The 57,671-nt window shown below is 62.1% G+C and carries 53 protein-coding genes and 3 pseudogenes; 30 read left to right on the top strand and 26 right to left on the bottom strand.

Translation table 11 applies throughout. From position 1 onward, the window contains the following. Positions 1–1,036: 1,036 nt before the first annotated feature. Complete coding sequence (locus LDN75_RS11165; protein WP_223937328.1) at positions 1,037–1,339, bottom strand: antibiotic biosynthesis monooxygenase; 303 nt, start codon at positions 1,337–1,339, stop codon at positions 1,037–1,039. Positions 1,340–1,561: 222 nt separating this feature from the next. Here LDN75_RS11165 and LDN75_RS11160 point away from each other — a divergent pair, with 222 nt between their 5' ends. Next, the gene (locus LDN75_RS11160; protein WP_223937327.1) at positions 1,562–2,803 is read left to right on the top strand and encodes an acyl-CoA dehydrogenase family protein; all 1,242 of its coding nucleotides are present in this window, start codon (positions 1,562–1,564) and stop codon (positions 2,801–2,803) included. A 95-nt stretch (positions 2,804–2,898) separates the two neighbouring features. After that, the gene (locus LDN75_RS11155; protein WP_223937326.1) at positions 2,899–3,114 is read left to right on the top strand and encodes a hypothetical protein; all 216 of its coding nucleotides are present in this window, start codon (positions 2,899–2,901) and stop codon (positions 3,112–3,114) included. 125 nt (positions 3,115–3,239) lie between these two features. On the opposite strand, the gene LDN75_RS11150 is transcribed toward LDN75_RS11155, so the two are convergent. The 7 genes from LDN75_RS11150 to LDN75_RS11120 all read right to left on the bottom strand — a co-directional run bounded on the left by LDN75_RS11150 (position 3,240) and on the right by LDN75_RS11120 (position 10,503). Next, positions 3,240–4,154 carry a dioxygenase gene (locus tag LDN75_RS11150; protein ID WP_223937325.1) on the bottom strand — a complete coding sequence of 305 codons (915 nt, stop codon included), beginning with the start codon at positions 4,152–4,154 and terminating at the stop codon, positions 3,240–3,242. Positions 4,155–4,192: 38 nt separating this feature from the next. Continuing rightward, positions 4,193–5,284, bottom strand: a complete 1,092-nt coding sequence (locus tag LDN75_RS11145; RefSeq protein WP_223937324.1) for a maleylacetate reductase — start codon at positions 5,282–5,284, stop codon at positions 4,193–4,195. 40 nt (positions 5,285–5,324) lie between these two features. After that, entirely contained in the window at positions 5,325–6,194 is an 870-nt protein-coding gene (locus LDN75_RS11140) for an NAD(P)-dependent oxidoreductase (protein WP_223937323.1), read from the bottom strand. Further along, on the bottom strand, positions 6,191–7,573 hold the full coding sequence (locus LDN75_RS11135; RefSeq protein ID WP_223937322.1) for a Xaa-Pro peptidase family protein: 1,383 nt from the start codon (positions 7,571–7,573) through the stop codon (positions 6,191–6,193). Before LDN75_RS11135 ends, LDN75_RS11140 begins: the two co-directional genes overlap by 4 nt. A gap of 73 nt (positions 7,574–7,646) precedes the next feature. Beyond that, on the bottom strand, positions 7,647–8,351 hold the full coding sequence (locus LDN75_RS11130) for an SDR family NAD(P)-dependent oxidoreductase (RefSeq protein ID WP_223937321.1): 705 nt from the start codon (positions 8,349–8,351) through the stop codon (positions 7,647–7,649). A gap of 107 nt (positions 8,352–8,458) precedes the next feature. Further along, positions 8,459–9,787 carry an MFS transporter gene (locus LDN75_RS11125; RefSeq protein WP_223937557.1) on the bottom strand — a complete coding sequence of 443 codons (1,329 nt, stop codon included), beginning with the start codon at positions 9,785–9,787 and terminating at the stop codon, positions 8,459–8,461. Positions 9,788–9,912: 125 nt separating this feature from the next. After that, complete coding sequence (locus LDN75_RS11120) at positions 9,913–10,503, bottom strand: flavin reductase family protein (RefSeq protein WP_223937320.1); 591 nt, start codon at positions 10,501–10,503, stop codon at positions 9,913–9,915. Positions 10,504–10,797: 294 nt separating this feature from the next. Here LDN75_RS11120 and LDN75_RS11115 point away from each other — a divergent pair, with 294 nt between their 5' ends. Both LDN75_RS11115 and LDN75_RS11110 read left to right on the top strand, forming a co-directional pair. Next, the gene (locus LDN75_RS11115; protein WP_223937319.1) at positions 10,798–11,277 is read left to right on the top strand and encodes a VOC family protein; all 480 of its coding nucleotides are present in this window, start codon (positions 10,798–10,800) and stop codon (positions 11,275–11,277) included. A 452-nt stretch (positions 11,278–11,729) separates the two neighbouring features. Next, positions 11,730–13,028 carry a helix-turn-helix domain-containing protein gene (locus tag LDN75_RS11110; protein ID WP_223937318.1) on the top strand — a complete coding sequence of 433 codons (1,299 nt, stop codon included), beginning with the start codon at positions 11,730–11,732 and terminating at the stop codon, positions 13,026–13,028. 1 nt (position 13,029) lies between these two features. Here the strand turns inward: LDN75_RS11110 and LDN75_RS11105 are convergent, their stop codons facing one another. Next, positions 13,030–13,728, bottom strand: coding sequence for a GntR family transcriptional regulator (locus LDN75_RS11105; RefSeq protein ID WP_223937317.1), 699 nt, complete (start codon positions 13,726–13,728; stop codon positions 13,030–13,032). Between the two features lie 5 nt (positions 13,729–13,733). Beyond that, entirely contained in the window at positions 13,734–14,264 is a 531-nt protein-coding gene (locus tag LDN75_RS11100; protein ID WP_223937316.1) for a VOC family protein, read from the bottom strand. Between the two features lie 694 nt (positions 14,265–14,958). On the opposite strand from LDN75_RS11100, the gene LDN75_RS11095 reads away from it, so the two are divergent. From LDN75_RS11095 to LDN75_RS11080, 4 genes and pseudogenes are all read left to right on the top strand, one after another. Then, the gene (locus tag LDN75_RS11095) at positions 14,959–17,166 is read left to right on the top strand and encodes an alpha-ketoacid dehydrogenase subunit alpha/beta (protein WP_223937315.1); all 2,208 of its coding nucleotides are present in this window, start codon (positions 14,959–14,961) and stop codon (positions 17,164–17,166) included. 32 nt (positions 17,167–17,198) lie between these two features. Continuing rightward, positions 17,199–18,461, top strand: a complete 1,263-nt coding sequence (locus LDN75_RS11090; protein WP_223937314.1) for a dihydrolipoamide acetyltransferase family protein — start codon at positions 17,199–17,201, stop codon at positions 18,459–18,461. A gap of 62 nt (positions 18,462–18,523) precedes the next feature. Then, positions 18,524–18,813, top strand: a pseudogene (locus tag LDN75_RS11085) (aldehyde dehydrogenase family protein); the annotation flags it as partial. 23 nt (positions 18,814–18,836) lie between these two features. Further along, positions 18,837–19,103, top strand: a complete 267-nt coding sequence (locus LDN75_RS11080) for a hypothetical protein (RefSeq protein ID WP_223937313.1) — start codon at positions 18,837–18,839, stop codon at positions 19,101–19,103. 55 nt (positions 19,104–19,158) lie between these two features. Here the strand turns inward: LDN75_RS11080 and LDN75_RS11075 are convergent, their stop codons facing one another. Next, positions 19,159–20,664, bottom strand: a complete 1,506-nt coding sequence (locus tag LDN75_RS11075; RefSeq protein WP_223937312.1) for a CoA-acylating methylmalonate-semialdehyde dehydrogenase — start codon at positions 20,662–20,664, stop codon at positions 19,159–19,161. Between the two features lie 818 nt (positions 20,665–21,482). On the opposite strand from LDN75_RS11075, the gene LDN75_RS11070 reads away from it, so the two are divergent. From LDN75_RS11070 to LDN75_RS11035, 9 genes are all read left to right on the top strand, one after another. Further along, entirely contained in the window at positions 21,483–21,803 is a 321-nt protein-coding gene (locus LDN75_RS11070; protein WP_223937311.1) for a hypothetical protein, read from the top strand. Beyond that, positions 21,800–22,273 (top strand): SRPBCC family protein, encoded by a 474-nt coding sequence (locus LDN75_RS11065; RefSeq protein ID WP_223937310.1) that lies wholly within the window; start codon positions 21,800–21,802, stop codon positions 22,271–22,273. Before LDN75_RS11070 ends, LDN75_RS11065 begins: the two co-directional genes overlap by 4 nt. Positions 22,274–22,506: 233 nt before the next feature. Next, the gene (locus tag LDN75_RS24170) at positions 22,507–22,629 is read left to right on the top strand and encodes a hypothetical protein (RefSeq protein WP_263422367.1); all 123 of its coding nucleotides are present in this window, start codon (positions 22,507–22,509) and stop codon (positions 22,627–22,629) included. 352 nt (positions 22,630–22,981) lie between these two features. Beyond that, on the top strand, positions 22,982–23,353 hold the full coding sequence (locus tag LDN75_RS11060; RefSeq protein ID WP_263422366.1) for a cupin domain-containing protein: 372 nt from the start codon (positions 22,982–22,984) through the stop codon (positions 23,351–23,353). A gap of 104 nt (positions 23,354–23,457) precedes the next feature. Next, positions 23,458–24,855, top strand: a complete 1,398-nt coding sequence (locus tag LDN75_RS11055; protein ID WP_223937309.1) for an FAD-dependent oxidoreductase — start codon at positions 23,458–23,460, stop codon at positions 24,853–24,855. Between the two features lie 114 nt (positions 24,856–24,969). Further along, positions 24,970–26,451, top strand: a complete 1,482-nt coding sequence (locus LDN75_RS11050; RefSeq protein ID WP_223937308.1) for an NAD-dependent succinate-semialdehyde dehydrogenase — start codon at positions 24,970–24,972, stop codon at positions 26,449–26,451. A gap of 66 nt (positions 26,452–26,517) precedes the next feature. Beyond that, complete coding sequence (locus tag LDN75_RS11045; RefSeq protein WP_223937307.1) at positions 26,518–27,975, top strand: oligopeptide:H+ symporter; 1,458 nt, start codon at positions 26,518–26,520, stop codon at positions 27,973–27,975. A gap of 335 nt (positions 27,976–28,310) precedes the next feature. Then, positions 28,311–28,673 (top strand): hypothetical protein, encoded by a 363-nt coding sequence (locus LDN75_RS11040; protein ID WP_223937306.1) that lies wholly within the window; start codon positions 28,311–28,313, stop codon positions 28,671–28,673. A gap of 50 nt (positions 28,674–28,723) precedes the next feature. Then, the gene (locus tag LDN75_RS11035; protein ID WP_223937305.1) at positions 28,724–28,924 is read left to right on the top strand and encodes a hypothetical protein; all 201 of its coding nucleotides are present in this window, start codon (positions 28,724–28,726) and stop codon (positions 28,922–28,924) included. A 198-nt stretch (positions 28,925–29,122) separates the two neighbouring features. On the opposite strand, the gene LDN75_RS11030 is transcribed toward LDN75_RS11035, so the two are convergent. The 10 genes and pseudogenes from LDN75_RS11030 to LDN75_RS10990 form a co-directional block, all read right to left on the bottom strand. After that, entirely contained in the window at positions 29,123–30,139 is a 1,017-nt protein-coding gene (locus LDN75_RS11030) for an alpha/beta fold hydrolase (RefSeq protein WP_223937304.1), read from the bottom strand. Between the two features lie 209 nt (positions 30,140–30,348). After that, entirely contained in the window at positions 30,349–30,498 is a 150-nt protein-coding gene (locus LDN75_RS24165) for a hypothetical protein (protein ID WP_263422414.1), read from the bottom strand. A gap of 24 nt (positions 30,499–30,522) precedes the next feature. After that, positions 30,523–30,630, bottom strand: a pseudogene (locus LDN75_RS24160) (hypothetical protein); the annotation flags it as partial. Positions 30,631–30,743: 113 nt separating this feature from the next. Next, the gene (locus LDN75_RS11020; protein WP_223937302.1) at positions 30,744–31,127 is read right to left on the bottom strand and encodes a hypothetical protein; all 384 of its coding nucleotides are present in this window, start codon (positions 31,125–31,127) and stop codon (positions 30,744–30,746) included. A 444-nt stretch (positions 31,128–31,571) separates the two neighbouring features. Beyond that, entirely contained in the window at positions 31,572–31,823 is a 252-nt protein-coding gene (locus tag LDN75_RS11015) for a hypothetical protein (protein ID WP_223937301.1), read from the bottom strand. Between the two features lie 78 nt (positions 31,824–31,901). Further along, on the bottom strand, positions 31,902–33,377 hold the full coding sequence (locus LDN75_RS11010) for a gamma-aminobutyraldehyde dehydrogenase (RefSeq protein WP_223937300.1): 1,476 nt from the start codon (positions 33,375–33,377) through the stop codon (positions 31,902–31,904). 70 nt (positions 33,378–33,447) lie between these two features. After that, entirely contained in the window at positions 33,448–33,807 is a 360-nt protein-coding gene (locus tag LDN75_RS11005; protein ID WP_223937299.1) for a cupin domain-containing protein, read from the bottom strand. Then, a complete protein-coding gene (locus LDN75_RS11000; protein WP_223937298.1) occupies positions 33,804–35,234 on the bottom strand; it encodes an FAD-dependent oxidoreductase in 1,431 nt (476 codons plus the stop codon). The genes LDN75_RS11005 and LDN75_RS11000 overlap by 4 nt, the downstream gene beginning before the upstream one ends. A gap of 37 nt (positions 35,235–35,271) precedes the next feature. Further along, complete coding sequence (locus LDN75_RS10995; protein ID WP_223937297.1) at positions 35,272–35,637, bottom strand: multidrug efflux SMR transporter; 366 nt, start codon at positions 35,635–35,637, stop codon at positions 35,272–35,274. 24 nt (positions 35,638–35,661) lie between these two features. Further along, on the bottom strand, positions 35,662–37,098 hold the full coding sequence (locus LDN75_RS10990) for an APC family permease (RefSeq protein WP_223937296.1): 1,437 nt from the start codon (positions 37,096–37,098) through the stop codon (positions 35,662–35,664). 206 nt (positions 37,099–37,304) lie between these two features. On the opposite strand from LDN75_RS10990, the gene LDN75_RS10985 reads away from it, so the two are divergent. The 3 genes from LDN75_RS10985 (at position 37,305) to LDN75_RS10975 (ending at position 40,825) form a co-directional block, all read left to right on the top strand. Then, entirely contained in the window at positions 37,305–38,762 is a 1,458-nt protein-coding gene (locus LDN75_RS10985) for an aldehyde dehydrogenase family protein (RefSeq protein WP_223937295.1), read from the top strand. A gap of 186 nt (positions 38,763–38,948) precedes the next feature. Then, positions 38,949–39,422 carry an Lrp/AsnC family transcriptional regulator gene (locus LDN75_RS10980; RefSeq protein ID WP_223937294.1) on the top strand — a complete coding sequence of 158 codons (474 nt, stop codon included), beginning with the start codon at positions 38,949–38,951 and terminating at the stop codon, positions 39,420–39,422. An 80-nt stretch (positions 39,423–39,502) separates the two neighbouring features. After that, a complete protein-coding gene (locus LDN75_RS10975; RefSeq protein ID WP_223937293.1) occupies positions 39,503–40,825 on the top strand; it encodes a GNAT family N-acetyltransferase in 1,323 nt (440 codons plus the stop codon). A 485-nt stretch (positions 40,826–41,310) separates the two neighbouring features. On the opposite strand, the gene LDN75_RS10970 is transcribed toward LDN75_RS10975, so the two are convergent. Both LDN75_RS10970 and pdxS read right to left on the bottom strand, forming a co-directional pair. Further along, positions 41,311–41,667 carry a carboxymuconolactone decarboxylase family protein gene (locus LDN75_RS10970; RefSeq protein ID WP_223937292.1) on the bottom strand — a complete coding sequence of 119 codons (357 nt, stop codon included), beginning with the start codon at positions 41,665–41,667 and terminating at the stop codon, positions 41,311–41,313. A 105-nt stretch (positions 41,668–41,772) separates the two neighbouring features. Continuing rightward, positions 41,773–42,684 (bottom strand): pyridoxal 5'-phosphate synthase lyase subunit PdxS, encoded by a 912-nt coding sequence (gene pdxS, locus LDN75_RS10965; RefSeq protein ID WP_223937555.1) that lies wholly within the window; start codon positions 42,682–42,684, stop codon positions 41,773–41,775. Between the two features lie 220 nt (positions 42,685–42,904). On the opposite strand from pdxS, the gene LDN75_RS10960 reads away from it, so the two are divergent. The 10 genes and pseudogenes from LDN75_RS10960 to LDN75_RS10915 all read left to right on the top strand — a co-directional run bounded on the left by LDN75_RS10960 (position 42,905) and on the right by LDN75_RS10915 (position 52,876). Further along, entirely contained in the window at positions 42,905–44,146 is a 1,242-nt protein-coding gene (locus LDN75_RS10960) for an aminotransferase class I/II-fold pyridoxal phosphate-dependent enzyme (RefSeq protein WP_223937554.1), read from the top strand. 30 nt (positions 44,147–44,176) lie between these two features. After that, positions 44,177–44,902 (top strand): CoA transferase subunit A, encoded by a 726-nt coding sequence (locus LDN75_RS10955; RefSeq protein WP_346347168.1) that lies wholly within the window; start codon positions 44,177–44,179, stop codon positions 44,900–44,902. A 53-nt stretch (positions 44,903–44,955) separates the two neighbouring features. Further along, a complete protein-coding gene (locus LDN75_RS10950) occupies positions 44,956–45,615 on the top strand; it encodes a 3-oxoacid CoA-transferase subunit B (RefSeq protein WP_223937291.1) in 660 nt (219 codons plus the stop codon). A gap of 4 nt (positions 45,616–45,619) precedes the next feature. Beyond that, a pseudogene (locus LDN75_RS10945) lies at positions 45,620–46,843 on the top strand (acetyl-CoA C-acetyltransferase). A gap of 428 nt (positions 46,844–47,271) precedes the next feature. Beyond that, positions 47,272–48,057, top strand: coding sequence for an amino acid ABC transporter ATP-binding protein (locus LDN75_RS10940; RefSeq protein WP_275959813.1), 786 nt, complete (start codon positions 47,272–47,274; stop codon positions 48,055–48,057). Between the two features lie 43 nt (positions 48,058–48,100). Then, on the top strand, positions 48,101–48,991 hold the full coding sequence (locus LDN75_RS10935) for a glutamate ABC transporter substrate-binding protein (protein ID WP_223937290.1): 891 nt from the start codon (positions 48,101–48,103) through the stop codon (positions 48,989–48,991). An 18-nt stretch (positions 48,992–49,009) separates the two neighbouring features. Beyond that, on the top strand, positions 49,010–49,660 hold the full coding sequence (locus tag LDN75_RS10930) for an amino acid ABC transporter permease (protein ID WP_223937289.1): 651 nt from the start codon (positions 49,010–49,012) through the stop codon (positions 49,658–49,660). Between the two features lie 59 nt (positions 49,661–49,719). Continuing rightward, positions 49,720–50,544: an amino acid ABC transporter permease gene (locus tag LDN75_RS10925; protein WP_223937288.1), complete on the top strand. Its 825-nt coding sequence runs from the start codon at positions 49,720–49,722 to the stop codon at positions 50,542–50,544. 62 nt (positions 50,545–50,606) lie between these two features. Beyond that, a complete protein-coding gene (locus tag LDN75_RS10920) occupies positions 50,607–51,893 on the top strand; it encodes a Glu/Leu/Phe/Val dehydrogenase (RefSeq protein ID WP_223937287.1) in 1,287 nt (428 codons plus the stop codon). A 110-nt stretch (positions 51,894–52,003) separates the two neighbouring features. Beyond that, positions 52,004–52,876, top strand: a complete 873-nt coding sequence (locus LDN75_RS10915; RefSeq protein ID WP_223937286.1) for a MurR/RpiR family transcriptional regulator — start codon at positions 52,004–52,006, stop codon at positions 52,874–52,876. 253 nt (positions 52,877–53,129) lie between these two features. Here LDN75_RS10915 and LDN75_RS10910 read toward each other — a convergent pair whose 3' ends face one another. The 3 genes from LDN75_RS10910 to LDN75_RS10900 form a co-directional block, all read right to left on the bottom strand. Next, positions 53,130–53,858 carry a TIGR03943 family protein gene (locus tag LDN75_RS10910; protein WP_223937285.1) on the bottom strand — a complete coding sequence of 243 codons (729 nt, stop codon included), beginning with the start codon at positions 53,856–53,858 and terminating at the stop codon, positions 53,130–53,132. Then, entirely contained in the window at positions 53,846–54,892 is a 1,047-nt protein-coding gene (locus LDN75_RS10905) for a permease (protein ID WP_223937552.1), read from the bottom strand. Before LDN75_RS10905 ends, LDN75_RS10910 begins: the two co-directional genes overlap by 13 nt. A gap of 333 nt (positions 54,893–55,225) precedes the next feature. Next, entirely contained in the window at positions 55,226–56,896 is a 1,671-nt protein-coding gene (locus LDN75_RS10900; protein WP_223937284.1) for an amidohydrolase family protein, read from the bottom strand. Between the last annotated feature and the right edge of the window lie 775 nt (positions 56,897–57,671).

Raw genomic sequence — 57,671 nt, 5'->3', positions numbered from 1 at the left:
GCGCCCTCGGTGCAGGCCACGGCCAGGGTGGTCTCGCGAAAAATCCACTGATCGAGAGTTCGGTGGCATCCGCGCCGGCCTGATGCGTCTCTGGCATCAAGGCCCGACCATGCCCGAAATGGGGCATACGCCGACGCGGGGAGGTCGGTGTCGACGTCGTTCCCCTTCCTTTCCAGCACGGATGATCCCTTCGCGGAAGTAGCGGCCGTATATGACCGTGCGTCCGCTGGCGGTAGAACTTCGCCGAACACCACACGAGATTCTTGGCTGAAGAGCCGCATCGAGGACCTGCCTAGGACCGGCGAGGGTTCGCCATCGAGAAATGGCACAGGTTTTCGACCCTCGACATGGGGACTGAGCGGGCAGTGGGTCCTGCCGTAGGGATCACGGTCGGAAACCCCGCGCTTAATGCACTTTGGACATCAGGCCTTCTTGGGTTCCGGCTTAGGGTGGGTCTGTTCCCACTTTCTGCGCCGCTCGTGAACGAGTTTGATGTTCTTCACCTGAATTCACCTCCACCCAACCGAAGGAATACTGCGTGTTAGAGAGTGGCACTGCCGGCGGCTGGGCCTGCCGGCAGATTAAGGGGAGTCTTCGCCCGGAATGATCGGCTGCTGGATATCCGCATGTGAATCGAAGTGGTTCGCGCATATCGCCCCGGCTCCATCGCAGTAGCGCCTACACCACCTGACGGCTGTACCGGCAGAACTTGTCATCGTTTCTTTGGCTACGAAGTCGTCGGAGCTGTCTCATCAAGGAGGCGACATAACCCCGGTCGGGGCGAACTGGCATTCGGCAGAGGATTCTTGAGCGAATCAGCATCGTTCACACGTGGGTCACTCGTGGTTCGCCGAATTCGTCCGCATCTACCCATGCCATGAAGTCCGCCAGCGACATGAAACTGTAGTAGTCGCAGTTTCGAAGCTTTTGCTTCTCAATTTTTCTCATGACAGCACCGAGCGAATTTATGGGAGGGTGCCACATTGGACCGGTTGTCACCGGGCCACCGCGCGGTTTCGCTTTTCATCGTTGGCTCCTAGATGCCCAGGGGAGTGGCGTTGGAGTAGCGCTGCAAGGCTGGCGGGGCGGCCAGGATGGTACCCAGGTCATTTTTGCCAGCCGGTGTAGTGCGCCATTCGGAGTAGCTGTCATGCGCCTGCGTGCTGGACCATTTCTCGACCACCACGATGTGGCAGGGATCGGCGTTGTCCGTCAAAACTTCCAGTCCCTCATTGCCTGGCCAGGCGCGGGTTGCCGCCAAGGTTTCACGCAGCACTCGTGGGGCTTCGCCGAGTTTGGCGGGATCGATGTGAATCTCAAAATGGACGATCGTGGACATGCCTTTTTCCTTTGGTTTGGTTGAGCCTGGATTCGCCGCAGCTGCCTTATTAAGGATGCCGTGTTGGGCAGCGCCGCCGCTTGCCTGTGGAGGACAAAGGTTGGCGCTGGTTTTGGCTGATGGGGGCAAGCGGCGAGGTGCTGGAGCGGTGTTGACTGGGTCACACTTTCCTTCGCCTGGCATGAGGCTGGACGAGGTGGAACCGAATGGAAGGGAATGACGATGACGTCGAATCAAGGAGCCGCTGTCTTCGCCGGTTTACGTGTGCCGGAGCCGGATCTGACAGCGGACCAGGTTATTGCCCGTGCCGCGGCCATGCGACCGGTCCTGCGGGAAAACCGGCTGAAAGCCGCCGAGGAGGGGGCGTATTCCGTCGAGCTCCACGAGGCGTTTGACCGGGCCGGCTTTTACCGTCTGGTTCAGCCCCGCCAGTACGGGGGCTACGAATTCAGCCTGGAAACTTACTACCGGGTGATGATGGAGATCTCCCGCGGAGACCCCGGCATTGGTTGGTGCCTGACCCTGGGTACGGGACACACTATTCCATTGGTCGCCCACTACCCTGAAGAGGTGGTCCGGGAGGCCTTTGGTTCGGATGGACTTTTCATCGCCCCCCACTCGGCCAGCCCCCGCGGCATGGCCACCCCCGTGGAAGGCGGCTACCTGCTGACAGGCGTATGGCCGTACTCCTCGGGAGTGGCCCATTCGACGCACGCCATGGTCACCGCAGTGACCACCACTGAGAGCGGTGAAATGGCCATGATCGTGGCCCTGCTGCCCCGGGAGGACTACATTGTCCGCGACGACTGGGGGGCCCACATGACGATGGCCCTGGGCGCCAGCGGATCCAACACTGTTGAATTGACCGAGGTATTCGTCCCCGCTGCCAGAACTTCCCCGTTCGACTGGAGCACAGCCAACTACCCCCAGGGAACCCACGGAACCGCTTCCACCGAGAACCCCCTCTACGTGGGCAACATCCAGCCCCTGTATGCCGCCTCCCTGGCCTGCGTGCAGGTGGGCGCGGCCCGTGCCGCGCTGGACGCGTTCGAGGAAACCATCCTTACCAAAAAGCGGCTTTACCCCCCGCAGATCGAACGCTATAAGCACCCCGAAACCCAGGTCATCTACGGTGAAGCCCGCGGCATCATCGACGCCGCACAGGCAGTGGTCCTCACCGCGGCACGCGACTACGCCCACCTCGGAGAACAAGGTGCGAATGGCAAACCCGCCGCCACTGAAGACTGGTTGGCCCTGGGCAACATGCTGTACGCCGCCTCACGGCTGGCTCACGAAGCTACGGAACTCCTCTTCCGCTCCGTAGGATCCTCCGTTTCCCAGAAGGGAGTTCCCCTGCAGGACTACTTCCTGGCCACCCAGATGTCCCGCGCCCAGACAGCCGAACACCGCCCCCACATCGGCCAGATGCTCGCCCAGGCCCACTTCAACCTCCCACCGCAGTAAAGAACCCCATGCCGTACCAGGTGCCTCCCGCCGCTATGCCTGGCACGCGCTGGCGGCGGGCAGCTGCCTCCGCTACCTAGAAGAAAGAGAAGGACATGCTCAAGCACCGCATACAGCCAGGCAACACCCTTCCCACAGCAATCCGATCCAGCGTGGCGGAGGCGCACCACGCACTCGAAACGCCGGCGCCGCCCTTGCAGGGAGCAGACATCGACGAGCTCATTGCCTCGCCCTGGATTGGGCTGCACTACCGGCACGAGTTCGGGCCCCACCACCGGCACGAGCCGTTGGATCCCTGCCAGCGGGCCTGATTCCGGGTGCTGCAGTACCCAAAAAAAGCACGGAGCCTCAGCTTGATAAGACCGAGCGGCCGCCTTCCTTCGATGAAGGCGGCCGCTCGGCGTTATCTGTGACCCTCATCCACCGCCCACGTACGTCATCCGACAGCCGCCGGCGCGAGTGTGATGTCGAATCGCGTCCTGCTCCAGGTCTGGCCTTGGAGATGGCGCCCGTCAGGTGTGGGTGCGTCGGCAGGTTGTTCAACAAATTCCATGATCAGGGATTCCTTGACGCCAAAGACGGAGTCGCCGGTTTCAATCTGCGGGTCCCCCCGGACGAATATATGGGTAACAAGCGTGCGCAGGTTCGGTGCGGTGACCATGAAGTGCAGGTGCGAAGCACGGAAGGGCGAGCGGTTGGTGGCCGCCAGCAATCCACCCACCGGTCCATCGTGAGGGATCGGATACGGTGTGGGCGTCAGACCCCAAAAACCGTACACTCCTTGGGCATCGGTATGGAGATGAGCCCGGCCCGCAGTGCGTCCGTCGGCGTACTGGACGTCATAGAGGCCGTCTTCATCTGCCTCCCATACCTCCACCCGTGCCCGCGGGACGGGACTGCCGTAAACATCCCTGACCGTGCCCTCAACCCAGCACGGTTGGCCATGGGCGCCGCAGGCAATGTCCCCTCCCCACGGAATTTCCGGAGAATCCTGCGTGAAGAACGGTCCGAACACCGTGGCCTCGGTGGCGTTCCTGTAGGTCTGGTTGTTGATGGCAATCGTCTGCATGGACAGGCCCATGACGTCGGAGAGCAGGATGAATTCCTGTCGTCGGTCATCGGTGATATGGCCGGCGGCCGTAAGGAAGCCGATCGCAGCGGTCCACTCGTCCTCGGTCAGCCTAACCTCACGGACAAAGTCATGAAGGTGCCTGGTCAGGGACTGCATGAGCATCCGCAGCCGGGAATCCTCGGTGTTCTCAAAGGACGCGACGACCGTATCCACAAGTTCCTGTTCCACCGCCTCCTGCTCGGGGCTGATGCTGTGGTGCTGGACGGTGGGTTCAGACATTGTTCCTCCTGAAGTTTGGAAAGTGGGGTGCTGGTCCGTCACGCCGTGAGGAGTGCTTCGGGGCGTTCTCCGGTCAGCGCAGCTTCAAGGAGGGCGCTAAGGTTTTCCGCCGTGACGGGACGGGGATTGGACGCCGGGACAGTCGGAAGGATGATCTGCACTGCGTCTGCGATCCCGTCAGCCCTGAAGCCATACTCAGCAAGGGAGTTGGGGGCGTCCAGGCGGGAGCGGAGGTGCTGCAGCCCGGCCAAGGCATCCTCCGCGCCGGTCCCGGACACGCCAAACGCAGCAGCGATTCTTGCTGCTGCGCCGGGTGCCTGCGGGGCGTTGAAGGCCAGCACGTAGGGCAGGACCGTTGCATGCGTCTGGGCGTGCGGGAGGTCGAAGGTCCCGCCCAGGACGTGGCAGATCTTGTGGTGCAATCCGGATCCTGCGGAGGCGAACGCGGCGGCGGAGAGGTACGCCCCGTACAGTGCCTGCTCGCGTCCTTCCAGGTCATGGGAATCCTGGGCAATGCGCGGCAGCCCCCGCCCGAGGGCGCGGATGCCTTCAGCTGCCAGGGCAGCGTTGATGGGGTCGGCCCGCGGAGCCCATAAGGAGTCGATGCAGTGCGCCAAGCCGTTGAGTCCGGAGGCTATGGACATTGCCCCCGGCAGGGACAGGGTCAGGGCTGCATCGTAGATCACGGCAACGGGCAGGACTTTCGGGTCTACCCCCGTTGTTTTCCTGGACTCCTCCGTCAGTCCCCATACATTGGTCGCCTCTGACCCGGCGTAGGTGGTGGGCACAGCGATGATGGGCAATCCCGTGGTGAGGGCCACCGCCTTGGCGAGTCCAGTCGTCGAGCCGCCGCCGATGCAGACAACCAGGTCGATCGCGTACTCAAGGGCCGCGGCCCGAGCCTTCTCCGCCGTCGCGGCCGGAACGTGCATCACCACATCGTGGTGCCAAAGAACGACGTCGATTCCAGCGGCGGTGGATGTGGCCAGTTCGGATTCGGCTTTCGAAGCGATCACCATGACCCGGGACGCGCCCAGCCGGGCAACCTCGCTGGTAAGCCGGGCGGCGGCAGTGCCTGTTCCGAAAAGTACCCGTTGGGCGAGGATTTCATGGTCAAAAGCGAGGCTCATTACGGCGGTTCCTTCAGTAAGGATATCGATGATTCCGGTGTTACAGCAGGTTTTGGCGCGAAACTTCGGCTATGGCACTCCAGTCGGATTCCTTCAGAATAGGGTCCGCGAGGGCGCGGTCGAAGACGGCTTTGAGCGCTGGCAGTGTCGCGGGCGCCACACCACTGGCAGCAGCCACTTCCTCGGCAAGCCCCAGGTCCTTCCGCCCCAGGGCCATCTGAAACCCCGGTGGTGTGTAGTCGCCCCGGGCGATTAGGTCCCCATAGCCGGTATAGACGACACCGCCAAATAGTGTGCTGGACAGCAACTCAGTGAAGAGCCCCGGATCCACGCCTTGGCGCTCAACCATGGCCACCGTCTCGCCCATGGCCTGCAGGGCATGGATGATGTTGTAATTTACCGAAGCTTTGACGGCATTTGCCACCGAAGGCCTGTCGCTGATCTGCCATGTCCGCTTACCCATGACGTCAAAATAGGGCCGCACCTGGTCCAACGCAGTGGGCCGCCCGGCCGCCAGGATGTTCAGCTGGCCGGCCGCTGCCACATCGGGACGGCCGAGGACCGGTGCGGCCACGTAGGTAGCCCCCGCCGAGTCGAAGGCAGCGGCGAGTCGGTCTGCCAACGAAGGACTGATCGAGGCCATGACCACGTGCGTGCGGCCTGCCAGTGAGCGGATGGCTGACTCATCAAGGATGGACAGTACAGCCTTGTCATTGGCGAGCATAGAGAATGACACCCCGGCCGCGAGGGCCCCGGCGGGCTGTTGAGCCCGTCGGGCGCCCGCGGCCACCAATTGGTCAGCCGCACCGGGAGAGCGATTCCATACGATCACGTCGTGCCCGGCGTCGAGAAGGCGTCGGGCAATGCCGGATCCCATGGACCCCAGGCCAAGGAAACCCAGAGTGGTCACGCCTCGCCCCGGCCCCAGGTGGTGTTGAGGTGCGACTGCGAGTCGCGCTCCAGGTTGAGCGGGCCACCAATGGTGTAGTACCGCTTTCCGGCCACCAGCAGTTCCTCCGCCGGGAACTTTGTGATGACTTCGCAGCCCGTGGCCGTGACCACCACTTCCTCCTCGATGCGGGCAGCGCCCCACCCGTCTGCGGAAGGCCAGTAGGTTTCGAGGGCGAAGACGTTGCCTTCCTGCAGCACCTCGGGGTGGTCCAGGGAGGTCAGCCTCGAGAAAATTGGCTTCTCCCAAATCGAGAGCCCCACACCATGTCCGTACTGCAGCGCGAAGGCGGCCTCCTCATTCTCGAAACCGAACTCCTGCGCGGTGGGCCACACGGCCACGACGTCCGCAGTGGTGGCGCCTGGCTTCACGAGGGCGATGGCCTTGTCCATGTACTCACGTGCCCTGGTGTAGGCATCTCGTTGCGCCGAACTGGCCGAGCCCACCGCGAATGTGCGGTAGTAGCAGGTGCGGTAGCCGTTGTAGCTGTGAAGGATGTCAAAAAATGCCGGGTCGCCCGGCCGGATCAGGCGGTCGGAGAACACGTGGGGGTGCGGCGAGCAACGCTCACCTGAGATCGCGTTCACCCCTTCGACGTACTCGGAGCCCAGGTCATAGAGGGTCTTTGCCACCAGTCCCACGGCCTCGTTTTCGCGAACCCCTGGTCGGAGGAACCGGTAGAGCTCCTCATAGGCGGCGTCCACCATGGAGGCGGCCTGAGTGAGTAGGCGGATCTCGTCGTGGGTCTTGACCCGCCGCGCCTCCATAAACACCTGTTGGCCGTCCACCACGCGTATGCCCTCGTGCTGCAGGGCAAACAGGATGGGCAACTCGATCACGTCAACACCAAGCGGTTCGTTGGCCAGGCCGAACTTCTCCAACTCGCGCTTGATCTTCCTGGCTACTTTTTCGGCCATCTGCGCATCCGGCGGAAAGGCGCCGCGGAGGGTCGAGATTCCGGCCCGGGCACCACTTTCCAGGCGGGGCCGTTTGGCGCCTTCGTGCGGGGCATCGGGGTTTGCGTCCATCTCGGCGGTAGTGGTGTCCAGCCAGGGGTTGTAGATCCTGTGGTGTTTGGCTGCCGAACCGAAGTCCCACACAATGGGGTCGGTGTTGCGGGTGAGCAGGGAGAAGCGGATGAGCTTGTCGACCGCCCACGTCCCGATGTGGGTGGAGCTCATATACCGGATGTTGGAGAAGTCAAAGGCGAGGACCGCACCGAGCTCGGACGCGGCCAGTTCTGCTTTGAGGCGTCCCAGGCGTTCATCGCGCAGCCGGTCGAAGTCCACCCTGGCTTCCCAGTCAACGGCGTTGGTTCCGGTGGTGCCGGTACTCTTCATTGAGTTCTCCTGAAAGATCGTTGGGTGCTGCGGCCATCGGACGGCCGCAGCAGGTGACTGTCCGCAATGGGGCTCACGTGGTCAGGGTGGCGCGGTTGACGTGGAGGGTGGTTCCCGAGACGCCCTTGTTGTCGAGGAGAAACAGGGTTGATTCCACCACGTCCTCTACCGTTGGGAGCTCACCGCCGGGGGTCCGCGAGCGGTATGCGTCGAGTGCGCCGGTCTTGTCTTCCCAGAATGGGCTGTCGCCGATGATGCCCGGGTGGAGGACGTTCACGCGGACTGGAGCAAGCTCTGCGGCAAGGGCGGTGGCCATCCCTTCAACGCCACCGTTGACCGTGGATACCGTCAACGAACCGGGGTAGGGGCGGTACCTGGCGATTCCGCCCATGAGCACGATCCCCGTATCCACCGTTTCTTCGATCCGTCCGATCAGGGCATGGATGGTCTCCAGGTACCCCACAAGTTTCAGGGTTGCGAGGCGGCCGGCCTTGTCAATGCTGAAGTCGCGGACCGTGTTTGAGTCGCGTTCCACGGCGGAGAGCACTAATCCGTGGACTTCCCCTACGGAGGCCACACTTTCGGCAATGGTATGCGGCGACGCCAGGTCAACACTGATGCCGGTGGCGTTTGGCCCCAGGGACGCTGCAACATCTTCTGCCCGCGTAGCGTCGCGGCCGGTCAGGATCACTTTGTCTCCCCGTGCCACAATCCTGCGGCTCAGTTCAAGACCGATGCCGCTGGTGCCTCCAACAACAACAATGTTTCGATCAGTCACAATTTTTCCTTTCAACAATCAACCCGTCACTCGGGTGATTTTCTGGTGGTACAGGCGTATCGATATCCAGGAGTGCGGCTCAGCCCGTGGCTGATCTGCGCAGGAGCCTAGCGGACGCCCTTGATAGGGACGATCGCCAGGGCGCTGATGATGGCAATGCCACCGGCCACGGCGAAGAGCACGGTGTAGTTTCCGCCGCCGATGGCAAGGATCAGCGGAGCGATGGCGGGCGCTGCTGCGTTTGGAAACGTGGCGGCGATGTTGAATACGCCCAGGTCCTTTGCCGTGTCGTCCGGATTGGGGAGTACCTGGGTGGCCAGGGCAGCATCCACCGCGGTGTAGGCGCCGTTGCCCAACCCGGTAATGGCTATTCCAATCAGGAACTGGGTGAAGGTGGTGGATGTCGCGATCACCAGGAGGGCGGCGCCGTAGATCACGGCAGAGCCGATGATGAATGGCTTGCGGCGTTCCATCACATCGCTGAGGCGTCCGCCGATGATGCTAGAGGCCACCATGGTCACAGACAGGACGAGCATGGACAGGAACACATAGTTGGCCACTTCAGAGGCCGGGATGCCCAGCCGGTCAATGAGGAAGAAGGTCTGGTACAGAGTCAGGAGGGCATAAGCAAGGAGGAGCAGCGCCCTTCCCCACCATGCCCAGGCGAAATCAGGATAGCGGCGCGGATTGACCCAGAAGGTTGCCGGCAGGCTCCGCCATGACGCCGCCGGCCGGGACTCCGGTGCCAGCCGTGCATCCTTCATATGGACGCCGAACATGATTATCAGGATGGCGCCCATAGCTGCCGGAACGGCCAGCGGCAACAGCGGGTCCGTGGCGATGTACTGCACCACAAAGGTTCCGCCGACGAGCCCCACGGGAACGCTGATGCCGATCAGGCCGGAGACGAGGCCACGCTGATTGACAGGGACACGGTCTGCCACCACAGGCGCCAGCGCGCCGAACGAACCGGTGAAACCGATCGCCAACAGCCCGTACCCGACGGCCAGAACTGCGATGTTCGGTGCCAGGCCACCCATCACAGCCCCCACCACGCCAATGAGCGGATTGAGGAGCAGGTAGGGCCGACGACGCCCGAGCCGTGAGGTGGTGCGGTCACTGAGCCTGCCGAAAACCGGGGTGGCGATCAGCGCAATGGCCGGTCCCGCAGCTGCAACGATCCCCAATGCAGCAGGAGCCTGTTCCGAACCCACCAGGCTGGTCACCTTGAGCGGAAGCGCTATCACTCCAGGAGTGATAACGGCAAGCCAGTAACCAATGTTCGCCAAGGTGTACAGGGCCATCCACAGGCCCGAGACCGGTTCCTGCGGCACAGCCGCTCCGTCGCGGACGCTGAGTGCGGGCGGCGCGGCTTCTGTGAGCCCACTCGCCGCCGACCTGGATTCGTCCAGCACAACAATTTCTTTGTCCTGCATAATCTTCACGACTCCTTTGTCATGTCAGTGCACGTTGTATCTGGTATTGAGGCGCCCCGACGGGACCCTCGGGATGGAAACTAGCGAGCTTTTGAGTCATGACACCTGGAAGACCCACGTAGTGGTCAGGCGAGGGCGGCCGTCCGGTCCAGGGCCAGCCACTTACGGCTGTGGTAGACCAGAGGTGCGTTGAGGGTTTCGACGTCGGCCCCGGGCGATGTGGCGTGTGTAACGTTGACCACCACCAGGCGTGACATGCCGGCCTCATAGGTATTCACCACCTCGCCCCGGATACGCACAGGCGGCTCCACGAAGTATGGCTCCCCCGTCGGCAGGACGTCCCAGGTATCCTGATCGGCGAACCGGTCCACCCCACTCGTGGAGCAGAGGCGTGCCAAGGCAATATTCGTCGTGTCAAGCAGGTGGACCACCAGCGATGAGGACCGCAGGATGGTCGGCGTCGCGGAAGACAGCGACGACACCGAGAACACCAGCAACGGCGGCGTCGCACTGACAGAGAACACGGACGTCGCCGTCATGGCGACTGGACCGTCCCCGGCGTCGGCCGTGATAATAGCCACGCCGGCCGCATGGTTGCGGAAAGCCAGCCGAAATTCGTCGGGCGAGATGCCTTCCAGCAGCTGACCGTCCGGGACGAGCGCGGTGGCGGCAGGGCTCTGGTCCACTTCGTTGTTGATTGCCTGGTTCGACGTCATCGTCGGTTCCCTTCTCTGGGCTCCATCTCGTCCGGCCTTGTGCCGAGCATCGGAAAGTGTGACCCAGTCAACTCTGTCGGCGCCCATGCCGCTTGCCCTTACCAGCCAAAACCGAGACGGCCCTTTGGCCCGGGAAGGCAAGCGGGGCCCCGGACGGGGGCCCCATCATGAAACGAAGCCGATCTTGGCGAACATGGAGAAAGGTACCAACACGATGGTCAATGGAGATCTTCCGAACCAAGCACCCGTGCAAGCCTCTGGCCTGCACGAACACGGCGCCAGAGGAGCGCTCTGATGGCGACTGTCCAGCATTTGGCCGTGCGGGTCTCAGACATCGCACGCTCCACGAAGTTCTATGTCGAGGCCCTTGGAGGGAAGGAGGTCCTGCGCCCTTACTCGAACAACCCTCAGCTGACCGAGATCTTCTTCGGCGTCAAGGACACCGAATACGTCATCGCCTACATCGAACTGCCTGACGGGTTCGGGATCGAACTATTCCAGTTCATTCCAGAACCCAACACAACAATCGGTGTCCCGCAGACCCAAGCCTCGTTCATGCATTTTGCCCTGCACGTAGACAACATGGACGATGCTCTGGTTCGCGCTGAGGCCGCTGGTGGGCAGCGCGTCCACGATCCCGGCACATGGAGCAGCGACCCTGCAAGATTCGTTTATCTCAAGGACCCAGACGGGAACATCATTGAGTTCAACGAAACCACCTGGGAGGGCATCCTCACGGCAGCAGTTGAGCTGCACCCGGAAGCGGCGCCCTGATCCCAAGGCGTCAACAAAGTGGGCCGTGGGCATGCCTGCGGCCCACTTTCCTGTGCAACCTGCAACAGACCAGGGGAGGTCAGGGTAAGCGGAGGCAGCGTTCCTCAGGATCAACCACCTCATGATGCGCTGGCTTATGGCTCGGAGTTGCTGTTGCTGGGCATTGATGGGCGGGGCGAAGACCAGGGAACGAACCGGCCTGGTCCGGTGATAGTGGGGCCGTGGTCCTTGGGCGCACTGACGCTACCCCCTCCCCCGGCTTCACCGCTTGCCCCCTACCCGCCAAAACCACCAACACCTGTTGGCGCTCCAAAAAAAGAAGCGAAGTAGGCTCACTCAGGCCTGGCAAATCCCGCGCCAGGCGTGCTATGAGCTTTGCCCAGCGGGCGCGTATAGTGCTCGCATTAGTCCCGAATGGTTCGGGAACCCGCAAGGATGCGGGGGAAGGACAAATGTCAAGAGCTAGATCCTGGGTGCGGGATCTCCATCCTGCGGGGTCTGCAGATCGCCTGAAGCCTGCCTGCCTGCCGGCCACCTGGAACAGGACCGTGGGCTGTATCGGCCTGGACGCGGCCTTGTGGGCCGTAGAAATATCGCTGGAACTGGCGCAGTTGGGTGTCGACCCGGCGACGCCCGCAACCAGGCGGGAGGAAGCTACACAGGAGTTGCGTCCCCCTGCTGAAGCGGTGGTCATGGAGGCCCTGCTGGCCCTTGATCAGGGCGTTCCCGTTCCCACCACTGTTCCGTTGGAAATGGTTTTGCAGACGGCCCGTGCCGTCAGGCAGCGGGTGTCGCTGGCCAAGATCCTCGAAGTGCAGCGGGTCTCCCACGCGCGTTTCAGTGACGTGCTGGTGGAAGAGTTCCGGCGCCTTGTCCCGGCCGAGATGCAGTCAAAGGAACTTGCTGAGCTCTCCCACTTCCTTGTTGACCACGTCAGCACGTTTGCTCTGGCGAGCAGTGCTGCCTATGCAGCTGAGGAGCAGGCGTGGCTGGCAAGCGTGGATGGTTCGCGTGCCGAACTGGTCCGCGCACTGCTGCGGGGCGAGGCGCTGGGTCCGGACCGTGCAAAACTTCGGTACGAGCTCGCCAACCGCACCCACGTAGGTCTGGTCCTGCGTCGCGAAGGCCGTGACGACGCAACCGTTGAAGGGCTTGATCGGGCAGCAGCGATGTTGTTGGCGCGCATGGGCGCCACGGCGCAGCTTGTGCTCCCGGCCGGCAACCACGAGGTGTGGGCCTGGGGTGCCTTTCTAGAGCCTAAAGCAGTCAACATGGCCGCTATCAAGGGCGTCCCGCACACCCTCGTTGCCGTGGGGCGTCCAGCAACCGGTTTGGAGGGGTTCCGCGGCAGCCATGAAGAAGCGGTCAGCGCGGCCAACGTATCCCTGCTTGCGCCAGCCGGCAAGCCATGGAGTGAACCCGTGTTTTTCAAGGATGTCCGGTTTGCGGTGCTGCTGACCGCAGATCCCGCAAAGGCGGCCAGCTTTGCCCGAGACGAGTTGGGTGCCCTCGCCGGCTCCAAGGAGGCGGCCCTGCGTGAGACAGTTCGCGTCTACCTTGAACACAACTGCAGTCCCGCGGGTGCCGCAGCAGAGCTGAGCGTCGCGAACAACACCATCAAATACCGCATTGGGCGTGCAGAGGAGTTGTTGGGGCACAGAGTCAAGGAGCGGCAAGGGATTCTTTGGGCTGCACTTTACCTCGCAGAAACGATCGATCTTTCCCCGGCATCAGGGAAGGAACACGGCTGAGTCAGTCGTTGTCCCCCAGGCCTGGCGGCGCAGTAGCTGGGTTTTCGAAGATTTCCGGATGCCGGGCCAGCTCAAGGCGGGTGCGACGGATGTGCGAGGTGAGTACGCGTTCCGCCTCATCGGCATCGCGGCGACGCAGTGCGGCTACGAGCAAATGGTGCTCGTGGTGAGCGCTCCGATCACCCTCGGAACGGAAAACAGAGGTGTAGGCCCACCTGTAAGGCTGCGTCCGGTTCCACAACCGCAGTACCGTGTCCGTCAGCATGATCGTCTGGGCGGCGGTGTAACAGGAAAGGTGGAAGTCCCGGTCAAGGCGGAGGAACGTCTCCACGTCACCAGCAGTTTCCATCTCATGCGCCAGGCCGTCCAATGCCTCGATCTGGAGCGCAGTAAGGAGCGGGACGTTGTAGCGGAGCAGGAGCGGTTCAAGCCGCTCACGCACCTGGTAGATCTCCTCGCACTCCACGAGGTTGAGACTGGTGACCCAGGCGCCAGTATTGGCGACCACCTTCACCAGGCCTTCTGCCTCAAGCATCCGGAGTGCTTCCCTGGCAGGCACGCGGCTGGCACCGTACCGTTCAGCCACGTCTTCCTGCCGGATCCGGCTGCCGGGCTTGTAGGTACCGGCCAGGATTGCCTCGCGCATGGCTGCGGCCACACGTGCGCCTGCTTTGCCATGGGTGGTGGATTCGATAGTCATACCTGCTATTCTGCCGGGCGGCCGGGGTGCCACAGGTGCAGGCGGGCCTCCCGTTCGTAGGCCTTGCCGCCTGGGAAGCTCACTAGTTCGAACTGCATTCCCCATGGGCTCCGGAAATATACCCACCGTTGGCCTTCGGCGGATTGCCCGCTTGCTGTGGGTTCACCCATCACTTCAAGCCCATAGGAGTGAAGGTAGGCCACTGCCTCATCCATGTCGTCAACGTAGATGGCCAGGTGGTGGCCCCCAATGTCGCTGTTACGGGGTTGGCGTGCCTGCGGTTCGGCGGCGTCGTACTGGAAGACTTCCAAATTGGAACCGTTGCCAAGCCTATAGAAGCGAATTTCGCGGATCGCGGTGCGCGGATGCACGCCGATGTGGACGTTCATCCAATCATCCTCTGAACGCTTGGCGCCCAAGGTATAGATGAGTGTTGCGCCCAGGACCTCGGTCAGGAACTTCTCCGCTTCGTCCAGGTCCGGCACCGTGAAGCCGACGTGATCGAGACCCTGCGCTCCGGGTATTCCACGCTGCAAAACTGCCTCCTAGTGCTCGAATGAATCCATTATGCATGCAATGAGTACATTTTCCTTCTACATTTGCCAATAATCTGCAATATTGGATTCAATATTGGCTGCGGGCGGCCCGCCCGGCCACAAGGAGCCGTCATGCAGAAGCCACATTGGCGCCACGAAGAGAGTCACATGCCTGGCAGGGGCCATGGCGGGCCGCCTTTCCGAGCCCTCGCAAAAGACGCCAGTGTCCAGCGCCTAGCCGTCTGCTGCTGGGGACTGGGCCTCAGTTCACTGGCCTGCCTTAGTACCGCATTTGCGTACGTGGCGGCAATTCCGGGCTGTCCAGCCCAAGGTGCAGAAGATGGAGCCGTACAGGCCTTTCGGCTGGCTCCACTGGGTGCTGAATGCCTTGTGCTCGGCGAAGCCAGTGCTACGGGGTGGTCGGGATCGTGGGTTATGACGTGGCTTTTCGTCGCAGGCTGCGCGGGCGTGCTCGCCACGCTCGGTGTCCGTGCGGTACTGGAGGCCCGATTGGCAGTGGCGCACCTCGGTAACAGTATTTGTCAGCCAATGGATCCAAAGTAGGGTCCGGAGGTCGCAAATTCCACAGAAAGAGGCCCTTGATGTCTTGTATTGGATACATTATGGCTTGTATTGTTGGCTCTTAAGCCCATAAATTGCCGCAATCTCAGCGGCCAACCCCTCCGGAGCAGCCATGACCCGCCACATCCAACTGGCCCCAGATGTCGAATGGATCCAACTCACGACAACCGAGCAAGACTGGCAGGAAGCCGATCCGGCGCTGCTCAAGACCATGCTCGTCCAAATGCAGATCATTCGTTCCTTCGAAGAGGCCGTCCTGGAACTCGCTTCTGAGGGCTTGGTCCATGGGCCGGCGCATTCGAGCATCGGGCAGGAAGGCGGAGCTGTGGGTTCCATCGTGAACCTCAGGTCGGGAGACGGCGTCAACGGTTCCCACCGGGGCCACCACCAGTTCTTGGCAAAGGGCTTGGCGCATCTCTCGGCAGCTATGAACGGCCGGATGGAACCGGAAGCCGCCGTCGGGGCCGAGGTCCAGGCATTCCTGCAGCGTACTCTTGCGGAAATTCTTGGGCTCGACCAAGGCTTCAGTCATGGCAGGGGCGGATCCATGCACCTGCAGTGGCTGGACGCAGGCGCCCTGGGAACCAACGCCATTGTGGGCGGCGGGGTACCGCTGGCAGCCGGCAATGCCTGGGCCCAGAAGCACTCCACGGCGTCGGCCTCCGGCATGGATCTCACTGTCTCCTACTTCGGCGATGGGGCCATCAACATTGGCTCAGTGCTGGAAACGATGAACCTGGCTGCTGCGTGGAAATTGCCCTTGTGCTTCTTCGTGGAGAACAATCTTTATGCCGTTTCAACGCATGTCTCGGAGGTGACCGGTGAGGGGCGGCTCTCCGGACGCGGCCCCGGTTTCGGTATCCGGTCCTGGCGCGTCGACGGAATGGACCCCCTGGCCGTTCACCTTGCCATGGAGCAAGCTACCGAACATATGCGTTCAGGCGGGGGACCCGCAGTAATCGAAGCTGAGGTGTACCGGTACTTCCATCAGAACGGTCCCTTCCCGGGCAGTGCTTTCGGCTACCGCAGCAAGGAGGAGGAAAAATCTTGGCGGGACCGGGACCCAATCCAGCGTATGGCAACCGAGCTGAAGAAGCTGGGACACCTCGATGACGTGGCATTCCTGCAGATGCAGGAGCAGGTCAGCGCGGCCTGCAACCTCGCCGTGTCCGAACTGACTGAAACCGATCCTCAGAGCAAGGCCGGCAAACGGCGCATCCGCCCCGAACTGTGGCCGGACCCGTCATTCGTCGATGTCGGTATCCGGGGGGACCTGTCTGAGCTGGAAGGGGCCAGGACCGAGGAAGAATTAACTTTTAAGGGAGGCCTTCGGGAAGGGAAATTCGTCGACGCTGTCGCTGAAGTGGTGCAGGCACGCATGGCCGCCGATCCATCCATCGTGGTCATGGGTGAGGACGTCCATCGGCTCAAGGGTGGAACAAACGGTGCCACGCGAGGCCTCGTAGACGCCCATCCGGACCGCGTCCTTGGAACACCCATCAGCGAAAACGCGTTCGCAGGGCTTGCGGGCGGAATGGCCATGGATGGCAGATTCAAGCCGGTGGTCGAGTTCATGTATGCCGACTTCATGTGGGTGGCCGGCGACCAGATCTTCAACCAGATTGCCAGGGCGCGGCACATGTTCGGTGGAACCGGCGAGGTGCCGCTGGTCCTGCGGTCCAAGATCGCCATGGGTACAGGGTATGGATCGCAGCACTCCATGGATCCTGCGGGCGTCTTTGCCACCTCGGCGGGCTGGCGGATCGTAGCCCCATCCACTCCGTTCGATTACGTGGGCCTGATGAACGCTGCCCTGGCGCTCAAGGATCCCGTGGTGGTGCTGGAGCACGTTGACCTCTACACCACCACCGGCCAACTGCCAGTGGACGACTTCGATTACCAGATCGCGTTCGGAAAGGCAGCCATCCGCCGCCGCGGAGACTCACTGACCGTCTTGACCTACGGCGCGATGGTCCACCCCACGCTGGTGGCGGTGACGGAGACGGAAATCGACGCCGAGGTGGTGGATCTGCGCTGGCTGGACCGCGCCAGCATTGATTGGGAGGCCATTGGAGCAAGCATCATGAAGACGAACAATGTCCTCATTGTCGAACAGGGTGCCCAGGGCACTTCCTACGGCGGATGGCTCAGCGACGAGATCCAGCGCCGATACTTTGACCACTTGGACTACCCCATTCAACGCGTTACCGGCGGTGAAGCTTCGCCCAGCATCTCCAAGGTCCTGGAGCGCGCATCCTATGCCGGTGTTTCTGAAGTGGCCGCAAAGCTGCTGACCATCAAAAATGACCAAGGCCTCTAGGTCAGCGTCCACAGACTTTTGGGAGACATGAAATGCCCGCACTAATGAACATGCCTGAAGTCATGGCCAACGCCCTTGAGGCCACGTTGTCCAGCTGGCTGAAGAAGGAAGGTGAAACCGTTGAAGTTGGAGATGCCATCGCCGAAGTGGAAACCGAGAAAGCGACTGTCGAAATACCGGCCGAACATCACGGCGTCGTTGCCCGGCTGCTGGTTGAGGAAGGAGCAAGCGTCGAAGTCGGCGCACCGATTCTAGTCATCAGGACCTCTGGTGAAACGGACGAGGAAGTAGTCACATTCCTTCGGGACGCTGGAACGCAGACACCGGCCGCCGCTCCCGAGGACAGCGATGGTGCTAACCCCGTGCTGGTGGCGGAGGTACCTCGACAGGCCGAACGCCGGTTCAGTTCCCCCCTCGCCCGCCGGCTGGCGAGGGAGAACCACGTGGACGTTGCAGTTATACCCGGATCGGGCCCCGGGGGAAGAATCGTTCGGCGCGATGTTGAGCAAGTCATCGCGGGCCGCGCGGACAGCTCCCGGGATTGGACGGCACAAATGGTCCCGGTCCAGCCTACGGCAGCCGGCCCTGTTCAGGCCAAGGCCCAGGATGTCCCGACCAGAGTCATTGCCGTTCCCCACACCAAGATGCGAAGGGCCATCTCCCGCCGCCTCACTGAGTCCAAAACTACCGTTCCGCACTTTTACCTCACAGCAGATGTCCGGGTGGACGCACTCCTTACCCTCCGTAAGCAGGTCAACGAATCCGCAACCCGGCGGATTACGGTCAACGACCTCATCGTCAAAGCCGTTGGGCTCGCGCTGCTGGACACCCCGGCAGCCAACTGCACGTGGAGCGACGAAGCCCAGCTCCAGCACACCGCTGCCGATATTTCCGTGGCAATTGCCGTTGACGGCGGGCTGCTGACGCCGGTAGTCCGGTCCGTTGACAGCCAGTCGCTCAGCGCAGTCAGCGCAGCGATCGGGGATTTCGTGGAACGTGCAAAGGCCGGGAAGATCCGCCAAGAGGAACTCACCGGTGGAAGTTTCTCCGTCACCAACTTGGGCATGTTTGGCACCCGGCAATTTTCCGCCATCCTCAACCCGCCGCAGTCAGCCATCCTCGCGGTGGGGGCAGCTGAACCACGCGCCGTCGTCGTCGATGGTTCCCTGGCGGTGGCCACCGTGATGACCTGCACTCTTTCGGCAGACCACAGGGTCATCGATGGGGCCGTCGCTGCCCAGTGGATGCAGGCCTTCAAGGCCCGCATCGAAAATCCCTTGACCATCCTCGTCTGAAGCCCAGTCCCACATGAATCCGAAGACCCGAATGTCCACACCAGCACTACTGGCCGCTTTGCGGGGAGGTGCTGGCCAGCGTCGCCGACGCCGGTGCTGAAGATGGTGCTGCGGCCTGGGATGCTGCGGTGGCGGCTCAGGAATCTTGGCGAACGTGCCGCCGCGCCAACGCGGTGAGATCCTGCGGCGCGCTTTTGAGCCGGTGACGGAGCGTGCGGAGGACTTCGCGCTGCTGATGACCCTGGAATGGGCAAACCGGCTAGCCGAGGCCCGCGGTGAAGTCACGTATGGAGCGGAGTTCCCGCGCTGGTTCTCCGAGGACGCGGTGCGTGCTTTTGGCCCTTTCGGTGTCCCCGGATGGGAAGTCGCGCTCGCATGAGTGGCCTGGCGGATGCCCTCGAGGAAGCCACGCGGGCGCTGTGCCGTGCCGCGGGGCTGGGTCGCGCCGTCGTCGCATTCCCTGAACTGTCCGACGGCGGGATGCTGGGGTTGCTGCGCGAAGAGAAGGCAGTGCCGGTGGCCCGCGGGCTGCTGCAGCGGCTGATAGCGCACGATGCCGCCGAACAGACTGAACTGCTGGAGACCGTGCGCGAATGGTTTGCCAACAACTTCGCCGCGGTGCAGTTCCTGGAGGAACGCTAAGGGAGAACACCCGAGGGCTCCCGCCAGGTCTGCCGGGAGCCCTCTGGTGCAACTCTTAGTTCTGGGGGAAGCCGAGGTTGATGCCGCCATGGCTGGGGTCCAACCAGCGGGACGTGATGGCCTTCTCACGGGTGAAGAACTGGAAGCCCTGCAGGCCATACGCCTTGGAGCTGCCGAAGATCGAGTCCTTGAACCCGCCGAAGGAGTAGTAGGCCACGGGAACGGGAATCGGCACGTTGATGCCTACCATGCCCACCTCCACCTCGTTCTGGAAACGGCGGGCAGCTCCGCCGTCGTTGGTGAAGATCGCAGTACCGTTGCCATAGGCGCCGGAATTGATCACGTTCAGGCCCTCCTCGTAGCTGCGGACACGGACCACGGAAAGTACCGGTCCGAAGATTTCCTCCTTGTAGACGCGTGAGGTGACGGGGACGTCGTCGATCAGCGTCGGGCCCAGCCAGAAGCCGTTCTCGTCGCCGTCCACGGTTACGCCGCGGCCATCCACGACCACCTTGGCGCCATCTTCCAAGGCCACATCGATGTAGGCCGCCACCTTGTCACGGTGCTCGCGGGTGACCAGCGGGCCCATGTCGCAGTTCCGGCGACCGTCGCCGATCCGCAGCGTTGCCATCCGCGAGGTAATCTTTTCGAGCAGTTCGTCGGCCACCGGCTCCACGGCGACCACCACGCTGATGGCCATACAGCGTTCGCCGGCCGAACCGAAGCCGGCGTTGATGGCAGCGTCGGCAGTCAGCTCAAGGTCGGCGTCGGGCAGGACCAGCATGTGGTTCTTCGCCCCGCCAAGTGCCTGGACGCGCTTGCCATTCCGCGCCGCGGTCTCGTAGATGTACTGCGCGATCGGGGTGGAACCAACGAAGGAGATGGCTTTGACGTCCGGGTGTTCCAGGAGACCGTCCACCGCTTCCTTGTCGCCGTGGAGAACGTTGAAAACGCCGTCCGGCAGGCCGGCTTCGGTGAACAGCTCAGCGAGCCAGTTCGCCGCCGTCGGGTCCTTCTCGCTCGGCTTCAGGACCACCGTGTTGCCGGCGGCAATGGCGATCGGGAGGAACCACAGCGGCACCATGGCAGGGAAGTTGAACGGGCTGATGATGCCCACCACGCCGAGCGGGGACTTGGTGGAGTAGACATCCACACCGCTGGAGACGTTCTCCGAGTGCTCGCCTTTGATCAGGTGCGGGAAGCCCGTGGCGAGTTCCACGACTTCCTGGCCGCGGGTGATTTCACCGAGCGCGTCGGAGACTACTTTGCCGTGCTCAGCGGTGATGATGTTGGCGAGTTCGCCCTTGCGCTCGTTCAGCAGCTCGCGGAAGCGGAAGACGATCTGCTGGCGCTTCGTGATCGACAGATCACGCCAGGCCGGGTACGCCTTCTGCGCAGAGGAGATGGCTGCCTCAATGTCCGCGGCGTTACCGAGTGCCACCCGCTTGGTCTCGATCCCGCGGGCCGGGTCAAAGACGGGAGCAGTGCGGTCTCCGGAGGACGGTGCTTCTTCCCCACCAATCCAGTGGGACAGCACGGGAAGTTCTTGGTTGACTGACACGTTTCTTCTCTCGCTTTCGGGGGTGTTGATCCAGCAATGCCGGAGCGGCCTGTAGCCACGGTACCCGGAAGACAGCCACCAATGACCCGCGACATTTGGCAAGAATCCTGCCGGTGAATCGACATGTGTACATAACGGGGTCTAAGAGATTGGCGCCAAGCGTTACAGCATCACGCGCACGCCAAAGGAGTTTTCATGAAGAGACCCGTGCCCACGACCACCGGCTGGCAGCGGTTCCAGCGGGCCCACTGAATCCGCAGCGCCTCCACATCGGCTGCTGCGGCACCACCAGAACTGCCCGGCGCTGGATCCGTGCGAGGGAGGACGGAACCGGGCCCTTCGAGCAACCTATCGATCCGGCCCAGGTCACCGGTTCTGGGTCCGCCCATTGTGGCTACGGGATCCAGGGAGTCTGCCGTCCGGGAGCCCTACGGGCCCCACTCGGTCAGTTAGCCAGCCGGACCGACGAACGCACAGATCAGGTGCCGGTCCAGACTCACTGCCATGTTTGGGGGCGCGTGGATCAGACGCCCCGCCGGCTGCCAGGGGACTCCCATCACCAGCGGACCCGCCGGACATCCCTGGCCGGCGTTGAATCCCATCATGTCCATGTCCGTCAGGATAGCCATCTTCCCCGTGTTCGGGCTGCGGCCCGGATCCGGTTTCGCGGATAAAATCCGGCCCGCCTACTAAGCGCTGGTGACGGACCTTGCTGGCACCGGCGACATCGACAGCCCGGATTTCGACGCGCGCCTCTCCGCCAACCACACCCAGCAGAGGTCCGGGTAGCCGCCGTTTGGCGGGCAGGTCGGTTCGGAGTGCCCGCGGAGTTGCTCCACCCGCTGACACACCGGCCAGCCACCGCAGGAACTGTCGTCGCAGCGTTCCCGCGCCATGTCCGGGACGCCTTGGACAACGCCGGGGACACCGGCTTTATTGCAGCGTCACTGACAGGGATTTCCGGTCGGGGCACGGGTGCCGCCCGCCAGCGGCAGCCACTGAAACGCGGGGCTAGATCGGCTGACATTGTTGCCGTCGCCATCGCTGGCACCCACCAAGAGTTGGCGGGGCATCTTCAGGACCTTGCCACCGTTTCGGCCCGACCGTCCCAGAACGAACTCCAGGTGAATTCTGGGTGAGCGCCTGCCCGTACAGGATCGCGGCTGGCTACCCTTGGCTGATGCAGTCGTTTGAGTCCGAGGAACCCATCAATGCCCGCTCGTCAACGGTCTGGGGCATCATCACGGACGCCGGGAATTTCACGGTCTGGGAATCCGGAATCACGTGGGTGGACGGCGAGGTCAGCAGCGGCGCCCTGATCCGAATCAGGACCGCCGCCGGAGGCCGCCGGACCTTCCGGACGCACGTGGAGCAAATGCCGGGCCAGGTCATGATCTGGAAAACAGGCTTGCTGCCCGGCCTGCTGAGCGCGACCCGCACGTACAGCCTCTCGCCACACAACGGACTGACATACCTCCGGGTCAAGGATGACATCCGTGGCCCGCTGCGCAGGTTCGCCGGCGACACCATTCCGTTCTCCCCGCAGGACCTGCACTCCCACACCGCCGCGGTCAGAAGACGCGCCGAACTACTGGACCGGAACGCATAGGAGCACATCCGCGGCAGGTCATCAGGCAACGTCCTCAAAGTCCGCCCACCCCTGGTTTTCCAGACCACTGATGCCGAGGAATTATTATCAGCGTTCGCTGAGTCACTTCAAGGCGTCACAGGCACGTAGTGCCCGCTCTAAGGCCTAACGGAATCGCTGTGCACCATGGGGAGGACCGAGGGACGGCGCCGCCGCTGTTGCTGCGCAGGGGCCCTGCGTGAAGGTGCCCGCGCGTGAGCCCGGCGAGATACTGGAGCGGGGCCGCCGATCCCGTCACGGAACGGGCCGAGGCCGGGGTGCCATGGATGCAAGGCCACTGCTTTGACATCAACGCCATCAACATCGATGAATACTGAGGGGTTCAACTGACCTCAGAAAACTGAGGTATATTCTAAAATCTATTGTGCGTGACACTAGTCACGGGTAAATTGGTTGGAAACAGGAGGACAGATGCCAGAGGCTCAACCACAAGAGTCGGCTGTACCAGGTGCCGGACCACTGAGTGGATCCATGCACGGCGGGCCACACAACGATCACGAGTCAGTGGGCCAACGGTTGCGGCGGCGGCGAAAAGCCAAGCGCATGACGCTTCGGGAAGTAGCAGCGCAAACAGGGCTTGCGGAGGGGTTTATTTCTCAACTTGAGCGGGGCGTGCACTCTGGCAGCGTGCGTACGCTTCAGAAACTCTCAGCGGCCTTAGGTTTGGATGTGGGTGACCTTTTCGAAGAAAGCGTCAACGGCAGCCCGGCCGTTAACCGCTTCGTGGACACGATCGGGTTTTCGTTCGGAGTCGACGCCCGCAAGAGCAGGCTCACGCCAAAGTCCTTCGACCATCTCGAAGTCTTTCTCGGCGTCCTCGAACCATACGGATCGACCGGAGTCGAGCCCTACTCACACGGTGACTCGGAAGAGCTTCTCCTAGTCATAGACGGCGAGGTAGAAGCGACAGTCGGCGACCAGACGTTTCACCTGAGCGCCCTCGATTCCCTGCCCTACTCCAGCAGCAAAGCTCATCGAGTCGCCGAGTCGGCCGGAGAACAAGCGACGGTCCTTTGGGCGATAGCCCCGCCCAGCTACTGAACAAGTAAACAGGCTTGCCCTGGCTCCACCCCATCACAGCAAGGGTGACGAGCCTACACAGTCATACCCAAAATCAAGAATCAATTTTTTCGAATGGACCAGCAATGAACCAGTATCGCAATGGCCAGATTTCCCATTGGATGACGCAGGCCGGCGACTCCCTCCCCATATTTCCCCAATTCCGTGGCGGGCTAGCGACTGCAGACCTGGTCGTCGTTGGCGGCGGCCTCACGGGCCTTTGGACAGCCTATTACGCAAAGAAATCCGACTCCAGCCTTAACGTGGTCGTGCTGGAGGCCGAAAACGTAGGTTATGGCGCCTCCGGCAGAAACGGTGGCTGGCTCTCCGCCCTGACACCGGGAAACCGGAAAAAGTTTGCCTCAGCCCCGGGTTCCAGCCGTGAGTCCGCGGTTCGATTTCAGCGGGCGATGCAAGAGACAGTGGACGAGGTCCTGGACATTTGCCGACTGGAGAAGATCGACGCTGACCAGCACAAGGGCGGCAACCTGACGGTCGCGACCACAATGGCCGGGTGGGCCCGTCTTCAATCACGACGACATACGGACTTGCAGTACGGCCTCGATGAGGGTGAGGTTCAGTTGCTGAGCCGCGACCTGGCACGTGCGCGTATCAACATTGATGGAACCTGCGGGGCTCTCTTTTATCCCCAGGTAGCCCGCATAGACCCTGCCAAACTCGTCCACGAGCTGGCAGCCGTCGTAGCCAAAATGGGAGTAACCGTCTATGAGCATTCGAAAGTGGAAACGGTGGAACCAGGCAGGGTCAAGACCAAGCTTGGGCAACTCAGTGCGGACCGTGTCGCCATTTGCACTGAAGGATACTCCGGACCGATCGTAGGATCACGGAAGATTATCCCCATCAACTCATCCATGATCGTCACCAAACCCCTCTCCGATACGGACTGGCAGCAGATCGGTTGGAACGGCCTGGAATGCCTCAACGACGCGGCACATACGTTCATCTACGCTCAGCGCACGGACGATGGCCGGATCGCCATCGGCGGACGGGGGGCACCCTATCGGTATGCATCGGACGTAGGCGGGGCAGGGGAAACACCGCCGCAAACCGTCGGACTTCTGCTCGGCCGGCTACGCACCTTTTTCCCCGGGATAACGTTCGAGGCTGACCATGCCTGGTCCGGCGTCTTGGGTGTAACCCGCGACTGGTGCGCCTCGATTCACTACGACCCCTGGAGCGGAATCAGCTCCGCCATGGGCTATGCAGGCCACGGCGTAACGGCCACAAATCTTGCCGCAAGGACACTGGTTGATCTCATGTCTGAGACAAAGTCAGAGCTCACCACACTCCCATGGGTAGGGTACGACTCCGGTAAATGGGAACCCGAACCCATCCGTTGGTTGGGGGTCCATGCCATGTACCGGCTTTTCGGCGTAGCCGACCGGTGGGAGGAAAGCCTGGGTTCGCACAAGACCTCCCTGCTCGCCAGAGTCGGGAGCCGCCTGGCCGGGCTTCACGAATAGCCTTCCCGGGTCTCACAGCCGCCTCCTATCTGAACACTTTTCCGAACGCTGAAGCTGAACGAACGCGGGTAGTGACTATTCCAACTCGTTCCTAAATGCTCAAGGAGCATGTACGTGACTAATACAGCAAGAAATGAAGAGGAACTGCTGGCCTCTGTTCCCACTGGGCTGCTGATCGACGGCGAGTGGCGTCCGGCCGCTTCCGGGAAGACGTTCGACGTCGAGGATCCGGCCACGGGCAAGGTGCTGCTGAGCATTGCCGACGCGGGCGCCGAGGACGGCAAGGCGGCGCTGGACGCCGCGGCCGCGGCACAGGAATCCTGGGCGAAGGTCCCGGCCCGTGAACGCGGTGAGATCCTCCGCCGTGCCTTCGAGCTCGTCACCGAACGGGCCGAGGACTTCGCGCTGCTCATGACCATGGAAATGGGCAAGCCGCTGGCCGAAGCCCGCGTCGAAGTCACCTACGGCGCCGAATTCCTGCGCTGGTTCTCCGAGGAAGCCGTCCGCATCTCCGGCCGCTACTCCACGGCACCGGACGGCAAGAACCGTCTCCTGGTCACCAAGAAGCCCGTGGGCCCGTGCCTGCTGATCACGCCGTGGAACTTCCCGCTGGCCATGGCCACCCGCAAGATCGCCCCGGCCGTCGCAGCCGGCTGCACCATGGTGCTCAAGTCCGCCAACCTCACGCCGCTGACCTCGCAGCTGTTCGCCGCCGTGATGCAGGAGGCCGGCCTGCCCGCCGGAGTCCTGAACGTCATTCCCACGTCCACTGCAGGCGCCACCACCGGTCCGCTGATCAAGGACCAGCGCCTGCGGAAGCTCTCCTTCACCGGCTCCACCGAGGTCGGCCGCCGGCTGCTCGCCGATGCCTCCGAGACGGTGCTGCGGACCTCCATGGAACTCGGCGGCAACGCCCCGTTCGTGGTCTTCGAGGACGCCGACGTTGATGCTGCGGTTGCCGGTGCCATGCTGGCGAAGCTGCGGAACATGGGCGAGGCCTGCACAGCCGCGAACCGGTTCATCGTCCACGAATCCGTCGCCGACGAATTCGCCCAAAAGTTCGCCGCGAAAATGGCGGACATGACCACCGCCCGCGGCACCGAACCGGAATCCACGGTCGGTCCCCTGATCGATGCCAAGAGCCGGGACAAGGTCCACGAACTCGTCACCGACGCCGTCGCCTCCGGCGCCAAAGCTGTCCTGGGCGGCGCCCCGGCCGAAGGCCCGGGCTACTTCTACCCGCCCACCATCCTCACCGGCGTCACCGAAGGCACCCGGATCCTCTCCGAGGAAATCTTCGGCCCCGTCGCACCGATCATCACCTTCACCACCGAAGACGAAGCCGTTCGCCTGGCCAACAACACCGAATACGGGCTGGTGGCGTACGTCTTCACCCGCGACCTGAACCGCGGCATCCGGATGGGCGAACGCCTCGAAACCGGCATGCTCGGCCTCAACACCGGCGTCATCTCCAACGCCGCCGCACCCTTCGGCGGCATCAAACAATCCGGACTCGGCCGCGAAGGCGGCCACGAAGGCATCGAGGAATACCTCGACACCCAATACATCGGCATCGCCGACCCCAACGCCGGCTAAACGCGGCGGCAGCATCCTCCTGAAGCACCATTTATAAGATTGGCGGGTAGTCAAATGAGTACAACGATGAATTCAACGACCACGAAGTCGAGGCTTACGCACAGCCTGACCAGGGGCGTTTCCAGCATGGCTTTCACCGAGTTGTGGGAACGCTTCTCGTTCTACGGGCTCCAAGGCATCCTCTCCTTTTACCTTCTATATTCCCTGGACAGAGGCGGTCTGGCGCTGGATCCAGCCATTGCAGCTGGAATAGTCGGAGCGCATGGCGGATGCGTCTATCTGGCGCAGATCCTTGGAGCCTGGCTGGGCGACCGCCTGATTACCCCGCAGAGCATGGTTTCCAGCGGTGCAGTGGTAATCACGATCGGCCACCTTGTACTGGCCTTCGCCCCAGGTATCACCGGGCTGGCGATCGGCCTTATTCTGATTGTCCTGGGAACAGGAGCCTTGAAGACGAACATCACTTCAATTGTCGGGTTCGTGCTCGAAAACGAAGGAACCAAGCGAGACGCCGGATTCTCCTACTTCTACATGGCGATTAATGCCGGTGCCGTCTTGGGCCCGCTCAGCACCGGATTTGCCCAGAATCAGTTCGGCTTCCACTACGGATTCGGTCTCGCCGCTATAGGCATGTTCGCAGCCCTTCTCCAGTACAACGTTTCCAAAAAGAACCTCCCCGACCGCGCCCGGACCCTCGGCAATCCCCTGCCGAAAGAACACCGGATCCGGCACCTCCTCCTTGCGGCCACGGCCGTCGTGCTTCTCGTCCTGGCCATCCAGTCCAGGTTCCTTAATGAAAACAACCTCGTAGCCACAGTCACCACGGCTTCACTGGTCGCTGCCGTCGCCTACTTCGTCACCATGCTCCGCTCAAAGATCGTCACGGGAGACGAGAAACGCAGGGTTGCTGGCTTTATTCCAATGTTCATCGCCGGCGGCATCTACTTTGGCTTCCTGTTCCAAAAATTCACCGCCATCTCAATCCTGATCACACAAAGAATCGACCTTTCGATGGGCTCGTGGAGCTTCCCCGTCGCATGGATCACCACCATGAGTCCGTTGGCTGCGGTGCTTGTCACACCACTGATCGCCCGCCTTTGGAACCGCCTCGGAAGCCGTCAGCCAGGGCCAGCAACCAAGTTCGCACTTGGACTGACTCAGATTGGCTGCGCCTACCTGTTCCTGCTCCTCATCTCTGAAGCCACCGGCGATGCCTACATTCCACTTGCTCTGATCCTGCTTTTCATGATGATGGCGGGATCGTCCGAAGTTTTCATAGGTCCCATCGGCCTATCGCTGGCCACGAAGATTGGCCCCGAAAAGTTCAAAACACAGATGGTCGGGCTCAACTTCCTAACCCTCGCACTTGGGTCATCCCTGTCTGGCCTCCTTGGCCAAGTATTCACAAAGGTGGACAATGCAACCTACTTCACGTTGGTTGCTGCCGGCGCAATAGTACTTGGCGCCACCCTGTTTCTTGCTAGAAGCAAAATCAACCATCTGCTTGGCACCTGGACCAGGTGAGCCGGCTCTGGCCCCCGACCGACCGAACAGCTGGCCGGAATCAAAGAGGGGCAGTCCGGCACGGATCCCGCCTTCCATGGACGAATCATGAAAGCACCTCGTTTCCGCGGTCCAACTCGCGCAACGGCGCTTGGGCCAAGGCACGGTAATGGTCAGAATCTACGTCAGGTTGATGCTTGTGCTGACAGTCGTGGGAATCAGCTGCATTTCCCTTGCCAACGGAACTCTCGCAGGACTTTTCCTGCTGAGTATCGGCGCCGCAGGGCTCTCCGCAGGATTCATGTGCCGTCCGAGGGCCGCCCGGAGACCCGTCACGCCGAACCGCCAAGAACCAAATGATCAGAAAGACAACCCATGAACGATTCACTGCTGTGGTAGCGCCGGCAATGGAAACCGAAAGACCCAACAAAGAGGCAGCACCCGCCGAGCAGGATGCGGCCTGGCCCGCGGTGACCACCATCGACACGGCCGCCCGACCCAGCAGTGGCAGCGCGCTCACGCCTGACGACTGGGTTTGGCTTAGCCCAAACGACAGGGTAAGAATCCAGCGCGAAAATGAGGCGGCCCTGGCCGGGTTCATAGACATCGTTGCCCCGGATGCATCCATCTTCTGGATCTGGCTCGACGAAGGACGGGGACGAGTGGCCCTGCATATGGACGACGACGTGGGCGTCTGGCTTGAAGCAGAACAGGCCTAACCAGTCCACGCCACTTGACAGCCCGAAATTTCCAGAAAAGGACTGCCACAATGCCCACACAACTAAGCATCACAATCAAAGTTGAGGACCCCGCCTCAAGAGACAGGGAAATTGAGCACACCTGTGCCCTGCTCCGCGGGAAAGCTACCAACTGCGGCATTCTCGTCACCAGGGTCGATTACAACACCTTCGAAATCACCCTCAGCCCCGATGTCGCCTTCGGAACCACCCGTGAGTTAGACCTGCTCTGACCCAGCAGCCCTGCGGCCACTGGCCCAGATGCCCGGATGATCCGTCGCCGGCCATCTGCGCGGCCAACCCGGCGGGGTCCAAGCCCACACCGGCGTTATCAATGTCCACGGTGACTTCGCTGCCCGGAACAGCGAGGATCACGACGGCGTTGCAGCCTCGGCGATGTCCCTGACGTTGCCGGGGGCTTGGGCTCGTCGTCAATTCCTCACGCCTGTGAGGACCTCGCTGATTATAGTAAGGACGAGGTCCGGGTGGCTGTAGTGGACATAGTGGCTGCTCTGGCCGGCGTCTATGACCCGGGTATCTTTGGTGAGCGTTTGGAAGTGACCCGTGTCGCCCACACTGTCCGTGGTCAATAGAACCACCGCCGGAAGACTCCGGTCCGTGAGCGGTTGCCCGGTGACTTGATTCGCACCGTCCAGCGACGCGGAGAGCTCCGAGTTGTTGGTATCGAGCGCGCTGGCACGGTAGAGGAAGGGCGCGTCCCGGGTGACGGCCTCAGGAGGATTTTCGCCCACCTGGTCAGCGACCAATCCGGAGATGAACGGGCGCAACAGACCGAACCGCGATATGAGTGCCCGGCCGCGGGTCAGCAGGGCCGGGATCCTCGGCTCCCCGGCTTGCAGGGCCGAGTTCTCATTCGTAGGGTCCACCAGTACCAGCCCTGCCACCTCATCCGGGTACCGTGCCGCGTACAGCCGGGCGATGAAGCTGCCCAGCGAGTGGCCCACCATGATGTACGGTCCGCGGACGCCCGCCGTCTGGAGCAGGCCATTGAGGTCCGCAGCCTCTGTGACGGCGTCACGGCTGCCCACCCCGGGATCGCTCCAGCCGTATCCTGCCCGGTCGTAAGAACAGACGCGCGTGGTTCGACTCAGTGCCGGCTGGATGCCGGACCACGTCAGCCCGGATTCGCCCAGACCGGCTTCGAGAATGACCGTCAGCTCACCCTCCCCGGTGCAGTCCAGCCGCCAAGTCCGTTCACTGGTATGGACAAGCCGGCCGGGAACCGGCAAAACCTCCTGGTCATGCCGGATAAGCGCCGCTTCCAACAGGAGCCCGGCAGCCAGCACCCCGGCGAGCAGGGCCAGCCAGCCCGTGATCAGTCTTACCCGGCGGCGGCGCGGGATGGTCCGCCCAGTGGACGCCGTCGTGGTGCTGGGATCCGGTCCGGTGGCTGATTTGCCCGGTTCATCCGTCGGGGAAGCATTCACTGCCGGTCCTTCTCCCACCCGGATCCGTACATCGGGGTGAACACGAGCGACTCCCTCACAGCAGATCTGAAACCCCGTCGAGATCAAGTGCACCACGGGAAAAGGAACCCAAGATAAACAACCCGAACACAGTTGCCTCCCGCCAGGCTTGGCGTCCGAACGAAGAACGCAGGCCGGAGACCGCCACCTGAACGCACCGCCAGGTCATGTCACCGGTTCACTCGCCCGGCATAGGGGTTTGCCGTCGCGGCGACATCAGCCACGTACTGGTCGCTGTGGTTGTAGGAGTGCACTGCCGCCCGCCAGTCGTCGGCAGTGGAGACGTTTCCGGAAGCGCACAGGTAGCGAGCAGTGGCCAACGCCGCGTCATCGATTTGGTTGGGGTCAGCGTAACCGTCTCCGTTGCCGTCGGCCCCCCAGCGCGACCAGGTGTCCGGGATGAACTGACCTCGCCAACATGCTCGACAAGACCGGCGCCGCGGACCGCACACAACTCGCCCTCTGGGCGTTCCAGCGGGGTCTCAACCCCTGAGCCGGCGCCGGACCTCCGCGCCGGATTCCCGGGCGGCGACCTTCAGGGCGTGACCTCCGGGGGCGCTGGCCTTCAGGGGCGGTACTCGCCCCAAGGCGGCCGCCGGCGCAGGGCACGAAGGGTACCCTTCGCGTGACGCACCACCGCACCGCGCTCGGTGGCCCCCCACACCCGCGGCGCTAGCAGTACCACCTCGCGTTCGCGAGCCAGCCACCAAGCAAGCTGGCCCGAGAAGTGGTCCCGCACATACAGCACCCGTAGCTCCGGAACCGCACCCAGGACACGGTTCGCATCCCACCGTGCCTCGTCCTCGTCCACCAGATCGCGTGCACGCAACGCCAGCGGTCTGTCGTCAGCCTGAAGGTACTCCCAGTACACGCCCCGTACCCGGGCCGCCCGCGCCGCCCGCACCGCGATCATGGCCTCCGTCGGGTCCACGGGTGCTAACTCCAGCATCCTCTCCCGCCGTACTGTGCGCCCCGCGTACTGATTGCCGTTGGTGCCGAATAAGACCAACCGTGCGCCCCGGAACGCGCCATCGCCCGCAGTCGGCTCATCCTCGTCCGGATGCCAACCCATCGTTCCCCGTCCTCTGATCATTCATGGGTCCGCCGTGTATCCGCAGCCCGATGCCGCGAAATGCCACTTCGTCAAGATAAGGAGAACACGAACCCGATGGCTGCGCAGGCCAACCCCCTCCGAATGGCGGGGCGCCGGGCATGCATGCCGGACGCCGCTTGGCCCCTGGGAGACGGGCTGTCCCGGTACGAGCGCGTCTCAGGCGCTGCCACGAGACCATCCGAAAGGAGGGGGTGCGCCCGGCCCTTCCCCCGGCGTCGGACTTTCACTCATGGCCGTCCAGAGGCGTTTTCTGCCCAGCGCTTCGGGTGCGGCGTCGGCCTACGGCAACGTGTGTGTGGCTTGCGTTTCGTTTCCGGCCACGCGCAGGTCAAGCTCAACGCTGCTTCCGAAGGGGACTTCAGGCGTGAGCTGAACGCTGAAGGCGTTGTGGCTGTGCCGGGTAACGAGAATTCCCCCGCCGGGAGAGGCTACCGCTTCCCTGATCAACTTCGTAACTTCGGCGTCGATCGCGGTGTGCAGTTCTTCGGCGCTGGTCACGTGCAAAACGGTTTGGTCGGGTCGTTGTGTCATTGAGCTCCCTACGTTTATCCTAGCGAGGCGCCTGCTGAGACTTGCCTGGCGAAGCTGCCGCAGGCCCGGGTGGGCTAGTTACTGCTTGCTGAAAATAATGTCGTGCCATGTCTTGTGTGCCGTTTGTTCGCCATTCATAACGACGTGTTTGACGTTCGTGTATTCCTCCAGCGAGTAGGACGACATGTCCTTGCCGAAGCCGGAGGCCTTAAAGCCTCCATGGGGCATCTCCGAGACGATCGGGATGTGCTCGTTGATCCAGACGCAGCCTGACTGAAGCTCCCTGCCCGCGCGGAGGGACCTGCCCAGGTCATGGGTCCAGGCAGATGCGGCGAGCCCGTAGGGGGTGTCATTGGCCAAGACGATGCCATCGTCATCAGAATTGAACGGGAGTGCGGTCAGTACCGGCCCGAAGATCTCTTCCCGCACTATTTCCGAGTCCTGCGCGACGTCCACCACCAGGGTGGGCCGGTAGAAAGCGCCCGCCGACAGCTCCCCTCCCGGCGCATGCCCTCCCGCGAGGATGCGCGCCCCGTAGCCCCGGGCCCGTTCAACAAAACCGGATACTCTGTCCCGATGTGCGTGCGTGATCAGCGTGCCCAGATCCGTGCGAGGGTCTGCCGGGTCCCCCAGGACCACCTGGTTCATCAACTCGGCCACCCGCGCCGTGAATTCCGTAAACACTGACGACTGAATATAGGCCCGGGTGGCGGCAGTGCAGTCCTGGCCTGCGTTGATGACGGATGCGGCGACGGCGCCGTGGGCTGCTGCTTCAATGTCGGCGTCGTCAAAGACCAGGAAAGGCGCCTTGCCGCCGAGTTCCAGATGTACCCGTTTGGCCGTAGCGCTGGCGACTCCCATAATGTGCCGTCCCACGCTCGTGGAACCGGTGAAGGACACCATTGCCACGTCAGGGTGCCTGACGAGATGCTCGCCGACCACAGCCCCGGTGCCTGTAACGATGTTTACGACGCCGTCGGGGATGCCGGCGGCCTTGACCGTTTCGGCGAACAGGAGGCTTGTTCCCGGGGTGAGCTCGGAGGGTTTCAGGACGATGGTGTTGCCGGCCGCGATGGCCGGCAGGATCTTCCAGCCTGCCATCTGGAGCGGGTAGTTCCACGGAGCGATGGAGCCGACCACCCCGATGGCTTCACGCCGGATCATGGATGTTCCCCCTGCCCCGTATTCGCCTGCCGCAAGGCCCTGCAAATGCCGGGCGGCGCCGGCGAAGAATGTGGCATTGTCAACGGTGCCCGGAACGTCGAACCCCGCGGACAACCTCAGGGACTTGCCGGTCTGGGCAGTTTCAACGGCGGCGAGTTCGTCGCTGCGGCAACTGAGTTCGGTCGCCAGGCGCTGGATCGCGTCCGAGCGTTCGCCGGGTGTCCAGCGCGACCAGTCATCAAAGGCGCGCTTCGCCGAGGCAACAGCAACATCGACATCCCCCGTGTTTGCGTAGCGGATGATCTCGGCAATTTCACCGGTCACCGGGGTGACTCTCTTGGCGTCGTCGCCTGATCCCATGCGGAAGTGGCCGTCGATGAACTGATGCATCAGGAAGCTCCTGTTATGAAAGGAATGGTATTAGGGCCGGAGCGGGACCGCTGCGGTTAGTTTGTTCGGGCTACGGTGCCAGATAGAGCTTGCGAAGCGGCTCCTGCACGATCCAGGTTGTGCGCATGCCGGCGGCGAGCCTGACCAGGCTCCCCGGGCTGAGTTCGAGCGATGAAGTCGCAGTCCCTCCGTGCAGGGTCACCGTGGCCCGTCCGGAAGTGACCAGGAAGACCTCGTCCATCTCGACGTCATACATCCCGCCTTCGGACATTTCCCAGATGCCAAGCTTGAGGCCGCCGAACGTTCCGAGGTCATGCAGGCCGGTGCTGGGTGCGCCTTTTGCCACCTGGTCTGCCGGTACCTGCTCGTGGCGCAAGGCGACGGCGTTGACGTTAAGTGCCTGCCCGGGAGTCAAGAGGCCGGCCATCATGAGTCAAACCCCATTCCAATGGCGTCCATGACCCTGAGGAACGGCCCGCGCTTGCCCCGGTTCCTGTCGGCCTTCACCATCGCGGCGGTCATCAGTCGTACGCCCAGCCAGGCTATCGGTTCCGGCGGAAACGGAATCGGCTTCTTCTTCACCAACTGTAGCTCCGTTAGATGGGTCTTCTCGCCGGAAAGCAGATCCAACATCACCCTCGCTCCGAAACGGGTGGCCGCCACGCCGAGCCCCGTGTATCCGGCAGAGTGGACCACCCTGCCGGAGTATGCGGTGGTGAAGAAGGAGAAGAACCGGCTGCAGGTATCGATTGCGCCACCCCACTGGTGCGAGAACTTCACGTCCGCCAATTGAGGGAAGGTGGCAAAGAAATGAGCGGCGAGCTTACGGGAGGTTTCGGCGTTCTGTTCGTATTCTGGCTTCATGCGCCCCCCGAAATTGTAGATGGCATCATAGCCACCAAAAAGGATTCTGTTTCGTCCTTCGAGGTCCCGGGTGATCCGGTAGTAGTGGAAACGGTTGTTCAGGTCAGTCACCCCCTGCCGGTTTCGCCAGCCAACCGCGTCCATTTGTTCCTCGGTCAGGGGCTCCGTCATCAGGGCGTAGTCGTAAACCGGGACTGTGAACGGGCGTGCGCGTTTGAGCAGCGGCTGGAACACATTAGTTGCCAGAGCCACCTTCGACGCACGAACCGTAGCCGAGGGAGTATTCACAAGCACGGTATCGTCTTTCGGTTCGAGGCGTTCGACAGTGGTGTGCTCATAGATCTCCACACCCAGGTCGAGGCAGACCCGGCGCATACCCCACGCCAGTTTGGCGGGATGCACCATCAGGGCACCGTCGCGTTTCCACAAACCTGCATGGTAAAGAGGTGAGGCAATCTCCTCGGCGATGGCCGCACGGTCAAAATACTCCGTGCGCTCCCCGTCAGCGGAGTCAAGCAGCCACGGGACCTGGTGCTGTTCTGTCGCCACCTTAAGCACTCCGGTAACTTCCAGATCACAGTCGATTCCGTAACGCCGCACCGTCTCCTGGATCTCCCGCATGTTCTCCCGGCCCAGCCGGTCAAGGAGTTGGACTTCTCCGGGCAGGTGCCGCTGGCCATTGGCTGCGCCGTGGGTCAGCGACGGTTCGCAGAAGCCGCCGTTACGTCCAGAGGCAGCCCAGCCAATGCGCTGCCCCTCAAGCAGCACCACGCGTCTGCCCGGATCACGTTCTTTGGCCAGAAGGGCAGTCCACAACCCCGTGTAGCCGCCGCCCACAATCGCCAGATCCGCGGAAGTATCGGCTGACAAATGTGGCAGGGCATCCGGCCGATCCGGGTGGTCAAGCCAGTACGGGAGGGGCGCCGCCGTCGCCAATGCTTCGTCGATGTTGGCCGCCGTGGCGGCTGCCTCGGCACGGTCATAGCTAATCATTTCTCGGTTCCTTGCTTGTTGTCTGTCTTGCACCTGGCTAGTGATGGACCGACGTATCTTGTGTGGTTGGACTCGGGCTGCTGATCGGCGCTTCACCCAAGTTGATAAGGACGACGCCGGCAATCGTCACAGCAATTCCGATCAGTTGGAGGACGGTAAGTCTTTCGCTGAACGCCAAGACTCCGATGACCGCGATGAGGACGGTTCCGGCGGCGGACCAAATGGCGTAGGTGGTGCCAATGGTGAGGGACCGCAAGGCGAAACTTAGAAGGTAGAACGAGAGGGCATACCCGGCGATCATGCCGACTGTGGGCCAGGGTTTGGTGAAGCCGGCGGAGGCCTTCAAAAGAGCGGTTGCGGCGACCTCGCACAGAATGGCAGCCGTCAAGAAGAGCCAGTGCATTGCGGTTCCTTTCCCCTTTGGGAGTCAGACCTTCGTCTTGTTGGATGACTCCGACTCCACCGACGGGCGGTCTCGCCTGTAGCGGCGGCCGGTGACAAACCACCAGATCACAACGCCCGCGGACAGCACTGATACCGCGATTCCCAGCTCCTTGTAGCCTCCGTATCCAGTCACGGCGAAGCCCGTCGCGCCGACAACCAAAATCAGCGCCATGATCGCAGCCAGGACCCAGGCCAGCGGAACGAAGAACCGAGGCAGCTTGACGGGCCTCGTGGCATCGGGGCGGTCCTTACGCAGGAGCAGGAAGCCGGACACCGCCAGAATGTGGGTGAGGATGTAGCCGAGGTTGCCTGTGACGATGATGGCCAGAGGCGACTGCAGCACCACGAGCACCAATATGTTCATCACCAGCATGACGTTGAGTGCCCGTACCGGTACGCCGCGGCGATTGAGCCTGCCCACACTGCGGAATGTCATGCCTTCCTTGCCCATGTTGAAGAGCACGCGCGAAGCATCGGCAACGGAGGTCAACATGATCAGCAGGAGGGAAGCGATCAGGCACAGCACCATGAAGTCGGAGGCGCCACCTATCATCTTGGCGAAGCTCGCAATGAAGAACGTCGCGGGGTCATCGGCGATGGCCGCTTCACCCGCGTAACCACCCAGGGTGATGGGGATCAGGAAGAACACTCCCAAGCAGAATAGAACGGCGGCCTTGATCGCCTTAGTGGTGTCCTTCACGGAGTCCCGGTACTCGGGCGCAAATGTTGCGCAGACTTCCACTCCAAAAGTGGTCCACGCCATGATGTACATCCACACCAGAGCTGTGTGCAGCCCTTCGAAACCGTGAAGGTTCCAGGAGAGGTCCATCGGTGCCCACCCGGCCTGGAATGGTGGCAGCACGATGAAAACGAACAGCGGGATCATCAGAATGGCGGCAGTGACGTAGACGAACGCCATGGTCATGCGTACGCCCGCCAGGTTGATGCCATACAGGACGAAGATGACGATCAGGCCGACCAGGATCGGGAAGGTGATGGAGACCGGCCCGAAAAACAACACCCAGTCGTGACCGGGGAACCACTGCGCCTGAACGAGCGCGCCGGTGACGGCGCCGTAGGTGGCCAGGTTCGTGCCCCAGGGCAGCCAATACCCGACGCTGGCGAGCGGTCCGACCCACGGCGCCCGGCTTTTCCAAGCCTCTGCGGCGTAGTGCGCGATTCCGCCGGACGAGTCGGGAAACATGGTGGAGAGTTCCATGTAAATCCAGTTCACACCCATGGCCAGGATCATCGACGCCGCCCACAGCACGGCAGCTCCCCAGCCTCCCAGGCCGGCTACGGACGCGCCGAGCGTTGCGATAAGGGCGGCTGGCATGGTCATCGACATTGCGAAACCGTCGAACCAGCGCATTTTCTTGGGCAGTTCCACCTCGGGCGGCGGCTGCATTTGTCCTGACATGATATCTCCGATGGATTGGGGGGCGGGGCGCGGTCAGATTTCCTGTGACGGCCGCAATACATATTGATCCGATTCGCTGCATGCGTCAATAGATCATGAAAACTTTGTGTTTAGAACAAGAACATTTAGCAATTTTGGTTGACAGCGCAAAGCGGGAGGTTTAGTGTGATTTGCACCATAGTGCCTACCCTTGGAGATGCACCACCATGTCAGAAATGCCGACTCCCCCTCGGACCCAGCTCTTCATCGCCGGACAATTCAGCGACGGGAGCACCGGCGAGAGCTTCGAAGTGCGCAGCCCCGTCACCGGTCAGGCAATCGCCACCCTCCCCATCCCTGGCCAGACCGAACTCGACACAGCCGTACGCAAAGCCCACGAGGCCCAGGCCGCCTGGCGAAAACTCGGCGTATGGAAACGCGCCGAAATCAATCACCGCATCGGTGACGCGCTGGAACGCCGGATCGATGAGCTTGCACGTCTACAAACGCTGGAGCAGGGCAAACCCCTCGCCGAATCCATCGCAGATGTCAAGGAAGCCGCTCAACTGTTCCACCTGCACGCCGAAGATGCCGTCCGTCAGCATGGCGAAACACTTCCGTCGAACGACACCGCCAAACGAATGTTCACGTTCCATGCGCCAATGGGCGTCTGGGCCATCATCACGCCATGGAACTTTCCATTGCTCATGTTTGCCGAGTTCGTAGCACCCGGCTTGGCAACGGGGAACGCACACATCGTCAAACCGCCAAGCCACACATCCCTTACCGTGCTTGCAGCAATGGACGCGCTCCTCGAAGCAGGCGTCCCGGACGGTTTGGTCAGCATCCTGCCGGGCGAGGGCGATTTCGGCGGGAAACTTGTCGCCCACCCGGGCATCGACGCCATCGGATTCATCGGGTCCTCAGCTACCGGGGCCAAGATTCAAGCTACGGCTGGCCTGAAACCATCGATCATGGAATGCTCCGGCAACGGCCCCGTTGTCGTCCTCGAAGATGCCAACATAGCCCGAGCCGCAAAAGCCGCAGTAGACGGCGCCTTTTTCTGCGCGGGACAGGTCTGCTGCGCTACGGAGCGGGTAATCGTTCACCGCAACGTTCACGACGACTTCATCGAAGCCGTGCTGAAGTACTCCACCACCGTGTCCCTCGGTAACCCGTTTGATCCCGCGACCAACCTGGGGCCGTTGAACAACGAAGGTGTCGCAGCCAAGATGGACCGCCATCTCGCGGACGCGCGGGCACGGGGATTGGATGTGCTGCTCGGTGGTGCCCGGCAGACGGGGTTCCCGACTGACCTGTACTACCCGTTCACGGTGGTGGACGGCGTGACTGAGGACAGCCTGCTCTCCCGCGAGGAATCCTTTGGGCCTGTCCTGCCCGTCCTCACCGGCGCTGACGACGACGATATCCTGCGCATTGCCAACGCCGACGCCCTCGGACTGCAGTCAGCCGTGTTCACGGAAAATCTGACCAAGGCATACCGGTTCATAGAAGAACTTGAGACTGGGCAGGTGGTCGTCAACGATTCCAACGGCTGGTGGGATGTGAACATGCCCTTCGGCGGCGCCGGGGGCAAGGGCACCGGCTGGGGTCGAATTGGAGGCGCCTACACATTGAACGACATGACCAATGTCCGGACCGGCGTGATCCACCTGGGCGCGTAAGGGGCAACACGACAGCAGGCCGACGCATCACGCGTTCCGTAACCCCAGCTGGGGTCAACCCCCAGCTGGGGACGTGCCCCTGCATTTGACCCACACCGCACTGCAGGTAAAACTGGCCAAATGGTCGACGACGGTAAAGAACAACAGTCCTCACGCCCACGGAGCAAGGACAGCACGGAGGCAACGATGGAACAGCACAACGGCGGATCCCGCTTGGACGACGTCGATCGTCAACTCATAGCTGCCTTGCAGCTTAATGGCCGCAAACCCTTCAAAGAGATAGCCGATGAATCGGGCATCCCCGCCTCTTCAGTTCGCTACCGTGTCCAGAGACTCGAAGAATCGGGGATACTGCAGATCGTCGGAATCGCCAATCCCTTGGCCATCGGCTTCGACAGGCTGGCCATGGTGGGCCTTAAATGCGCGCCAGGCACTGGCCGGGATGTCTGCAAAAGCTTGGCAGAGTTTCCGGAGACCAGCTATGTCATCCTCACCGCAGGGACTTTTGATGTCATGGTCGAAGTAGTCTGCCGGGATCTGCCGCACTACACCGAGTTTCTCTACGAGCGCCTTCAACTCGTTCCGGGCGTTCAGTCCACTGAGACGTTCTTCGTTCTTGAAGCCCATAAGCTCGCCTACGGATGGGGCGTCGGCAACTGAGCCGGCCGCGCTCGAACACACCCAATTTCTATGCCGCAGCGGTGCCTCACGTCACGATGCGAATCACCGGGGAGACAGCCATGGTCAATTGGCGCATCAGGGACTTCCACTCGTCCGATCTGGACGGCATTCTGCACCTTTGGGAGTCGCTCAAGGCTGACGGTGTTGAGCCCGTCTATGCACTCTCAGAGGTACTGGCGTCATGTGAAAAAGACCATGCGGTGGTTGCGGTCCACGGCGACCAGGTGGTGGGTGCCGCCGTGGGACGCGCCGCGCACGACCAAGGCTGGGTGGTTTTTCTGGCCACACTGACAGAGTTCCGCGGCCACGGCATCGGCACTTCGCTGCTGGCCGCCGTCGAGAACCGGATGGCTCCGCACGGGCTCAACAAGTTGTCCGCACTCATGCCCGAAACGGAGACGCGCGTTGAAGCGTTCCTGGGCCGCGGTTTCGTGGTGAAGAAGAACCCGCGCTATTTCGAGCGCACCATTCCCGTGCAGCGTCAGGAGTTGGAGCCGCTGAGCCTGCTCGGTGGCAGGATCCTGGCGCGTGATCTGTGGCAGAACGTGGCCGGGATGAAGCATGAAAAGGAACTCCTGGAGCGCCGGTTGGTCCTGCCCCTGGCCGAAGCCGACCTCGCCGACGAGTATGGCGTGGTGCCGCCGCGGGCCGTCGTGCTGTTCGGTCCGCCAGGTACCGGCAAGACGACCTTCGCCAAGGCCATCGCGTCGCGGTTGGAGTGGCCGTTCGTGGAGGTCTTCCCCTCGCGGTTGGCCGCTGACCCCAAGGGCCTGGCCGCTGCGCTGCGTGAGACGTTCCTGGAAATCGCTGAGCTGGAACACGCTGTGGTGTTCATCGACGAGGTGGAGGAGATCGCGTCGCAGCGCGCGGGCGATCCGCCGTCTCCGCTGCAGGGCGTCACCAACGAGCTGCTCAAGATCATCCCGGCCTTCCGCGAACAACCCGGCCGCCTCCTGGTCTGCGCAACAAACTTCATCCGCGCCTTGGACACGGCATTCCTCCGCCACGGCCGCTTTGACTATGTCATCCCTATCGGACTACCGGACGTCCACGCCCGCGAAGCCATATGGCAGCGTTTCATCCCCGCAACCATAGTGGACTCGGTTGATGTAGCCGGGCTGGTGGAGCGTACCAAGGGCTTTTCGCCCGCGGACATCGAGTTCGCCGCGCGAAGCGCGTCCCAGCGCGCTTTGGAGAAGGCAGTGTACGACGGCGGTGGTGCTTCGGGCGGTTCGGCCCGCGCCTCAGGCGCCTCGTCGAACGGACGCAAGGGCCCGGTCAAGCAGGACTACCTCGACGCGATCGCCGATACACGCACCACCGTGAGCGAGCAGGTCCATCGAGAATTCCTCGAGGACATCGTCGCCTTGGGCCGGGTGTGAGCTGTTTCATTGATTACTGCCGCGCGTTCATTGATTGCCGCCGAGCACAGCTTGGGCTGCCGCTCATGGGACTGCTTTTCGAACGAGACAGGCTCCAGTCAACCCTTCATTTTGGGCATTCTTTGTGGTCCCACCTAGGGTTGCCCATAATGCAGAGGCCCGGGCTAGCAGGACGTCCCTGATCTCCTCGGCGCGGGATTGACCTGGCCTGCTGAGGGCTGCGATGACTCCGAGTGCGCCCATGAACTTATGATGCACGCCGAAACCCGGCATGCTGAGCGGGTCCGATCATGCCGGTGCTCCGTGGCTTCTCCCCCATCCGAGCGTCCAGCCTTGTTAAGTCTTTGTTCAAAATCGTCATTTCCGGGCCATAGCGGCGACGATCAGCTCCCCCGGTGTCGGGCCGGCATTACTGCTGGGATTTCTCTACGCCGTCGTCGTATGCATTTGTGATGGAATGATGCGGTGGCGCTGTCTGAGGTGGTTTACGACTCGGTTAGGCTGCTGAATGAAGACTCGACGACGCGCATCGCCGACAGGGCAGCCGGTGCGCCACAGTATGCGCTGGCATGAATGACGAGTTCGACGATTTCTTCTCGTGTGAGTCCGTTGGTCAGCGCAGCTCTGGTGTGGCCGACCAGTTCCTCATGGGCCCGCAACGCCACAAGGATGCTCAATGTGGCTATGCTTCTGCTCCGCCTATCGAGGCCGTCCCTGGACCAGACGGCGCCCCATACGTGCTCGGTGATGTGTTCCTGCAGTGGCCAGGCCGGCGTGTCAGCCGCCCTAGTGAGTGCCTTGTCTACGAAGGCATGCCCCATTACTTGCCGCCGGATGCTCAATCCTCGATCCATCCCCGGAGATGTCTTCCTGAGCTGCGCGTGAGTTAATTGTGCTGATTCTGAATCAACCATTTTTCGTCGCTTTCTTCGGCCTGATGCTTCGGGTTACCAGCCGCGCTGGGCGAGGCGGTGCGGCTGCGGGATTTCATCGACGTTGATCCCGACCATGGCCTCGCCCAGGCCGCGGGAGGCCTTGGCGATTTCGTCCGGGTCATCGAAGAACGTGGTGGCCTTCACGACGGCGGCGGCACGCTGGGCCGGGTTGCCGGACTTGAAGATGCCGGAGCCGACGAAGACGCCGTCGGCGCCGAGCTGCATCATCATGGCGGCGTCGGCCGGGGTGGCGATGCCGCCGGCGGTGAACAGGACGACGGGGAGCTTGCCGGCGGCAGCAACTTCCTTGACCAGGTCGTACGGGGCCTGCAGTTCCTTGGCGGCGACGTAGAGCTCGTCCTCGGCCATGCCGGCCAGCCGCTTGATCTCGGCGCGGATCTGGCGCATGTGGCCGGTCGCGTTGGAGACATCGCCGGTGCCGGCCTCGCCCTTGGACCGGATCATGGCCGCACCCTCGTTGATGCGGCGCAGGGCCTCACCGAGGTTCGTGGCACCGCAGACGAAGGGAATCGTGAAGTTCCATCTGTCGATGTGGTGGGCGTAGTCGGCCGGGGTCAGGACCTCGGACTCGTCGATGTAGTCCACGCCGAGGGTCTGGATGACCTGGGCCTCGACGAAGTGCCCGATCCGGACCTTCGCCATGACCGGGATGGACACGGCCGCGATGATCGCCTCGATCATGTCCGGGTCCGACATCCGGGACACGCCGCCCTGGGCGCGGATGTCGGCCGGGACGCGTTCCAGCGCCATGACGGCCACGGCCCCGGCATCCTCGGCGATGCGGGCCTGCTCGACGTTGACGACGTCCATGATGACGCCGCCCTTGAGCATCTCCGCCATGCCGCGCTTGACGCGGCTGCTGCCCGTGACGCTGTTCGCCGAAGCGACGACGTTGCGGTTCATATCAGGTACAGACACAAAAACCCCTGTGAATAGGTGGATGGCTGGCCTTATCGGGCTTGATGAAGCCTGGCCGTGAGCGACGATCAACCGCGTGGTGGGCGCCCTAGGGGTGAAGCTGCCCGGCAGAGTTACCCCTTGTGGAGGCAACGCAATTAATCTACCATCGATTGTATTCGACGCAATAAAAGTTGCATACCCCCTTCAGGAGATTCAATTGACGATGCACTCGGCAACCCTTGCAATCAACGAAGCCATCCAGAAGCGCAAAGCTTCTGGTGAAGAGGTCCTCCACCTCGGTTTCGGAGAGGCCGGACTTCCCGTACCGGAATTCATCTCAAAGGTCCTTCAAGAGGCCGCCATACAGAACAGTTACGGCGCCGTTGTCGGTTCCGTCGCCGCCCGCGAGGCAGGCGCGGGCTGGTTCACCCGGCGTGGAATTTCCACCACCGCTGACCAGATAGTTTTTGCTCCCGGCAGCAAAGCGCTTCTGTTCGCAGCCATTGCCGTTCTTCCGGGCGACCTTATTTTGGCGAGGCCTTCCTGGGTGAGCTACGCCGCCCAGGCTGCCCTGCTGAACAAGCCAGTCATCGACGTGCCTATCCCGGCCGAGGCCGGCGGCATCCCTGACCCGGCGCTCCTTGAGGACGTTATTCAGCGCGCTCTGGAGGCCGGCCGCAAACCGGGCATCCTGCTTCTGACGGTTCCCGACAACCCCACAGGAACCGTAGCCGGGGAAGCGGCTGTCAAGGAACTGTGCGCCATTGCCGAAAAATACAGCTTGGCCATCATCTCGGATGAGATCTATGGCGAAGTGGTCCACAACGGAACCGCGCCAAGCGCCGCCCGATACCTCGAAGAACGCACCATCATCACGACAGGTCTGTCCAAATCGCTGGCGCTGGGTGGATGGCGAATCGGCTTCGCACGGGTCCCGCACAACGAATGGGGAGATCAGGTCCTGCAGGACATCATCGGCGTAGCCAGCGAGGTGTGGTCCAGCCTGGCGGCACCGATGCAGGCGGCTGCCGCCTACATCCTGGACGAGCCGGACGAAGTCCGGGAACACATCGCAACGTCCACCGCTCTGCATTCCAAGGTCGCCAATGCCGTCTACAACGAATTCATTGCCGCGGGAGCTACCTGCCGCAAGCCAGAAGCCGGCTTCTACATCTACCCGGATTTCGAACCAGTCCGGTCCACATTGGCCCGAAAAGGAGTCCACACGAGCGCCGATCTCGCGGCTACCCTCCTGGACCGGCACGGCGTCGGGGTCCTCGCCGGAGAGGCATTCGGCGACGATCCGGTGGGACTTCGCGCACGCGTGGCAACCAGCCTGCTCTATGGGACCACAGCCGAGGAACGGTGGGAGGCTCTTCAGTCCCCCGACCCGCTGCAGCTTCCCTGGATCGCCAAGTCTCTGGACCATCTCCGCCGGGCACTCACTGAACTGACGGCCGAATAAGGGCCAGCCCGGGACTGGAAAGAGGCGGCAATGTCAAAACTAGTGGAAAGCGCCCGTATCGCAGTCAGCGACATCGGCAGCGGCAACACGGTGGCAGTCGGAGGCTTCGGTCTGTGCGGCATCCCAAGCACTCTGATCAAAGCCCTGCTTGAACAGGGCACTGAAGGCCTTGAAGTTGTCAGCAATGACTGCGGCGTGTACGGACAGGGCCTGGGGATGCTGCTGGATGCCGGAAGGATCTCCAGAGTAACGGCTTCCTACGTGGGGGAAAACAAGGAATTTGCCAGGCAATACCTCTCCGGCGAATTTGAAGTTGAGCTCACTCCCCAGGGAACGCTCGCCGAACGGCTCCGGTGCGGCGGGGCCGGCATCGGCGGATTCTATGTGCCGGCCGGAACGGGAACAGCCGTCCAGGACGGCGGCCTGCCCTGGCGCTACAACACCCGCGGGGAAGTCGAAGTGGCATCCTCGCCGAAAGAAGTGCGCGCTTTCGACGGGGTTCCGATGGTGCTCGAAACCGGCATCCGCACTGATTTCGCCCTCGTCCGGGCGGCAGTAGCGGACACTGCCGGAAACGCACGTTTCAACCTTTCGGCAAGCAATTTCAATCCCCTGGCAGCTATGGCCGGCAGGATGACCATCCTGGAGGCGGAGAAGGTGGTTGAAGCCGGTCAGCTTGGACCCGATAACATCCATCTCCCCGGGATATTCGTTCATCGGATCGTGCAACTCACCCCCCGAGCAGGCGCGCGATAAACACATCGAAAGACGAACTATAGCCATGGAACACGCAAGGCAGGAGACCTGAAATGCCGTGGGACAGAAACGGAATTGCCGCCCGGGCAGCTGAGGAGCTCAGACCTGGAGAGTACGTCAACCTCGGCATCGGGTTGCCGACGTTGATAGCAAACTACCTTCCCCCCGGTATGAACGTTGCGCTTCAATCGGAAAACGGAATCCTTGGGGTCGGGCCTTACCCAACGAAAGAGTCCGTGGATCCGGATCTCATCAACGCCGGCAAGGAAACTGTCACCTTGAGCACCGGTGCGAGCTGCTTCGACTCCGCACTAAGTTTCGCCATGATCCGCGGGGGGCATCTGGACGCAGCAGTTCTGGGTGGCATGCAGGTGAGCGTCCAGGGCGATCTCGCAAACTGGATGGTCCCCGACAGCATGGTCAAAGGCATGGGCGGAGCGATGGATCTTGTCCATGGCGCTGCCAGGCTGATCATTGTCATGACCCACACCGCCAAGGACGGGTCAGCCAAGCCGGTTGACCGCTGCACTCTGCCCCTGACCGGCAGGGCTGTCGTCACCAGGGTCATCACCGACCTCGCCGTGCTGGACATCAACGCTGCAGACGGGGCATTCGACGTCATCGAGCTGGCGCCGGGGATTTCCTTCGAAGATGTCAGCATGCACACGGGTGCCCCCGTGCATGACCGCATCCGGCAAAAGACAGGAAAGTAACCAGATGAAGCATCCCAGAGCCGCAGTCATCGTGGATGGCGCCCGCACCCCGATCGGAAAGCTCAACGGCGCGCTGCGCTCCCTCCCCGCCAGCAGCCTCGCCGCCAAGGCAATCGAGGCAGCGCTGAAGAGTGCCCGAGTCAGGCCAGAAGACGTTCAATACACGATCATGGGTCAGGCGCTGGGGGCAGGTGCGGGCCAGAATCCGGCCCGCACGGCCGCCTTGGAGGCCGGCATCCCGCTAAATGTTCCCGCTCTCACCGTCAACAAAGTCTGTCTGTCCGGCAGCTCAGCGGTTCTCTTGGCTCAAGCCCTGATCATCACTGGTGTCCACGACGTCATAGTGGCGGGGGCATGGAATCCATGAGCCAGGCCCCACGTCTTCTGCGCGGGACACGGACGGGAATGCCTTACGGTGACGCCGCGTTGACGGATCACATTCTGCATGACGGGCTGTGGGACCAGAAAACTGAGCAACCTATGGGCCCTCTCACGGAAGAAGCCAACGCGCGGATCCATGGTCTCACCCGTGGGGAACAAAACGCGCTTGCCGCCCGCAGCCACAGGCTTGCACTCCGCGCACAGGGACTCAACCTGTTCACCGAGGAAATAGTCCCGGTCACCATGACCGATCACCGAGGCAGGACAACTGTCATAGCGGAAGATGAAGGAATCCGAGCCGATACCACTGCAGAGACCCTTGCACGGCTCAGGCCAGCGTTTAACAGCACAGGTACCATCACGGCGGGGACATCAACCCAGCTTTCCGACGGTGCAGCGGCGATGGTCATTTCCAGCAAAGAGTTCGCCGAAGAGCACGGTCTTTCCTGGATCGCCGAGATCGCCGGGGCGGCCACGGTTGCCGGTCCGGACACGACCTTGCAGGAACAGCCCGCTGCGGCCATCCGACTCGCCTGCAGGAACGCGGGCATTTCAATCAGCGATCTTGATCTCGCCGAGATTAACGAAGCATTTGCCGCTGTCGCTTTGAGCAGCATGGCCGGGTTGAACCTGGACGAGGACAAAGTCAACGTCAACGGGGGTGCGATAGCGCTCGGCCATCCCCTCGGAATGTCGGGCGTACGCGTCATTCTGCACCTGGCCAAAGAACTGCAGCGCCGTGGCGGCGGATTGGGAGTTGCCGCGCTCTGCGGGGGGCGGTGGCCAAGGTGACGCCGTCGTCCTTTACAGCCAGACCCCCGACAACAGGGAGGGAAGAATGCCATGAAAAAGCGTTCAAATTACCACAGTGACAGCACCAGCGTGCAGATTTCTCCGTCTCCGGAGACTCTGCAGAGCCGAACGATCCTGCAGCCGCGAAGGCGCATACAATCGGCTCATACAGCGGCAACAGGATCCCACTGCCCACAGACTGGAGTGTGGGCCTCGGCCACCGGAGTCCGACGACCCATTTTTGAAGGCGAGATCATGCCCCCGCTATCCAATCGGACCGCCCGCTGGACTCTGTACAAGGCAGGGCTCCCATCCCGAGCTCTGTGCTGAACCACAACGCTAAATAAAGGTGTAGGCCAGACGTCACGTGATTGACGACACACGCAACACGAGCTAAATTTACACGCAAGATACACAACTTTTCTTGCTTTAAGACAACTCCACGCAATTCATATTGCATTCACTTTCCCCAAAGGCGGCGTCATGACCGACTTACGTTCCCTCGTATCAACATCCCCGGAGAATGCAGTGACCACACCGATCCTTTCCCTCCAAGGCGTCAACAAGAGCTTCGGAAATACCCAGGTCCTCCGCGACATCTCGCTCGACATCAAACGCGGCGAGGTCATTGTCGTTATCGGCCCGTCCGGATCAGGCAAATCCACACTTTGCCGGACCATGAACAGGCTGGAGAGCATCGACAGCGGGAAGATCGTCTTCAATGACCGCGACCTGCCTGTCGAAGGGAAGGCCCTGGCTGCCATGCGTTCCAACATCGGCATGGTTTTCCAGTCGTTCAACCTTTTTCCCCATATGACTGTCTTGGAAAACATCATGCTGTGCCCTGTTCGGGTGCGGCGCGAAAACAAGCAGCAGGCCGAACAGCATGCCCGCGCACTCCTGGACCGCGTCGGTCTCGCAGAGAAGGCTGACGCTTACCCTGCGCAGCTCTCGGGCGGGCAACAGCAACGAGTAGCCATCGCACGCGGCCTGGCGATGCGCCCGGAAGTCATGCTGTTCGACGAACCGACTTCGGCTTTGGACCCCGAGATGGTCCGTGAAGTCCTGGACGTGATGAGAAGCCTGGCCGACGAGGGCATGACTATGGTTGTTGTGACCCACGAAATGGGCTTCGCCAAGGCCACGGCTGACCGGGTCATTTTCCTCGACGGCGGCCAGATCCTCGAGGACGCACCGCCCATTGAGTTCTTCGCCGCTCCGAAATCAATCCGAGCCAAGGACTTTCTCTCACGCGTTCTCGAACACTAAGCCCCATCTGCCGCATCCCCATCAACTCTTCGGAGGAATCAGTATGAAAGCCAGACGCAACACCATCATCACCACCGCATTTCTTGCCGCCGTGACCGCACTGACGTCTTGCAGTTCAGGCGTCGCAGGCCCGGCAGCCAGTGACCAGCCTAAGGTCAACAGCGCTGCGACGTTCGCCGCCGGCTCTACGATGCAGAAAATCCATGATGCCGGCAAGATCACCATCGGCACAAAGTTCGACCAGCCGCTTTTCGGCCTGAAAAACCCGACGACGAACCAGCCCCAAGGATTCGACGCTGAAATCGGCAAGATCGTCGCCGCAGACCTCGGCATTCCCGCAGACAAGATCGAGTGGGTCGAAACAGTGTCGGCCAACCGGGAACCGTTCCTGCAACAGGGCCGCGTGGACCTTGTCCTGGCGACCTACACAATGAACGCCAAAAGGGCGGAAGTCATCAACTTCGCCGGACCGTACTACATTGCGGGCCAAAGCCTTATGGTCCAGAAGGGCAACCCCCTCGGAATCAAGGGGCCTGATGACCTTGCTGGGCACAAAGCCTGCTCCGTTGAAGGATCCGCGTCCTCAACCAACATCCGCAAGCTTGTCCCGACAGTCCAAGTCACAACATTTGACTCCTACTCCAAGTGCGCAGATGCCCTGAAAAACGGTCAAGTCGACGCTGTCACCACTGACAACACCATCCTCGCCGGCCTGCGGAGCCTTGACCCGGATTCCTTTGACCTTGTGGACGTCGCGTTCACCAAGGAGCCCTACGGCATCGGCATTGCCAAAGACCGCCAGGACCTTGCCGATTTCGCCAACGAGGCGCTGAAGAAGGCCTTCTCGGACGGTGGCTGGGCCAAGGCCTGGGACTCCACAGCCGGAAAGATCCTCGGGCCCGCCCCGCAGCCTCCGGTACTGGGACAGTTCTAAGAACCGGAGACGCCGTTCATGGACATCCCACTGAAATATGCTTCCCTGTTGCTGGAGGCGCTGGGAAGCACTCTCCTTCTGAGCTTTGCCGGCGGCGGGCTCGCCCTGATCCTTGGACTTGCGGTGGGCCTGTCACGGCTGAGTCCAGTTCCAGCCTTGGAACGGGCCGGAACGTTCTATGTGGAAACGATCAGGAACACGCCGTTGACAGTAGTGTTCTTTATCATCGTCTTCGTCTTGCCGCAGGTTGATCTGGCCCTTCCAAACTACACGGCAACCGCCGTTGCCTCCCTTGGCATCTACACGGGCGCCTTCGTTTCCGAGGCTATCCGGGCCGGGGTCAACACCATCGGCGTCGGGCAGGCCGAAGCGGCGCGAGCCTTGGGGCTCACCTTCGGACCCAGCATGGGTCTGGTGATTCTTCCCCAGGCTGTCCGGGCGGTTGTCCCGCCCATGGCGAACGTATGGATAGCTCTGGTAAAGAACTCCTCCATTGCAGCTGCCTTCGGTGTAACCGAGCTGACAGCAGCCGGCCAGCGCATCAACTTCCAGGAGCCGGGAGCTGTCGTGGCGGCCCTGATGTGGATCGCCGCAGCATACCTGATCATCACATTGAGCTCCGGACAGATATTCCGGATCCTGGAAAGAAAACTGGCGGTAGCCCGATGAGTTCCGTACTGTTTGACCGGCTGGGGCCGCGTGGCCGTAGAACCTCGCGCATAGCCAGTATGATCGCTGGCACTCTATTGGCACTAGTGCTCGTCATCATCGTGATGAGACTGGAGTCCAAGGGTCAGCTCGAAGGACAGCGATGGGCCATCCTTTTGGACCCGGCTTCCGGGGTTCCGCAGACGCTCGGCAGAGCGCTGCTGGCAACCCTTCAGGCAGCGCTGTTAGGCATGGTATTTGCACTCATCGTTGGTGCCCTCCTGGCGGCAATGCGGCTCTCCTCACGCCGCGCACTCAGCATCAGTGCCTCCATTCTCGTGGAAGGCTTCAGGGGCGTCCCGCTTTTGCTCCTCATGCTGTTCGCTGCGCTCGGATTGCCGCAGATCGGTATCGAACTTAACGTACTCACGATGGTCGTGATGGCACTGGTGGTGTACAACTCAGCCGTGATTTGCGAAATCATCAGGGCTGGAATCGAGTCCATCGGAAGAGGTCAAACCGAAGCTGCGCTGGCAATGGGAATGCGCCCCCTGCAGATTCTCTTCCGCATCCTCATGCCTCAGGCGATCCCGGCCATGACTCCCCTGCTGGTAAGCCAGCTGGTGATTCTTCTCAAGGACACATCCATCGGTTACGTCATCGGGTACGCCGAACTGCTGCGCAGCGGACGCTCACTGGTCGAGTTCTACGGCAACAGATATGGCTTGCAGATCTACTTGGCCGTCGCTCTCATCTACATCCTCACAAACGTGCTCGTTTCTCTGACGGCGCGCCGGCTGACCAACCGCAACGTCAAGAAACCGAAGTCCCCGGCTCCGGAGTCCCCTCTGCTGACCGAGGACGGCCCCGTCGCACCGCAACCGACAACAAATCCCGTCCATTAATTCGCAGCAAGGCCGCCGCGTCTTGACGACATGACACCCTCTTTGGCCCGGAAGGCTCCCCGATGACCAGCACGCATGTACTACCAGCAACAGAGCCGCTCAGCCGCGGAACGCAGGCTTGGGAAAATGCCCAGAGCCAGCTCACGGACGCGGCCCAGTCACTTGGATATGATGACGGGCTGCACCAGCTCCTTGCCAGGCCCCGCAGAGAAATGACAGTTAGTGTGCCGCTGCGCCGGGACAACGGCGATGTGGAAGTGCTCACGGGCTACCGCGTCCAGCACAATTTTTCGAGAGGGCCAGCCAAAGGCGGCCTTCGGTTCAGCCCGGACGTGTCCCTGGATGAGGTGCGCGCGCTCTCAATGTGGATGACGTGGAAATGTGCCCTCCTGGACGTGCCTTATGGCGGAGCCAAAGGTGGCGTAACCATCGATCCACGCTGCTACTCCACTCGTGAACTCGAACGGGTTACGCGCAGATACACCAGTGAAATCCTGCCCATTATCGGTCCGGAACGGGACATACCAGCGCCGGACATCGGCACCGATGAACGAACCATGGCATGGATGATGGACACCTACTCAGTCAATGTGGGGTACACGGTTCCGTCCGTTGTCACCGGAAAACCGGTAAGCATTGGCGGCTCTTTGGGGCGGTCCTCAGCCACGTCCAAGGGAGTGGCCCACATTTCCCTTGCCGGGCTTGAGCACTTAGGCCTCCAGCCCGGAAAATGCTCCGCCGCCGTGCAGGGTTTCGGGAAGGTCGGAGCAGGCACAGCAGCGTACCTCGCTGATGCCGGCGTCAGGGTCCAGGCCGTGAGTGATCAGTACGGCGCCATCTACGCGGAAGACGGTATCGATGTACCGGCGCTGACCGAGCATGTCGCTCACACCGGCACAGTCAACGGATTCCCCGACGGCGATCCACTGGACCCCAGCGCTCTTCTGGAGCTGGACGTGGATGCCCTAGTTCCGGCGGCCGTGGAGGGCGTCCTGACCGAGGACAACGCGCCACGCGTGAGGGCGAAGCTCATTGTCGAAGGCGCCAACGGTCCCACCACGGCGGCAGCCGACCAAATACTCAACGACCTCGGTGTTCTGGTAGTCCCTGATATCCTGGCCAATGCCGGCGGCGTCATCGTCTCCTACTTCGAGTGGGTCCAGGGTAACCAGGCCTATTGGTGGACTGCTGCGGAAGTGGACGAACGGCTCAAACAACGAATGCTAGCTGCTTGGGAGTCCCTGGTCGCCTCCAGCCAGGAAACGGGACTCTCCCTCCGGCGGACGGCGACCATCACTGCAGTGAAGCGCGTAGCCGATGCTCATCTGATCCGAGGCATGTACCCCTAAGGCAAACAGGAGACTTTACGGCTCCAGTGTGCGGCGATTGCAACCGAACCCCGTCAATGCAACTATAGTTGCATTGACGGGGTTCGGTTCGTGCACATAGGGGAGAGTTGATGGCCGAGTTGGAGACGTACTCGCAGTTGCAGGCGGAGCTACAGTCCAAAATGGAATCATTGGCCCCGGGCCAGCAACGTATCGCCCGGGTCCTGCTCACCGACCCCGAAGGTACCGCCTTCCGAAGCATCGCTGAGACCGCAAAAATTGCTGAGGTCAATCAGTCGTCCCTGGTCCGGTTCGCCACAATGCTGGGGCTCAAGGGGTACCCGGCTTTGGTCCGCCTCTGCCGGGAACATTTGGCTGACCAAGCCAACCTCATCAGAAGATTCGATCGCGTTCAGCAGCGTCCAGGCAGCATCCAGTCTCTGTTCGCCGGTGTACTGGACCATGAAACGGACAACCTCACCAGAACATATGCGCGCATCGATGAGGCCGACTGGAATTTGGCGGTAAAATCATTGACCGATGCCCCCTGGGTTTATGTCATGGGTCTCAGAAAATGCGCTCCCGTGGCACAGCTGCTGAGCTACTTATTGAGACTGGTGCGTCCCGGAGTGGAGCAGATTGCTCCGGCAGCAGGCATGTTCGTTGACCAGCTGCGTGACCTGGATCCGGACGGCGTTTTTGTGGCAATCGCGATCCGTAGGTACACCGCTGACACAGTCCGTGCGCTTAATTATGCCAAGAACCGGGGACTAAAGACGATCGCGCTGACCGACGATTCAGCCTCGCCGCTGGCACGGCTGGCCGACACTACGTTCTATATCGAAACGGAAGGCGTCACAATCCTACGGTCAATGACGGTCTTCATATCCATCGCCCAGACCTTGGCGACAGCTGTGACGATCCAGAACGGTGCCCGCAGCAGACAGGAGCTGCTGATAGACGAGCAACTCCTTGAGGACTTTAACGTCTACTCGGAGATGTAAAGGGCACTCCATGGCGCGGGTCAAACCGTGAGCAAGCACTGGCGCCAAACGAGGCTGCCCAACGTTGTTGTGCGATCGGGAGACGAAAATATCTGATGTCATCGGGGGTCGAGTCGACGAAGCAGAGCCGGAACCAGCCGCCGTCTCAGCTTGGTTGGGTATCCGGCGTTTGGGCCCTGGTGTCGCGAAGCTATCGGGCAGGTCCGCTCGCTGGCGCTGAGAGAGTTTTGTGGTGTTAGGCGTTCTCATCGGCTTATTCGTAAGGGTTGGTGGGTGCTGAGATCACGGTCAGGCTGGATGTGAGCAGTTCGGGTGGGCCGTCGGTCGAAGCGCGGAACGTCCCGGTTACCGTGACCCATTGGTCGACGGAGGGCGGGCTGCCTGTCCAGCCGATCACCCGGACTACGGAGGCGGACCCGTCGGCGGCGCAGCAGGCGATCTGGTAGCGTGCGATCCGGAACCCGGTCGCATCGTCGGGCTTCGCCACGAACGCGGTGAGGCGTACCGGCGTAGAGCCGAAGCTCTTACCGTCGTTGTCGGCTGCGCGCAGGTTGAACTCCCGCAGGGGCATCGGTGCGGTCTGGCCTTGCGGTAGCGGGTCGAACGTTTGGCCGCCGGCCGCGACTGTCAGGGTCGCGTTGCGATCGATGCCGTAGCTGCCTAGCGCGGGTGGGGCGACGAGCAGCGCCACGACGGCGGCGAGCAGCAACCACGCCACGCCGGTGCCGTGCGCGTGCTCAGCATCGCTGCCGCGGTCGGGGTGGTCGCCGCGACCGCCCACGTGCGCCATCCAGCGCGACGCCAGTGTGCGTTTCACGCAGACCAGGCCCAGCCCGACCAGCAGAACACCTGCGACCAGGAGCATCCAGCCCACCTCGACGCGTACGTATCTGGCGTATGTCCCGCTGACCGAGAGCCAGACCAGCATCGTACCTACCAGGAGCACTGTCGTGGCGCGGGCAGCTTCGTTCACAGCAGCCACCACCCGACTAGACAGGCGGCCGTTACTGCGAGCGTGATCGTCATCAACGAAAACCGCCAGGCGAACCGGGGGCCGAACGTTCCGGCCTGCAACGCAATGAGCTTCAGGTCTGCCATCGGCCCGACGACGAGGAAGACCAGCCGCGCGGTGAGGGAGAACTGGCTCAGCCCGACGGCGACGAAGGCGTCTGCTTGTGAGCAGAGGGAGAGCAGGATCGCTAGGAGTGCCATCACGAGCACCGAAAGCACCATCGACCCGGCAACCGAGTCGACCCATGCACTGGGCAACAGCGTCTGCATGGTTGCGGCCGCGGCGGCTCCGATCACCAGGAAGCCGCCGGTCTGCAGGAAATCGTGCTGGGCCGTGGAAAGGAAGACGTTCAACTTCGATCCCGAGCGGGTCGGCTGCGAACGGACCCGGGCGAGCAGGTCGTCCCGGCCGAGGGCCTGCCACACGTACCCCACCGCGATGGAGGCGGCAAGGCTTGCCAGCATCCGGCCGAGCACCATCTCGGGGGTGTTCGGAAAGGCAACCGCCGTCGCGGCCAGGACGACGGGGTTGATGGCCGGTGCTGACAGCATGAAAGCCAACGCCGCTGCAGGGGTGAGTCCGCTGGCGATGAGCCGTGCGGCGATGGGCACGGAGCCACACTCGCAGCCGGGGAGCGCGGTTCCGGCGGCGGCCGCCGCGGGGACGGCGAGGACCGGTCGCCGGGAAAGCAGCCGGGCGATGGCGGTGGGCGGCACAAGAGCTGCGATGGTGGCGCTGACTATGACTCCGAGGACGAGGAACGGGAGAGCCTGAACGGTGATGGCGACGAACACCGTGGCCCAGTTCGCCGCGGCCGGATTCTCAAGCAGTCCTGTGAGGGCCGGCCGAGCCAACACGGCCACCAGAATGATCGCGGAGACCAGCGCCAGTCCGGCTTCGCGCGGGCGCTTCTCCTTGGCGTGCGAGGCGTCCCCCCCCGTGTTCTCCGTGCGTGGGAGGCAGCGCAGCCAGGAGTGCGATTTGGTCAAGTCCTGAGGGTGCACCGCCAAGATCCGCACTTCTGTGTGAATTATTCACTGTCTATTCCTTTCTGTCTTGAAACATTCGACGATTGATCGGCCGCGAGTGACTAGGGAGTCCATACACTGTTTTCATCTCCCACCGACGAAATGTCCGCCCCGTGATCATCACCTGGTGATGATCACGGGGCGGAGATTTCGTCGGAATGGCTCGGGTATCGGAACTTCGTTTTGCGCGCAGTACGGACGGGTTGTCGGTGACAAGGGAGAGCGTACGGTCGTCGCGTGCGTGCACTCGTGCTGTGGCTACCCTGACGGCGGAGGGCTGCTGGCTACCGACAACAGTGCTGGCCGCGCCTACGACTCGCCACGGGCGATCGGCAAGCCAGGCAGTGTCTCGGTCGGCTCGCCGCTACGGAGCGCGAACTCGCCGTTGATGATGACGTCAACCATCCCCTCCGAGTACTGCTGCGGATCTTTGTAAGTGGCTTTGTCGCGAAGCTTCTCGAGGTCGATGACATTGATGTCGGCATAGAACCCTTCCTTGATCAGACCCCTCTGCTCCAACCCCAGGAATGTCGCGGCTAGTCCGGTCATGCCCCGGATTGCAAAGGGCAAGGTCACCTGATGCTCGTCCAGGACGAGTCGGCGGAGCTTATTGGTGAAGGCACCGAAGGTTCGTGGATGGGCCGCCCCCTTCCCCGCGGGCATGGAATAGCCGTCCGTACCGGTCATCATCCAATCCTGCTTGGCCAGGAACCTGATGTTCTCGATGTCGTAGAGATCCAGATTCATAACCCCCACGCCCTCCTCGAAATTCTCCGAGACGAGGCGGAATGCCGCCTCGAAGGGGGTCACGCCCCACTCGTCGGCTACCTGCTTCAGGTTTAAACCAACCAACTCTTGACTGAGCTCCGCTCGGTTGCCAGTTTGTGTGAAGACGAGCTTCTCTGCACCGCCGCGAAGGGCGACCATCGCCTCGCTGTCTGCCTGCATGCGCGTTCGCGTGGCGGGATCGCTATAACGCTTAAGTAGGTCCTCTTTACCGCCCGCCAGGGCCCAGTCCGGCATGGTGTAGGGCTTCAAACCACTCTGAGTCGCTGTGTAGGGATGCTGCGCGGCCATCACGTCCACGCCCCGTGCGCGGGCATCTTCGATCAGTTTGGCGCCTTCGGACGCACGGCCGTAATTGCGCACACTCTGCGGGCTGAAGTGGCTGAAGATGACCTTGTTGCCGCTCTTTTCGCCGATTTCGATGGCCTCGGCGGTGGAGGCCAGATAGCCGATGCCCTTGTAGACCGCGCCGAGGTCACGGTCGTGCGTGTCGTAGATCCCGTGATAGCGACCCGAGACCTTGGCCACCTCGATGACCTCATCGGTCTTGGCATACGTCGCGGGAGTGTAAAACAGACCGCTCGACATGCCGAATGCGCCTCCGCGCATGCCACGGTCGATGTAGTCCTGCATGGCCCTGATCTGTTCCGGCGTCGCCGGCTGATCGGACATGCCCATCACGGCTTCGCGGGCGGTGTTGAATCCCACATAGGTGATGAGGTTCGCTCCCAGGCCGGTTTCGCGGTACCGCGCGAAATCCTCTGCGACGGTGTCCTTGGCAAAACCGTCGACGCCGACGACGACGGTGGTGATTCCCTGGTATCGCTGCGGCAGCATCTTGCGGTGCTCCGGTTTGTCTGGATCGGCATGACTGTGCATATCGATGAAACCGGGCGTCACCGCGAGGCCCTTGGCATCGATCGTCTCTTTCCCCTCGACGCCGGCCGTATCGGCGTGGCCGACGAAGGTGATCTTGTCGCCGGTGATGCCGATGTCCCTTTTGACCCAGGGACTGCCGGTCCCGTCGTACACCTGCCCCCCTGTGATCAAGATATCGACTTTACGGTCGTCTATCTGCGGCCGCTCAGACGTGCAGCCAGAGACCGACACCACGGTTGCGACGAGCGCGGCCGAGCGAATGGCGCTCCTTCTTGACATGCTGCCAAGAGAGAACTTTTGTTCGAATTTTGTCACTTTTTACTCCAATAGGGTGATCGGTGATTTTGCATTCAATTGTGAAGAATGAGTGCGCTGCCTTGTCCGGCTGTCTCCGCATAGGAAGGCACTCCTAAGGCTGTTGTTGCTCGGCGTAGTTGGTAGATGAAGAGCAGCACCTTCGGAATAGCCCGGAGTAGAAGGACTGCGGAGCGTCTTGATGCGGCCGGGGCCCAGGACCTCAGCCGCATCAAAATCCAAGGCGTGGCGTGAGTTCGCACATAGCTCGACGAGGCGGAATCTGCGGACGATATGGAGAGCATGTCAGTCCAGTCGTTGATCTCGAGGGATTGTGTGACCCATGTAACATGAAATTCCAGCGAAATGCAATAATAATTGCATCTATTTCATTTGTCACAACTTTGATTGCTCTTGGGTTGGCGTGGACCATGAGAATTGATGCCTCGTGAACGAGGAGTGCGCGCAGGATGACCCCTATAGTTGTGGGTTTCATGACCATCTCAGAGTGGCGGCAGCAGGCGGGGTCAATGAGGTCACCGTCGTGCGATACGCAACCGGTCCGGGGGCTGAGTGGACACCCCGGTGTGTTGGCCTGTGCCGTGAACGCCTGCAGGAACACGCACAGTTAGTGCACCTCTTCGAGGCGACTGCTACGTGGCAATGTTCACCTATCGCTACAGCGCCGAAGCCGTGCACACGGCTTCAATTGGCTGCCAGTGAGGTCCTGCCAAAAAGTGTCATGAACAATGGCGCCACAGCGTCTACTACTACTCGATCCAATGGTTCGGGTCCG

The sequence above is a fragment of the Arthrobacter sp. StoSoilB5 genome, assembly GCF_019977235.1.
Classification (GTDB): domain Bacteria; phylum Actinomycetota; class Actinomycetes; order Actinomycetales; family Micrococcaceae; genus Arthrobacter.
Note: the sequence above shows the minus strand (reverse complement) of the source record. Positions and strands in the feature narration are given on the sequence as shown.

What these genes read in the sequence shown, in the direction of transcription:
- LDN75_RS10920 (WP_223937287.1), top strand. Translation starts at nt 50,607, where the DNA reads ATGACCAGCACGCATGTACTACCAGCAACAGAGCCGCTCAGCCGCGGA.
- LDN75_RS11010 (WP_223937300.1), bottom strand. Translation starts at nt 33,377, where the DNA reads ATGCATCAGTTCATCGACGGCCACTTCCGCATGGGATCAGGCGACGAC.
- LDN75_RS11120 (WP_223937320.1), bottom strand. Translation starts at nt 10,503, where the DNA reads ATGACGTCGAACCAGGCAATCAACAACGAAGTGGACCAGAGCCCTGCC.
- LDN75_RS11125 (WP_223937557.1), bottom strand. Translation starts at nt 9,787, where the DNA reads ATGCAGGACAAAGAAATTGTTGTGCTGGACGAATCCAGGTCGGCGGCG.
- LDN75_RS11165 (WP_223937328.1), bottom strand. Translation starts at nt 1,339, where the DNA reads ATGTCCACGATCGTCCATTTTGAGATTCACATCGATCCCGCCAAACTC.
- LDN75_RS10990 (WP_223937296.1), bottom strand. Translation starts at nt 37,098, where the DNA reads ATGTCAGGACAAATGCAGCCGCCGCCCGAGGTGGAACTGCCCAAGAAA.
- LDN75_RS10915 (WP_223937286.1), top strand. Translation starts at nt 52,004, where the DNA reads ATGGCCGAGTTGGAGACGTACTCGCAGTTGCAGGCGGAGCTACAGTCC.
- LDN75_RS11145 (WP_223937324.1), bottom strand. Translation starts at nt 5,284, where the DNA reads ATGAGCCTCGCTTTTGACCATGAAATCCTCGCCCAACGGGTACTTTTC.
- LDN75_RS11110 (WP_223937318.1), top strand. Translation starts at nt 11,730, where the DNA reads ATGTCAAGAGCTAGATCCTGGGTGCGGGATCTCCATCCTGCGGGGTCT.
- LDN75_RS11055 (WP_223937309.1), top strand. Translation starts at nt 23,458, where the DNA reads ATGAACCAGTATCGCAATGGCCAGATTTCCCATTGGATGACGCAGGCC.
- LDN75_RS11035 (WP_223937305.1), top strand. Translation starts at nt 28,724, where the DNA reads ATGCCCACACAACTAAGCATCACAATCAAAGTTGAGGACCCCGCCTCA.
- LDN75_RS10995 (WP_223937297.1), bottom strand. Translation starts at nt 35,637, where the DNA reads ATGCACTGGCTCTTCTTGACGGCTGCCATTCTGTGCGAGGTCGCCGCA.
- LDN75_RS11090 (WP_223937314.1), top strand. Translation starts at nt 17,199, where the DNA reads ATGCCCGCACTAATGAACATGCCTGAAGTCATGGCCAACGCCCTTGAG.
- LDN75_RS10950 (WP_223937291.1), top strand. Translation starts at nt 44,956, where the DNA reads ATGCCGTGGGACAGAAACGGAATTGCCGCCCGGGCAGCTGAGGAGCTC.
- LDN75_RS10975 (WP_223937293.1), top strand. Translation starts at nt 39,503, where the DNA reads ATGGTCAATTGGCGCATCAGGGACTTCCACTCGTCCGATCTGGACGGC.
- LDN75_RS11150 (WP_223937325.1), bottom strand. Translation starts at nt 4,154, where the DNA reads ATGTCTGAACCCACCGTCCAGCACCACAGCATCAGCCCCGAGCAGGAG.
- LDN75_RS11000 (WP_223937298.1), bottom strand. Translation starts at nt 35,234, where the DNA reads ATGATTAGCTATGACCGTGCCGAGGCAGCCGCCACGGCGGCCAACATC.
- LDN75_RS10940 (WP_275959813.1), top strand. Translation starts at nt 47,272, where the DNA reads ATGACCGACTTACGTTCCCTCGTATCAACATCCCCGGAGAATGCAGTG.
- pdxS (WP_223937555.1), bottom strand. Translation starts at nt 42,684, where the DNA reads ATGAACCGCAACGTCGTCGCTTCGGCGAACAGCGTCACGGGCAGCAGC.
- LDN75_RS10980 (WP_223937294.1), top strand. Translation starts at nt 38,949, where the DNA reads ATGGAACAGCACAACGGCGGATCCCGCTTGGACGACGTCGATCGTCAA.
- LDN75_RS10930 (WP_223937289.1), top strand. Translation starts at nt 49,010, where the DNA reads ATGGACATCCCACTGAAATATGCTTCCCTGTTGCTGGAGGCGCTGGGA.
- LDN75_RS11135 (WP_223937322.1), bottom strand. Translation starts at nt 7,573, where the DNA reads ATGAAGAGTACCGGCACCACCGGAACCAACGCCGTTGACTGGGAAGCC.
- LDN75_RS11005 (WP_223937299.1), bottom strand. Translation starts at nt 33,807, where the DNA reads ATGATGGCCGGCCTCTTGACTCCCGGGCAGGCACTTAACGTCAACGCC.
- LDN75_RS11015 (WP_223937301.1), bottom strand. Translation starts at nt 31,823, where the DNA reads ATGACACAACGACCCGACCAAACCGTTTTGCACGTGACCAGCGCCGAA.
- LDN75_RS11020 (WP_223937302.1), bottom strand. Translation starts at nt 31,127, where the DNA reads ATGCTGGAGTTAGCACCCGTGGACCCGACGGAGGCCATGATCGCGGTG.
- LDN75_RS11115 (WP_223937319.1), top strand. Translation starts at nt 10,798, where the DNA reads ATGGCGACTGTCCAGCATTTGGCCGTGCGGGTCTCAGACATCGCACGC.
- LDN75_RS11095 (WP_223937315.1), top strand. Translation starts at nt 14,959, where the DNA reads ATGACCCGCCACATCCAACTGGCCCCAGATGTCGAATGGATCCAACTC.
- LDN75_RS10960 (WP_223937554.1), top strand. Translation starts at nt 42,905, where the DNA reads ATGCACTCGGCAACCCTTGCAATCAACGAAGCCATCCAGAAGCGCAAA.
- LDN75_RS11160 (WP_223937327.1), top strand. Translation starts at nt 1,562, where the DNA reads ATGACGTCGAATCAAGGAGCCGCTGTCTTCGCCGGTTTACGTGTGCCG.
- LDN75_RS11155 (WP_223937326.1), top strand. Translation starts at nt 2,899, where the DNA reads ATGCTCAAGCACCGCATACAGCCAGGCAACACCCTTCCCACAGCAATC.
- LDN75_RS10925 (WP_223937288.1), top strand. Translation starts at nt 49,720, where the DNA reads ATGATCGCTGGCACTCTATTGGCACTAGTGCTCGTCATCATCGTGATG.
- LDN75_RS11080 (WP_223937313.1), top strand. Translation starts at nt 18,837, where the DNA reads ATGAGTGGCCTGGCGGATGCCCTCGAGGAAGCCACGCGGGCGCTGTGC.
- LDN75_RS11045 (WP_223937307.1), top strand. Translation starts at nt 26,518, where the DNA reads ATGAATTCAACGACCACGAAGTCGAGGCTTACGCACAGCCTGACCAGG.
- LDN75_RS10935 (WP_223937290.1), top strand. Translation starts at nt 48,101, where the DNA reads ATGAAAGCCAGACGCAACACCATCATCACCACCGCATTTCTTGCCGCC.
- LDN75_RS10955 (WP_346347168.1), top strand. Translation starts at nt 44,177, where the DNA reads ATGTCAAAACTAGTGGAAAGCGCCCGTATCGCAGTCAGCGACATCGGC.
- LDN75_RS10985 (WP_223937295.1), top strand. Translation starts at nt 37,305, where the DNA reads ATGTCAGAAATGCCGACTCCCCCTCGGACCCAGCTCTTCATCGCCGGA.
- LDN75_RS11040 (WP_223937306.1), top strand. Translation starts at nt 28,311, where the DNA reads ATGATCAGAAAGACAACCCATGAACGATTCACTGCTGTGGTAGCGCCG.
- LDN75_RS11105 (WP_223937317.1), bottom strand. Translation starts at nt 13,728, where the DNA reads ATGACTATCGAATCCACCACCCATGGCAAAGCAGGCGCACGTGTGGCC.